Source organism: Rhodanobacter sp. UC4438_H5, from assembly GCF_052978405.1.
In genome coordinates, this window is record NZ_CM129672.1 from 2,187,781 (window position 1) to 2,245,451 (window position 57,671).

The following is a 57,671-nucleotide window of genomic DNA, read 5'->3' on the forward strand; positions in this document are numbered from 1 at the left end:
CCGAGGCAGTTTTCCGCGGTGGAGGTGACGCGTGGCCACAGCGGCGACTCCTCCGGCACCTCGGCCAGTTCCATGCGGTCGCCACGGCGGGTGCGCGCCGACCAGGCGCGGATCGCGGCCAGCTGCGCGGCCTGCGCCGGCGCCAGGCTGCCGCCATCGCGCACGGTCTGGTCGAGCCGGTACAGGCAGAGATAATTCGCGCGACCCTTCAGCAGCGCCGTCTTCAGGCGTGCGCCCAGCACCGAGCGCACCTTCGGCAGGTCACGGAAGTACAGCTGGTCCTGCAGCGACTTGGTGCCGGTGGAGATGATCACGCGCTCGCCCGACAGCAGTGCCGGCACCAGGTAGGCGTAGGTCTTGCCGGTGCCGGTGCCGGCCTCGGCAACCAGCGTGTCGCGCCCGGCGATGGCCTGCTGCACTGCCCGCGCCATCGCCTGCTGGGCCAGCCGCGGCGCGAAGTTCGGCAGCTCGCGGGCGAACGGGCCGTCGGCACCGAGCAAGGCGCCGACGTCGTCGTCGGACACGGTGTCGTCGGGAGCGATCATCCGCCGATTATGGCCGAGCGACCGCCGTCGACAAAGCGGCGCGGGAACCGCGACGGTGGCCGGCGCATCCACTGGCATGCCACCCGCCCGCCACTCCAAGGAGGCAGCCGTGAGACTGTTCGCACCCGAAACCGCACCCGTACTCGACCTGGTCGACATCCACGGCCAGGCCATCGCGACCAGCCAACCCGGTCGGCTTACCCTGCTCTCGTTTTTCCGTGATGCGGCCTGCCCGTTCTGCAATTTCCGCATCTACGAGCTGACCCAGCGGCACCAGGAATTGTCCGAGCGCGGGCTGGACGTGGTGGCGGTGTTCAGCGCCTCGCAAGCCGAGGTGCTGCGCTTCGCCGGCCACCGCCCGCGGCCGTTTCCGCTGGCGGCCGATCCCACCTCGCGTGCGCACGAGGTCTACGGCATCGAGCGTTCGCTGTGGCGCAAGTTCAAGGCGATCGTGACGCGGGTGCCGACCCTGATCCGCGGCCTGCGCCTGGTCGGTTTCGCCGGCCTCAACACCGGCAACCTGATGCCGGCGGATTTCCTGATCGACGGCCGCGGCCGCATCGTGGAGGCCTACTACGGCCGCGACGCCGGCGACCGGATTCCGCTGCAGCGGGTCGAAAGCCTGCTGCGGCAGGATCGCAGCCGCCGCGCGGCGTAGCCCGGGGCCACTGGCGAGAAGCCGCGGCTGGATTCACCATGCGCCCACCATCGCCGGAGGAGTGCGTCGTGACGACCGAACTTTGCATGCTGCTGTGGAGTGTGGTGCTGGGGCTGGTGCAGATCGCCCTGGCGGCGAGCTGTTCGATCGGCCAGCGCGGGCTCGGCTGGATCGCCAGCGCGCGCGACGAGGTGAAGCCGCCGCTGACCGGCGTCGGCGGACGACTCGATCGTGCCCGCGCGAACTTCCTGGAAACCTTTCCGCTGTTCGCCGCCGCGGTGCTGGCCGCGCAGGTGATGCAGCAGCACGACCCGCTCACCGTGCTCGGTGCGCAACTTTATTTCTGGGCACGCGTGCTCTACGTGCCGGTGTATGCCGCCGGCATTCCCTACCTGCGCACGCTGGTCTGGGCGGTGAGCCTCGCCGGCATCGTGTTGTTGCTGGTGGCGCTGCTCTGAGCGGCCGGGGCCCCGCCGCTCAATACCGGGGCACACCCGCCTTGCGGCACTGCTGCACCCACTTGCGCGCGGTCGACGCGCCGACCGTGTCGTTCGCCTGCAAGCGGGTCTCGACGATGGTCTGCCAGTTGCGCGCGCACAGCGGACCAAGGCGCGGGCCCAGCGTCCACGACTTGTGCGCCAGCTTTTCGGCGCGCACGAAATTCTTCAGCCGGATCGCGATCTCGGCGCGCTCCTGCAGCAGGTCGGGCGCATCGGGGCTGATCTGCAGCGCCTTGTCCAGCGTGGCGGCGGCGGCAGTGTAGTTGCCGCTGCGTTCGTCCTGTTCCGCCTGGACCATCAGCGCATCCACGGCCGGGTCGCGCAGCGGCTTCACGTCGATGACCGAATCGTCGTGCGCGCCGGCGGCACGGATCGCCGCCACCGCGTCATGCTCCGGCACGGCCGCCGGCGCTGGTGCCGGCGCGGAACGAAACAAGCTGCAGCCGGCCAGGGTGGCAAGCAGCGCCGACAGCAGCAGCGGCGCGAGGCGTCGGGAAGTCATGGGCATGGTCACGGCGTGGTGGTCGAGGGAGCGGGGGTGGCGGTGTCGCCGCCGAACAGGCTTTGCCAGAAGCAGCCCTCGGCATCGGCCGGCAGGCTGCCGGCGACCACCGGCACCTGCTGCGCGCCCTGGCATTGCGGCTCGGTGCGGCGGCCATCGGCGGGGTTGATCCAGGCCATTTCCAGGCCCGGTCCCGGCGCGGCGGACAATGGCGTGGTGGGCAGCTTGGCGAACAGGTCGCGCCAGGCGCGCAAGCCGCCGCTGGCGCCGAACAGCGTGGTCGGCTTGTTGTCGTCGCGGCCCATCCAGAACACCGCCAGGTGGTCGCCGGTGAAGCCGGCGAACCAGCTGTCGCGCATGTCGTTGCTGGTGCCGGTCTTGCCGGCGGCGTGCAGCGAGGCCAGCGCGGAGTTGCCGATCGCGCTGGCGGTGCCGTACTCGGCCACCTGCTGCATTGCCCAGGTGGTCAGCCGCACCGCCTCCTGGTATTCGCCGGGACCGGGCTGCACCTGGTAGCGCTTGATCGTGCGGCCGCTGCCGTCGAGCACGCCGCGCACCGCCAGCAGCGGCAAGGCGTGACCATCCGCCGCCAGATACTGATAGAGCTGCGCCACCTGCAGCGGAGACAGGTCCAGCGCGCCGATCAGCAGCGAGGGGCTGGGATTGACGTCGGTGAGCCCGAACGATTCGAGGAACGCACGGATACGCGGCAAGCCCACCGCCATGCCGAGATGGATCGTGGCGAGGTTCCACGAATGCGCCAGCGCATCGACCATGATCAGCGGGTCATGGCTGCGGTGGTCGTCGTTCTGCGGCGTCCACATGCTGCCGTTGGGCTGGCGCATGCTGATCGGGCTGTCGTCCATCATGCTGGCCAGGTTCCAGCGCTCGGGCTGGGTCAGCGCGACCAGGTAGACGAACGGCTTGATCGTGGAGCCGATCTGCCGGCGGATGTCCAGCGCGCGGTTGAAACCCGGCTCGCCCGGATTGCGGTTGCCGACCACGGCAAGCACGCTGCCGGTGTGCGCATCGGTCACCACCGCCGCCGCCTGCACGCCGTCGCCGCGCTTGCCCAGGCCCTTGAGCGAACTGGTGATCGCCTGCTCGGTGTACAGCTGCGCGGCCGGGTCCAGCGTGGTGAAGATCGACAGGTTGCCTTCGCGCAACGCCTTCTCGTCGAAGTCGGTGGTGATCTGCTTGCGCACCAGATCCATGAACGCGGGGAAGCGGTTGTGCGGCAGCTGGCCGTTCTTGATCACGTCCAGCGGCGCAGCCTGGCCCGCATTGAGCTGCGCGGCGCTGATCAGGCCGGTGTCGAAGAACTCCTGCAGCACCAGGTTGCGCCGCGCCAGGGCGCGCTTGGGTGCGCGGCGCGGGTCGTAGTAGCTCGGCCCCTTCACCAGGCCGACCAGCAAGGCGATCTCCTGCGGCCGCAGCTCCTGCAGCCGGCGCCCGAAATAGAACTCCGACGCGGCGCCGAAACCGTGCACCGCCTGCGCCCCCTGCTGGCCCAGGAACACGTCGTTGACGTAGGCCTCCAGGATGCGCCCCTTGCTGTAGTGCGCCTCCAGCAGCAGCGACATCAGCGCCTCGTTGATCTTGCGCGTCAAGGTCTGGTCGCGGCTCAGGAACAGGTTGCGCACCAGCTGCTGGGTCAGCGTGGAACCACCCTGCACGGTGTGGCCGGCACGCAGGTTGGCCAGCGCCGCGCGCGCGATCGCGCCGAAGTCGATGCCGATGTTGTTCTTGAAATTGCGGTCCTCGACCGACTGCAGGCCCTTGACCAGCAGCGGCGGCACGTCGCGCAACTGCACGAAGCGTCGCTCCTCCTGGCTGGCGCCGTACAGCGTGGCGATGCGCGCCGGGTCGAGATGGGTCTGCTTGATCGGCTGCTTGTCCGCCGCGGTGTGCACCGAGGCCACCTCGCCGCCGCCCAGGGTCACCACGATGCGCTTGGGCAACTCGCCGCCGTCGGGGCCGGCGTAGCCACGCGAGGAGATCGTGTAGCGGCTGCCCTGCTTCATCCAGCTGCCGGGCACCTGGCCCTTGCCGTCGTGGCTGTAGCCGGCGAAGGTCAGTTCCAGTTCCAGCGCGGCGCTGGTCATCGGCTCGCCGGCCTGCAGCGGCAGCGGCCGCGCATACACCCGCGTGGGCACCGCGAACACCAGGTCGTTGAAACGATCCTGCACGCGCTTGTTGAGCACCAGCACGTACGGCAACACGAAACCGACCAGCAGGCCCAGGCCGATCCAGCACGGAATGCGCAGCCACGGCCAGCTGCGGCGGGCGAGGGAACGGGTACGGTCGAGGAAGCTCAAGGGCGGCGGAATCCGGCGATCAGGTTTCCCGATGATAGGGCGTGCATCCCGGCGCGCCCATGAACGCCGCGGCGGTTTTGCGGGCAATTCCCGGGCATGTGGATGGTAGGGCGGGCACTGCCCGCCGGTTTTGGGCATGCCTTGGCGTTCCGGGCGGCGGGCCATGCCCGCCCTACGCCGGTGGCTGCCACGTCCCCGCATCCGGCCGAAACGGCCGCGGGTGAATGCCCAGCAAGCGCTGCAACTCGCCGTTGTCGGCGACCAGATCGCGGTCCAGCCGGCTCAGCGGGCCACGCAGCGGCGGGCACGTGCGAGCAAGCAGCCGCAACAACCAGGCTGGCAGCGGCACTGTCACGGTGGCGCGCGGCAGGCTGTCGCGCACGCGCGCGAACATCTGCGGATACGGCAGCCGTTCGCCGCCGCCGATCGGCACGATGCGTCCCGCCGAGGCGGGACAATCCAGCGCGGCCAGCACTGCCTGCGCGACGTCGTCGGCATGCACCGGCTGGCGCAGGCCACGCGCGGCCGGGATCGGAAACAACCGCGTGCGCAGCGCACGGCGCGCGATCGGGGTGAGGCTGCGATCGAGCCCGGCGCCATACACCAGGGTCGGCCGCAGCACGGTCCACGCGCAGCCGTGGCGGGCGCAGGCGGTGGCCAGCGCAGCCTCGCCCTCGCGCAGCTGGCGCGCGATCGCGCGCTCGGCCGGCACCACCGAATCCCGCTTGCTTTCGGCGCTCATCGAACTGGTGGCCACCACCCTCGGCGCGCCGACCAGGCTGGCACGGGCCAGCCATTCGGCCAACGCCAGCAAGGGACCGAAACTGATGATTGCCGACAGTTCGGGCAACGTCGGCATGTCGTGCGGCAGGTTACCGCGCAGCCACTGCACCCCGTCGCGCGCGGGCCGCGGATGCCGGCTCAGCGCCAGCACCGGCTCACCGGTGGCGCGCAGGTGCGGCAGGACGAAGTGGCCGATCTGGCTGCTGCCGCCGACGACCAGCACCGTCATGCCGGCCTCACGGATTGCCCTGCAGTCGCGCGGCGAGCTCGGTCACGCGCGGATGGTTGGGCGCGAGCTTACGCGCGCGCGCGAGCGACTGGCCGGCGCCGATGCGGTCGCCGCCATCGAGCTGCTGCTGGGCCCGATCGACCCAGGCGCTGGCCAGCTGGTTGCTCAGCCCCAGCTGTGCCGGATCGCCCGGCGCCAATTCGCCCAGGTTGGCCAGCATGTCGCCGGCCTGCTTCAGCTGGCCGGCCGCGAGGGCCTGCTTGAACAACTGTTCGACCCGGCCCGGCAAGGCCTGCAGGCCCTGCCGCGCAAGCACGTCGTTGCCGTCGATCGCCAGCGCGCTGCGGTACAGGTCGTACGCGCTGTCGCCGGGCGGCATCATGATGTTGCCGCTGGCGGTGGCCTGCTGCGCGCGCTGCACCAGTTGGGCCACGGCTGCGCTTTGCTGCGGCGACAACGCGGCGGCGACCACCGGGGCCTCGTCGGCCGCGTGCACCGTCTCGGCGGGTTCGTCCGCGGGTGGCTTGCTCGCCGGCGGCTTGCTCTGCAGCCGCGCGCGGGCGGCGGCCAGATCGGCCGACTTCGGCGCCAGCGCATTCGCCTGGCCGAGCAGTTTGGCCGCCTGCGCGCGATCGCCGTCATCCATCGCCGCATTCGCCTGCACGGTCAGCGCCTGCGCCACGTCGCCCAGCCCGGCCTTGGCCTCCTCGCTGTCCGGATCAAGCGCCAACGCAGCCCTGAAGTGCGCCAGCGCGGTGTCGTCGCCGGAGCCGGCGATGCGGCCGTCGCGCAAGGCCTCACGGCCCTGGGCAATGGCATCCTTTACCGCGCCATCCTGTTGCTGGCGCCGCTGCGCCTGCAGCGCGCGCAGCGCCGGCAGCGAGCCGTTGTTCGGCCGCAGCGCGGCGATCTGCAGCACCAGCGGATCGGCCTTGGCCAGGTCGCCCGCCTCCAGCGCGTCGTGTGCCTGCACCGCCAGCGCGTTGGCGACCTGGTCCAGCCCGTGCGCGGCCACTGCGTTGTCCGGGTCGGTGCGCAACACGCGCTGGTAGAGCGCGCCGGCGCCGTCGGCACCATCCAGCTTGCCCTGCGCCAATGCCTGCTTGGCCTGGTCGACCAGGTCGCCGGTGTGCATCTGGCCCGCCTGCGCCTGGCGGATGAGCATGTCGAGGCGATCCACGTCGCGCCCGCCACCGAGCAGTTCGCGGGCGACCGTGGCGCGCTGGGTGGCCTCATCCAGCCGGCCTGCCTGCAGCGCCGCATCGGCTTGCGACAACTCGGCCTGGCCAACCTGGCGCAGGCCGTCGCGGGCGCGATCGTTGTCCGGCTCGCTGGCCGCCACCTGCTGGAACAGTTCGCGCGCGCTGGTGCCGTCCTCGCCATCCAGGTGGCCCGCGTCCAGCGCCTGCTGCGCCTGCGCCAGCACGCTGTTGAGGTCGGTGCGCGGCAACATGCCGCGCAGCCGGTTCTGGCTGAACCAGAGCGCCGCGCCGAGCGCGACGACCAGCAGGATCAAGATCGGCAGCAGCCAGCCGCGACGCCCGCGCGATGCCGCGGTGCGAATCCCGCGGGCACGACGCCTTTCCACGGTGACCCGCGGCAGGCCATCGGCAGCGGACGCGCGCGGCTTGCCCTCCACCTGATCGAGGTCGCCCAGGGTGGGCTCGCTGCGGTTCGGTGGCCGGGCATCATGCGGGTTGCGGCGGCTGCTCATGATTCATGGCACTGGCGATAAGCGGTCGCAGCTTAACATCGCGCGACCGGACGGCCCGGCCTGCGCGATACCGGCGTTCAGCGTCCAGCGCTGCTGGCGAGGGCGGCTCGGCGCCCGGCGCCGCGCTAGGCGCTGATGCGGCGCACTTCGGTGACGTTGGGCAGCGCCAGCAGCTTGCCCAGCAGGGTGGACAGCTGTTCGAAATCGCGCACGCGCAGGGTGTAGCGCATCTCCACTTCGCCGGTCTGCGGACGCGAGCGGCTGGACGAGGCGATGATGTGGGTGCCGGCGTTGCTGATGAGGTTGGTGACGTCTTTCTGCAGCTCCTTGCGGTCGTAGCCGCGCAGTTCGATGTCCACCTCGTAAGCCTGGCTGGCGACGTGGCCCCAGCTCACCTCGATCACCCGGTCCGGGTCGCGCCGCGCGAGCCGCGCCAGGCTGCCGCAATCGGCACGATGCACCGAAACGCCGCGGCCCTTGGTGATGTAGCCGCGTACCGCGTCGCCCGGCAGCGGCTGGCAGCAGCGCGCCAGCGTGGTAAGCAGGTTGCCGACGCCTTCGATGCTCAGCGCGCCCTGGTCCAGCGTGGCCGGCCGCGCCGGCGGCGGTGCCGGCGCGGGCGGCGGCGGTTGCACGGACTCCTGCAGCACGCGGGCGATCTGGCCGGGCGTGACCTCACCCAGTGCCAGCGCGATCAGCAGCTCGTCCTGCGTCTGCAGGTGGAATTGGGCGGGCAGCTTGCCGATGTCGGCGGCGGGCAGCGCCAGGCGCTTCAGTTCGCGCTCGAGCATGGCGCGCCCGACGCCGAGGTTGGCGTCGTGCGCGATGCGGCGGAACCACGCGCGCACCTTGTCCTTCGCCCGCGCGGTGTTGAGGTAGCCATGGTGCGGCGAGAGCCAGTCGCGGCTGGGTTCGGCGACCTTGGTGGTGAGGATCTCCACGCGGTCGCCGCTCTGCGGCTGGAAGGTCAGCGGCACGATGCGGCCGTTGACCTTGGCGCCGCGGCAGCGGTGGCCGACCTCGGTGTGCACCAGGTAGGCGAAATCCAGCACGGTGGCGCCACGTGCCAGGTCGAACACCTCGCCCTTGGGGGTGAGCAGGTAGACGCGGTCTTCCAGCAGCTCGGTCTGCAGCTCGGCGGCGAGGTTGCTGTCGTCGCCGCTGCGCGGCTCCAGCAGCTTGCGCATCCAGGCGATCTTGGCCTCGAACTCGGCGTCGCTGCCGCCACCCTCCTTGTAGCGCCAGTGCGCGGCCACGCCCAGTTCGTTGGCGCGATGCATCTCGTGGGTGCGGATCTGCACCTCCAGCGTCTTGCCCTGCGGCCCGACCACCGCGGTGTGCAGCGACTGGTAACCGTTGGGCTTGGGCCGCGCGATGTAGTCGTCGAACTCGTTCGGCAGGTGCGGCCACAGCGCGTGCACCACGCCCAGCGCGGCGTAGCACTCGGTGACGCTGTCGACCAGCACGCGCACCGCGCGAATGTCGTAGAGGTCGGAAAAATCCAGCGACTTGCGCTGCATCTTTTTCCAGATCGAGTAGATGTGCTTGGGCCGCCCCGCCAGGTCGGCCTGCAGGCCGGCGGCGTCCAGCGCCTGTTTCAGCTCGTCCAGCGACTGGCGGATGAATGCCTCGCGATCGACGCGGCGCTCGTCGAGCAGCTGGGCGATGCGGCGATAGGTGTCCGGCTGCAGGTGGCGGAACGCCAGGTCCTCCAGCTCCCATTTCAGTTGCCAGATGCCGAGCCGGTTGGCCAGCGGGGCATGGATGTCGCGGCTCAACCGCGCCAGCGCGGCAGCCTGCTCCGGCGGCAGCGACGCCGCGGCGCGCATCCGCGCGAGCTGGCGCGCCAGCAGCACGAACACCACGCGCAGGTCGCGCACGATCGCCAGCAACAGCCGGCGCAGGCCTTCGGTCGCCCCGCCGGGTGCGCGCTGCGCGTGCAAGGTCCACACCTGTTCGGCCGCCTGCTGGCCGGCGACCAGGCGCTGCACGTCCGCCGGCAGGCCCGGGCCGCGCGCAGCCCACAACGCCGGATCGACGCGCGCCAGCTCGAACCACAACGCCGCCGCCTGGGTCGACGCGTCACAACCGAGCATGCCGAGCAGGTCGAGGGTGTCGCCGCACTCGGCCTGGTCGACCGGATGCTCGCCGCAGGCCTCCAGCGCATCGGCCAGATCGGGTGACAGCGTGTCGGCGCGCTTGCGCCATGCGGCGAGGCTGCCTGAATGAGTGCGCGGGGCCATGATGGCGGCCATTGTAGTGGCATGGTCGCGGCGGGCGGCCTGCGGCGCTTGGCCTCGGGCCGCTTGGCGGGCAGAATCGGGATTCGCCATTCCGGCTTCGAGGAAATCCCCATGTCCTTCCGCGCACGCTGTCTCCCGCTGTTGCTGGCCCTCCCGTGCTGCGCCGTGTACGCGCAGCAGACGTCCGGCGACCTGCAGCAACGCATGAGTCCTTCCGAGTTCAAGGCCGCTGGCCTGGACAAACTCTCGCCGCAGGAACTGCAGAATCTCGACGCCTGGCTGCGCACGCACGCCAAGACCACCACCAAGATGGTCAGTGCCAGCGGCAAGCCGGTGTTCTACGCGAGCGATGCCAAGCGCGAGAAGATCGAGACCCGCATCAAGGGCCACTTCGACGGCTGGAGCGGCAACAACGAGTACACCCTGGACAACGGACAGGTCTGGCGGCAGATCGGCTCGGACAATGTGTCGTGCATGACTGCCGACAATCCCTCGACCAAGGTCAAACCCTCGATGATGGGCAACTGGCTGATGTACGTGTCCGGCTGCAACGGCAGCGTGCACGTGGAACGCGTGCGCTGATCCGGCCGCTCACGCGAGCGCGGCCAGCGCCTTCGCCAGCCGCTTGGCCGACACCGGCTCGGCGGTCTTCAGCTCCTGCGCGAACAGCGACACGCGCCATTCCTCGATCAGCCAGCGCAACTCGGCCAGTTCGGCCGGGTCGCCGCCGGCGGCGCGGTGTTGCAGGTACGCGCGCCAGTACGGCAGCACCTGCAGCATGCGTTGCTGGTCCTTCGCCGGGTCCTGGCGCAAGCGTTCGCCACGCAGGCGCATCGCCTTGAGGTAGCGTGGATAATGCGCCAGCCGTGAAGGCGGCAGCTCGCGCAGGAAACCAGGCACGAGCAGCGCGTCGAATTGTTCGCGCAGGTCGTCGTAGCTGGCGCGGGCGAAGCCGAGCAGCGGCGGCTCGAGCCAGGGCTTTGCCTCGGCCTGCGCCTCGATGATCGGCTCGGCCAGCTTGAGCCGCTCGACGCCGGCACCGAACAGTTCGCGCGAACACTGCGTGCGCAGCGCCTCGAACGCGCCGGCGGTACGCACGTCCAGTGCGTGGCGTTCCAGCAGATCGGTGAAGCCGCCTTCGAGCAGGTCTTCGCGCAGGCCGTCGACGCCGCCGAGCGGCGCGTATTTCAACGCCAGCGCGTTGCCGATCGGCAATCTCCGGCGCGCCTGCTTCGCCTCGCTGGCCAGTGCGTTGCGCAGCAGCCGCACCACGCCGGCGGCATGCGCCGCGCGCGATTCGTCGCTGCGCTCGAATACGCGCAGCGCCACCGTCTCGCCCAGGTCGACCAGGGCCGGAAACGCGGTGAGGCCGGCGTCCGAACGCACCTGCGCAGGGATCGCCTCGAAATCCCAGCTGGCCACGTCTTCGCGAGTCAGCTCGATATCGGTCTTGCGCGAGAACGCCTCACGCGCCTGGCCTTCCCACTGCCCACGCAGCGCAGCCAGGTCGCGGCCACTGGCCAGCGTCTTGCCGCGCTCGTCATGCAGGCGGTAGCGCATCAGGAAATGCGGCGGCAATTCGATGCCGGCGAACTCGCCGGCGCCGATGTCGACGCCGGTAGCGCGTTTCAGGAAGGCGGCCAGCGCCTTGACCAGCGACTCGTCGCGGGGCGATTCCGCCTCGATGAAGGCGCGCGCGAAATCCGGCGCCGGCACGAAGTTGCGGCGCAACGCCCTGGGCAGGCCGCGGATCAGTTCGGCCACCTTGTCCGCCAGCAGGCCCGGCACCAGCCACTCGCAGCGCGCCGCGGGCAGCGCATTCAACATTGCCAGCGGCAGTTGCAGGGTCACGCCATCGGCCTCGTCACCCGGTACGAAGCGGTATTCCAGTTTGTATCTCTGCGGCACCTCGATGGCGGCGGGAAACGCCTTCGCATCCAGCGCGGCACCACCGCCCATCACGTCATCCAGCGACCAGCGCAGCGCGGCCTGTTCGGCGGGGCGGGCCTTGCGATACCACGCGTCGAGCGCACGCGAGCTGGCGATCTCTTCGGGCAGCTTGCCCTCGAAGAACGCGACCAGTTCGTCCTCGTGACGGATCAATCCTTCGCGGCGCTGCCTTGCCTCGATGCCCAGCGCCTCTTCCAGCACGCGCTGGTTCGCGCGCACGAAATCCGCGGCCGCTCCTGCGCGTCCTGCGCCCGCGGCACTTGCCCGTCCATGATCGGCGCCGTCGATGTCGCCGCGCACCAGCGCCTCGCGCAGGAAGATCGCGTGCGCCAGCGCCGGGTCCTGCTGCTGGAAGGTGACCGGCCGCTTCTCCACCAGCACCAGGCCGAACAGGCTGACCTGTTCGTACGCCACCACGCAGCCGCGCTTCTTCGACCAGTGCGCATCGCGGCAATGCATGCGCAACAGATGCGCCGCCTGCTGCTCGATCCACAACGGCTCCACCCGCGCATTCGCCATGCCCCACACGCGGCCGCCCACGTCGAGGATCTGCGCGGAGAAGATCCAGTTCGGGGGTGCCTTCGACAGGGCCGAGCCGGGAAACACCTGGAACTTGCGCTCGCGCGTGCTCTGGTAGATGCCCTTCTCGTCCTTGCGGCCGACCTGGGTGGGCAGGCCGGCCAACAGGCTGCGATGGACCGCTTCGAAGAGGCGATCCATCGCAGCTTGCTGATCAATAACTCGTTCTTCGCGTTCGCCTCCTCTCCCCTCCGGGGAGAGGATTGCGACCGCAGGAAGTCCCCTTTTCGGGAAGGTGAGGGGCGGGTGCTCGCGCGAAGCCTCCCTGCCTTTGCTTTTCTTTCCGAGCTTTGATGCACCAGCCTGTGAAGTCTTCCGCGACCCCGCTCCCTCACCCCAACCCTCTCCCCGCAGGGGAGAGGGAGCAAGGCGCCAGCCCAGCTCTTCAACGACCAGCAGCAACTGCCGATGCAGCTCGCGCCATTCGCGCATGCGCATGAAGCTGAGGAAGTGCCGCGAGCACCAGTCGCGCAGCTTCGACTGGGTCAGTTCCTCGTGGGCGTCGTGATAGGCCCGCCACAGGTTCAGCACGCCGATGAAGTCGGACTTCGGGTCGGCGAACACGGCGTGCGCGGCGTCGGCCTGCTGGCGTGCATCGCCGGGCCGCTCGCGCGGGTCCTGGATGCTGAGGAAGGCGACGATGACCAGCAGCTCGCGCAACGCATGCAGTTTCTCGCCTTCGACCAGCATGCGCGCCAGCTGCACGTCGATCGGCAGCCGCGCCAGCGTGCGGCCGATCGCGGTGAGCCTGCGCGCCTCGTCGATCGCGGAAATCTCGGTGAGCCGGCGGAAGCCGTCGGCGATCACGCGCGGGTCGGGCGCTTCCAGGAACGGGAACTCATCGACCTCGCCCAGCTTCAGCGCCAGCATGCGCAGGATCACGTTGGCCAGCGACGAGCGCAGCAGCTCCGGATCGGTGAACGCGGCGCGGCCGGCGAAATCGGCTTCGTCGTAGAGGCGATAGCAGACGCCAGGTCCGACGCGGCCGCAGCGGCCCTTGCGCTGGTCGGCGGCGGCCTGCGAGATCGGTTCGACATGCAGCCGCTCGAGCTGGCTGCGCTGGCTGTAGCGCTTGACCCGCGCGGTGCCGGTGTCGATCACGTAGCGGATGCGCGGCACCGTGAGCGAGGTCTCGGCGACGTTGGTGGCCAGCACCACGCGGCGCTTCACGCCGGGCTTGAACACGCGGTCCTGGTCGCCGGCGGAAAGCCGCGCGTACAGCGGCATGATCTCGGTCTCGCGGTATTGCCGGCGCGACAGCAGCTGGTGCGCGTCGCGGATCTCGCGCTCGCCGGGCAGGAACACCAGCACGTCGCCGCGCGGATCGTCGCGGGTGATTTCGTCGAGCACGGCGGCGATGTGTTCGGCGCTGCCCTGCTGCATGCCCTTGCCTGCGGCTTCCACCGGCCGCCAGCGCAACTCCACCGGGTACGCCCGTCCTTCCACCTCGACCACAGGCGCGCCGCCGAAGTGTTCGGCGAACCTTGCGGTGTCGATGGTCGCCGAGGTGACGATGATCTTCAGCTCCGGCCGCTTCAGCGCCAGACGCTTGAGGTAGCCGAGCAGGAAGTCGATGTTGAGGCTGCGCTCGTGCGCCTCGTCGATGATGATGGTGTCGTAGGCACTCAGCCACGGATCGCCCTGGGTCTCGGCGAGCAGGATGCCGTCGGTCATGAACTTGATCAGGCTGCGCTCGGACACCTGGTCGTTGAAGCGCACCTGGAAACCCACGACCTCGCCCAGCGGCGTGCCCAGCTCCTCCGCCACGCGGCGCGCCACCGAGCGCGCGGCCAGCCGACGCGGCTGGGTGCAGCCGATCATGCCCGCTTCGCCGCGGCCGGCGGCCAGGCACAGCTTCGGCAGCTGGGTGGTCTTGCCCGAACCGGTCTCGCCGGCGATCACCACCACCTGGTGTTCGCGGATCAGCTTGACGATGTCCTCGCCGCGCGCGCTGATCGGCAGCGACTCGTCCAGCCGGATTTCGGGCTTGGCCGCGGCACGGTCGCGGCGTTTGGCCGCGGAGCGCTCGATATCGGCGGCCAGCGCCCCCATCTTCTTTTCGTCGGGTCGGCGCGACAGCGTGCGCCAACGTCCCAGCAGGCGACCGAAGTCGCGACTGCACACCGCATCCAGCTGCCGGCGCAAGGTGCGCAAGCCTGGATCGGCAGCGGGATCGGATGCGGGCGCGCAGTGGTCGTTCATCGAACTGCGCATGATAGCCGGTGGCACGCCTCGACCCGATAGTCGGCGACTATCGCCAACATCCGAAGGATTCATTTCCCGCGCGAGCGCCGAGCCACTACTGTTGATTCATTGCATCCACCCCCAAAGGAGCACGCCATGGCCATTTCCATCGGTATCGCCAAGAAGGATCGCGAAGCGGTCGCCAAGCACCTGTCCAAGCTGCTCGCCGACACCTACTCGCTGTACCTGAAGACGCACAGCTTCCACTGGAACGTCACCGGCCCGCAGTTCAACAGCCTGCACCTGATGTTCGAGACCCAGTACAACGCGCTGTGGCTGGCCGCCGACGAGGTCGCCGAGCGCATCCGCACACTGGACGTGTTCGCGCCCGGTTCCTACAGCCAGTTCGCCAAGCTCAGCTCGATCAAGGACGAGCCCGGCGTGCCGGAGTGGCAGGAAATGGTCGGCCAGCTGGTCGAAGGCCACGAGATCGTCGCCGCCACCGCCCGCGACGCCCTCAAGGCCGCCAACGCCGCCGGCGACGACGGCACCGCCGACATGGTCACCGGCCGCCTCAAGGAACACGAGAAGACCGCCTGGATGCTGCGCTCGCTGCTGCGTTGATTTGCGCGTGGCATGAACGAAAGGGCCCGTCGACGACGGGCCTTTTGGTTGGTGAAGACTCCGCGATCTTCGTCCTTTCCGGTTGCTGCGGGACGACGCGCCAGCCTTGCGCTCAAACCGCCAGGAAGGGATGCGGTCGTGCCCGCATGCCCTGCCAACCACGCCGGCCAAGCCACCCCAGCGCACCTGCCGCAACGATCCAGGCGACGGCCAACGCCGCGAACACCGCATGCCCGGCGTGCCACGGATGATGCCCGAGCGTGGCGAACAGCGGGACGAAGGTGCTGGCGGACACCAGCACAGCCATGCCGGCCAGCACCAGCGCCATGCCCCAGCCCGGCAACGGGCAGCCACCGAAAACACCGAGTGACGTGGCCGCCACCGTGGCGACGCAACCGAGCTGGGACAGCACGACAAAGAGCAGCAGCGTGGCGTGGGCGTGGAGCAGCAACGCGGCGGTCAGCACCAGCGCGAGCAGCCCGGTTTGCAGCATGAGTGGCCGGCCCAGGGTGGCGCGCAACAGGGCATGCCGCGCCGCGACGGTGCCGCCCAACCCCGGCAGCAGGGCCAGCAGCGCCAGCTCGGGGCGGCGACGGCGCCAGCTCGCCCAAGGCAGCAGACTGCCCATCAGCATCAGCATCAGGCCGCCCATGATGCCCAGCCAGCCGATGACGTCGATCCCCACGCCAAACAAGACCTGGCGCAGCGGGTCGCCCGGCATGCACGATCGCCATCGCCGGGACATACAGCAGCAGCGGCAGGCCGAAGCGCGTGAAGCGACGCGCGTGACCGCGCAGGCCCTGCGGGGCGTAGCCCTCGCCCAGCGCCACGCGCAGGGCCAGCACGGGTTTGCCGGGACCGACGCCAGCCAGACGCAGTGGCGTTGGCGCCACGCTGGCGCGACGTGGCGCGCCGGCGTGCGGTGCGGCGCCCAGGCCACCCAACGCGCCGCGGCGACCATAGCGGACGATCTGCGCATCATCTTCACGAGTGTCATCGGCCCGCAACAGATGGCGCCAGCGCAACACGTCGACCGCGAGCAACACGATCAGGACGGCCGTTCCCCACACCAGGAAGCCGGGCTGCCCGGGAAACGGCAGCTGGATCACGGGCCGCAATCCGACCGCCAGCGCCGGCAGGAAGGCCAGCGCCATGACGTATCGCCGCCGCAACAGCACCGAAGCGACACCGGCCACCATCGCCAGCGCGGTGAACAAAGCCACCGTGGACGCCTCGCCACCCCGCGCAGCGAAGACGGCCGCAGGCAGTGCGATCGTCGCGGCTGCATACAACCCCAGGCAGGTCGCAGTGGACCGCCCGACGCCGGGGATGCGCAGGCGATGCGTGTCGATGCTGACCAGCAACAGGGCGGCCATCACCCATTGCCAGAAATAGGCCGCGCCAAAGCCGTAGACCACCATCCCGTACAGCCAGCCATGCCGACCCGGGATGAGTAGCGCACAGGCCAGTGCACCGATGCACAGCAGCAGGTAGACCACGCCGCCGATCCAGCGCAGCGAAGGATGCGTGGTGTGCCAGGGCATGGCGATGGCGGTGGTCGGCGTCACCTTGCGGGAGCGGGCGTTCCTCATGGTCATCGCTCACCCATGCGGCAGGAACGGATGCGGCTGGCGCCAGAACGCACGCCAGCCGCGACGGCCGATGGCCAGCAGGGTCGCCAGCAGCGCGATCCACAGCGCGAGGAAGATCGGCGAGAGGGCGAGCCGCTGCGCCAGCAGGTTGTCGCCGAACCGGAACAGCGCCGCGCCGGTGGTGGTCAACATCAGTACGATGGCGGCAATGATGAGTAGGCTTTGCCAGCCACGATGCCACGCCGTGCCACCCAACGCGGCCACGGACAGCGCAAAGGTGGCCAGCATGCCACCGCCCTGGGCGAGCAGCAGCAAGGCGGCATTGCCGCCGGGGAGATGCGCCCACAGCGCCACGCCCAGCATGCCCGCGAGCAGCGCCGCCTGCGCCAGCAGCGTTGGCAGCACGCTGGCCTTGAGCAGGGCGCGCTTGGCGTGCGCGGCACCGCCGACGCCCGGCAGCAGGGCCAGTACCGCCAACTCCGCATTGTCGCGGCTCCAGCGGGCGCGCAGCGCGTCGGCGCGCACCGGGCCCAACACGGCGCCGAACAAACCCAGGGCAAAGGCGATGACCGGTGCGCTAGCGAGCATGGAGAGCACGACGGTATACGCGATGGCGCGGGGCTGATCGTTCGACACGTGGCGCAGCGCAGCCAGCAGTGCGAAGGCGAACAACACGTTGAGCAACACCAGGCCAGCCTGACGCAGGCGACTAGCCACCGTCTGCGGCACGCCCCAACCTCCCAGCGCCACGCGCAGGCCACGCACCAGGTAGTCAGGCCCGACGCGGCGCAGATCGATTCCCGGCTGCATCCGGGAGCTGCGCCGGCGCAGCAGTTCGGCTTCCAGCCTTGCGCCATTGCGGCCCTGTGCGGACAGCGCGCGCCAGCGCAACGCCAATGGTTTGAGCCAGCGCGAAGCGTCGTCGTCGCAGCGCGCGGCCCGACGCCAGCACAGCGCAATCATGGCCCACAGCACTGCAGCCACCGGCGCGGCCCAGTGCAGAAAGCCCACCGGATCGCTGGCCGGCATGGGCAGCCATGCACCCAGGTGGTCGTCGAGCAGGGGCGCCAGGCAGGCCCAGATGCCGAGCCAGAGCGGCAAGGCGGCATAGCCCATGCCGATACCCGCACCCAGTGCAAGTTCGGCCAACGCCACCACGCCGCTGCCACCCAGCATGGCCACCACGACTGCTGGCAAGACGATGGTGAGCGCGGCATACAACACGGTGCTGATCGCCGCTGCGCGTTCCAGCACCGGCAGGCGCAGCCGGCGTGCCTCGTTCGCCAGCACCAGCGCGCGCGGCACCACGGCGGCCCAGAACAGGCAATCGATGACGGCCAGGCCATGCGCCAGACCGGGCCCGGCCCCGGCCGAGCGCCGAAGCAGGACGTAGCCGGCAATGGCCAGGCAGAGGATGACCAGCAAGGTCCTCGCGATGATGCGCCGCATGCGCTGCGACCATGCCATCCACGGCAGCATCAGCAATTGCAGGAACGACGTCACTCCGCGATCTCCACGAACAGATCCTCCAACCCCAGCGCATCGACGCGCGCGCCGGGCAGGTTCGCCGCTTCCGGCCAACGGTCCCGGGCATCGCGCGCCACCACCAGGCTGAAGCTGCCGTCGTCGTGGCGGCGCCGGCTGAGCGAGGGGATCGGTGCGGCGACGTTTGCCGCGGCCGGCAGCCACAGGCGGGCGTAGCGTTCCTTGGCCTCGTCCACGCCACAACGCAGCAGCAACCTGCCCTCGTGCAGGAACGCGATCTCGGAGGCCACGCGCTCCAGGTCGGACACGATGTGGGTGGAGAACAGCACCGTAGTGCCGTTCTCGCCGGCGCGCATCGCCACCTCGCGCAACAGTTCGCGGCGCGCGACGGGGTCGAGCGCGGCGGCGGGCTCGTCCAGCACCAGCAGTTCCGGCTGCGAGGCAAGCGCACGGATCAGGTCCACGCGCTGGCGTTCGCCAGGCGACAATTTGGCCAGCAGCTTGTTCGGCTGGATCTTCCAGCGCTCCAGCGTGTTGCGCGCAAAGCCGGCGTCCCAGCGCGGGTAGAAGCGCCCCACATAATCCAGCATCTGTTGCGCGGTGAGCCAAGCCAGCGCCTCCGGCTGCTGCGGCACATAGGCCAGGCGGGCCTTGACCGCATCGCTCAATTTCAGCGCCGGCTCGCCGAACACGAACGCCGCACCGGACAGCGGTTCGAGCAGGCCCAGCATGGCGCGGATCAGGGTCGACTTGCCCGCACCGTTACGCCCGATCAGGCCCAGCACCGAGCCCGGCTCCAGCGCCAGATCGACCCCGCACAGCACGTTGCTGCCCTCGTAGCAGTGGGTCAACCCGCGCGCCACTAGCGGCTCGACGTCCACGGCATTCGCTTCGTGAAGCATGGCATTCATCCTCGACTCCTCATCAAGCGGCCGAGCCGGTCCAGTACCGCCTCAGCCGGCAACTCCAGTTCTCCCGCATGCCGCGCCAGCGCCGCCAGCTGCGGTTCCAGCAGAGCCAGTCGCTGGCTTTCGGTCTGGCCCGAACGACGCGTTGCCGCCACCACCATGCCCTTGCCGCGCAGCCGTTCCAGCAAGCCCTCGCTCTCGGCCAGCCCGTAGGCCCGCGACACCGTCATCGGATTGATCGCATGAAAACCCGCCACCTCGCGCACCGACGGCAACAGTTCACCGGCCACCAACTGGCCACCGGCGATCAGGCGCCGCAACTGCTCCACGATCTGTCGATAGATCGGCTCGGAAGCGGAGGGTTGCACGGTAAGCAGCGATGCATCCATGTGTATCATTACACCAATACACATGAGTGGCCGTCAAGCATGACTTGCACAAGGGAACAGACAACGGCTTACCGCGTAGCCGGTGCGCCCCTCATGCTCTTCCTTTCTTGGAGATATCGGCCGGATACGTGCGATGTTGCCGCACAAGGCATGACCCAACGCCTCAAGACAAGAAAGCTAATCAGGCGCCACCTTTTACACTTTGCGCAATTCTGAATTTACTATTCTTGAATAGGCCAATATAAGCAGCCCAAGCCCTATAACCAAGGGAAATCCCGCGCTCAACGCCCCTTCTACCAGCATTAAATCTGCATTAACTGAATCTAGTGGCATACTAGATACACTCTCGATCATGTGGAATAATGCCGCCGCACCGTGGTAACACAGATAGAATCCGCCAAGAACAAGAAGGCAGACCTCTGCGTATAGATTTTTTTTGCTAGCTATCATGACTTGGTTACTCGTACAATGAGGTAATTTAGGCTTCTTGATATCGATCAAATTCTCGATACCTGATTAGTGTCAAACCCCGATTCGGAAATACCCTTTCATGCTAAACGTAGCTTGCATCAGCAAGCGAAGTCGAAATCCCGACGTCCGACATCCTTCGACTTCGGCGCTACGCACCTACACTCAGGGCGAACGGTGAAATGGCAACTGATGTTCGACACTAATCAGGTATCGAGATGGGCTCGCACGGTCATTTTGACAAACGGCAAAAGCCTTGTTCTGCCCGAACAGGGCGGAACAAGGCCCCCTTATCACAAGGCCAGCTTAGGACGCTTCACCGGTTGCAAATGCTGCAATAGCCAGTGCCGCCACTGCAGCAACTTCACCGACCGCCTTTATAGTCTCACCTATTGCGTGACCAACTTTATAAAGTGGATCTGATTTATCCACAACGTCGCCGCCGCAGACATTCACGATATCCGCCTGTGAAAGTTCCAACATTTCATATACTCCCGTCAAATTTGGACAGAGTTTTTGATAGAGTTACGCCTTCACTTAGTGAGACCATCCCACAATCCAACTGCAAAGTCGACCAGTCCGCTAACAAGCTCCGCTTGAGCTTTTTCTGCTGCTTCCGTTTGCTCTGCATCCAGCCCAGGCGGAGTCGTGTTGACGGGTGCGATCCCACCCACAACAAATTCGGTATTGATATTAGATAAACAGTACATCACATAGCTCCCTTTTTGAACCAAGAATACGATGCCGTCTTGGCCTCGGCTACTCCGCTACATCCACTCCATGCGGACGTAACGAAATATTTTGCACCGCGCCGTGTGCAACGGATAGCGCTCGCCGCGCACTAGCGGCCGTCTCCGGTCGATGCGCAATCACGATGCGCGTGATACACAGCCGCTGCACAGCGGCATTGATCTGGCGCTCACGCGCTACATCCAAATGACTGGTCGCCTCATCCAGCACCAGCAGCTTCGACCGCCGATACAGTGCCCTTGCCAGGATCACCCGCTGCTTCTGCCCACCCGACAGACTGGAACCCATATCCCCCACCAGGCTCTGATATCCCATCGGCATGGCTACGATGTCGTCGTGAATGGCCGCGAGCCGCGCGGCGGCCTCGATCCGCACGGGTGTGGCATCGGGGTCGAAGAAGCTGATGTTGTCGGCGATGGAGCCGGCGAACAGCTGGTCGTCCTGCATCACCGCGCCGATCCACTGGCGATAGGTGTCCAGGCCCAGCTTGCGGATGTCGATGCCGCCGAAGCGGACTTCGCCTTCGGTGGGTTGCAGCAGGCCCAGCACGATCTTGGCCAGGGTGCTCTTGCCGCAGCCGCTTGGGCCGACGATGGCGACGGACTCACCCGCTTCGATGCGCAGGTTGCAGTCCTTGAGAATCCACGGCTCGCCATCGGCGTAGCGGAAGCTCACGTTGCGCAGCTCGATGCTGGCCTCGGGGACTGGTCCGGTCCACCCGGCATCGGCGGCCTTCTCCGGTGCGGTGAGGGCGATATCCGCCACGCGTTCGGCATGCAGCTTGAGCATGCTGAAGTCCACCCACTTGTCGATCAGTCCGGCCGCGCGGCTGGTGAACTGGTCGGCGTAGGCGATGAAGGCGATCAGCATGCCGGCGGAGAACTTGCCATCCAGCGCCAGCACGGCGGCGATCCAGATCATTGCCACGCGGCCGATGCCGAACATCAGCTGGTTGCCGAGCGTGAAGGCGATGCCAAGGCGCTGGATGCCAATGCCGCGGTTGGCGGTTTCCACCGTGGCGTTGGCGTAGCGGCCCAGCCGCTCGTCCTGCTTGTTGGCCAGCTTGATCGGCATGGCGCCGCGGATGGATTCCAGAAGCTCGCTCTGCTGGCGGGCGCCGTAGACGATCTGCTCCTCGTTGGCCCGGCGCAGCGGGTTGAAGAAGGCCCAGCGCAGCAGGCCGTACGCGGCGAACAGGCCGACGACGAGCGCGGTGAGCCCGAGGCTGTAGAACGCCATCACCACCAGGGTCACCAGCGACATCACGCCGTCCAGCAGCGAGCCGATGAACTGCGTGGTGAGCGTGCGCTGGATCGTCTGGATCGAGCCGAAGCGCGACACCACGTCGCCCACGTGGCGCTTTTCGAACCAATCCAGCGGCAGGTGCATCAGGTGGTTGAACAGGTTGCTGGCCCACTGCACGTTGAGCGTGGCACCCAACCAGGTGACCGCCCACGAACGCGCCGCCGTGATGATCGCCGAGAAGATCGCCACGCCGATGAAGCCCAGGCCGAGCAGGGTCAGCAGGTCGCGATCGGCGGAGACCAGCACCTGGTCGAGCACCCATTGCATGTAGAACGGGCCGACCAGCGCGAACACCTCCAGCGCCAGCGCCAGCAGCAGGATCTGCCCCAGCGCGGGCAGCAGGCCGCGGACGGTGCCGGTCAACGCACGCAGGGACACCGCCTGGCGCTCGACGACCGGCGCAAAGTCGGCGGCCGGGCTCAGCTCCAACGCCACACCGGTGAAATGCGCAGACACCTCGCGCAGGCTCAGCTTGCGGATGCCACATGCCGGGTCGTGGATCACCACGCTGCGCTTGCCCACGCGCTTGAGCACCACGAAGTGATTGAGGTCCCAGTGCAGCACGCACGGGGTCTTGAGCTGCGCCAGCTCTTCCAGCTCCAGTTTCAGCGGGCGGCAGGTGAGGCCGAGCTGGCCAGCCATCGCCATCACCCGCGCCAGGGTGGCGCCCTTGAGCGAAGTGGAGAAGCGCCGGCGCAGGCCGACCAGGTCGACGTCGTGGCCGTGGAAGCGCGCGACCATCGCCAGGCAAGCCACGCCGCATTCGGCGGCTTCGGTCTGCAGCATCATCGGCAGCGCCCGGCGCCAGCCGAACTGCAAGGCGACACGATAGCCGCGCGAACGCTCCTTTGAGCGTGCCTGCTGGCCGCCATCAGCCATGCGCGGACCCTCCCGCCAGATGATGCGCCATGCCGTACAGCGGCTCGAACACCCACTCGATCAGGCGGCGACGATCGATCAGGATGTCGGCCTCCAGCGCCATGCCGGGCCTGACCGGTTCGGGCTTGCCGTAGGCCAGCACGTGCTGGCTGTCCAGCGCCACCTGCACGCGATACATCGGCTGCGCGGTCTGCGGCCGCTCGCCGATGAGTGTCGCCACGTCGGCGGGGCTCAGCGCGCTGCGCGAGATGTCGGTGACGTGGCCGTACTGCTGGCCGAACTTCTGGTAGGCGAACGCCTGATAGCGCATCACCACGCGGCTGCCCGGCTCGATGAAGCCGATGGCGCGGCTGGGCACCAGCAACTGTGCCTGCATCAGCGAACCGGCCGGCAGGATCGACAACAGCGGCTGGCCGGCACTGACCATCTGCCCGGGCTTCAGCAGCACGGTGGAGACCACGCCAGCGCGCGGCGCATGCAAGACGATCGCGCGCTGCTGCTCGTTCTGCGCTATGGACTGGGTGAGCGCAGCCAACTGGCGCTCGGTGTCGTTGCGTTTGGTCGCCTCATCCAGCGGCAGCTGCGCCAGTTGCTGGTCGGCGCTGTCCAGTTGCTGGCGCGCCTCGAGTTGCTGGCGTCGCAACTGCTTGTACTGCGCCTGCGCATTAAGCACAGCAGTGGTCTGCTGCTGGATCTGCACCGCCGAGACGTAGCCCTTGACGCCGAGTGGCTTGATCCGCGCCAGCAACTGCTGGTTGCTGCTGACCTGCTGTTGCTGCAGCGCCAATTGCCCATCGATCTGCTTGAGCTGCGCTTGCAGAAGCACGACCTTGGCGCGCAGGGCATCCGCCTGCTGCGTGGCGAGTTGATTCTGGTTGGCGAGGTCGCTGCGCAGACGCGCGCGCTGGATGTCGAGTTGTTGCGCCACCAGGGTGTGGGTATCGCCGAGTGCCGTGCTGTCCTGCTTGCTGGACAGCTCAAGTAGCGCGTCGCCGGCCTCAACGTGTTGGCCGCCGCGAACAAGCAGGCGCGTCACCGTGCCCACGCCGGGTGCTGCGACCGTGAGCACGCCACTGTTGGGCACCAGTTGGCCAGTGACGGTTTCGCGGCGGGTGTAATGACCGAGCAGGAGAAACAGCATGATCGCCGCGGCCAGGATCAGCGCCAGCGTGGTGAGCGCCCAACGAGACAGCGGCGTGGCGACGATGATCGAGCCCAGCCACTCACCGCGCTTCGCCTCGATGACTTCCTGTCGGAACAATCCCTGCGACAAACCCGATTCCCCGCTGGCTCGATGTGGCTCCCTGAAGCGTTCAGCGGGGCGCTTGTCGCACACCGCCTATTTCAGGATTCTCAGCTCGCCAGCAGGTGTCCATAGGAAATTTTCTCAGTCGCGACGCATCGCAAAATCGTGCGTGCGCAGGCAAAAAGTCGCCTCTACGCGCCATCCGTTGTGCCGACTGGAATGCGATGGATCGGCTGGGCGCCCAGGTGCAGCCGAACGCTCAGCGAATCAGCAGGAACTTTCGTTCAGCGTGCACGGGTTGCAAGGCGGATTTGCCAACATCGCCGCGGGGAATCTCCCTCGGCGAAGCCATTCCCGCGAGATGCTTTCAATCTGCGGATTGACGACAGGGGCATTTGCGGGACTGACGGCGAACCCTTTCCCGACAATCGTGTCAACGCATTCCGCCGCCCCGCCGGTCAATCGGTGAGCACATGGTCGCCCAGATCTCCTGCCGCGACCCGCCGCGGATCCGCCGCCACGGCCATCGGCCCTGACCTGGCGCTGACCGGCGCCGGGCGGTTCGATTGAGCCGGAGGCCCCGCATTGGTTAAGCTCCGCAGGCTCCACCGCCTGTTGCGCAGGCTCCGCCGGGGATTTTTTTGAGCGCCACCGCAGCCAACTCCAACAGCCGGTATCCGCTGTTCACCGCCATCGTGTTGGCCCTGCTGGCGGCGGCGCTGAACATCGCGCTGTGGTGGGGGGGCAACTACCCGCACGGGCCGGACGACTGGCACGGCAAGATCAGCGGCTTCGCGGTGTCGTTCTTCCAGCGCTACCAGAGCCCGTTCAAGCAGAGCTACCCGAGCGACGAGGAGCTCGGCGCCGACCTCAAGCTGCTGCACCGCTACACCGACCACATCCGCACCTACACCATGCAGCAGAACCCGCAGGTGTACCGGCTGGCACAGCAGCAGGGGTTGAAGGTGATGGCCGGCGCGGAGATCGACAAACGGCTGGAGAACAACGAACGCGAGATCGAGCTGCTGATCGCCAAGGCGCGCGCCTACCCGGACACGATCACCCGCGTGATCGTGGGCAACGAGGTGCTGTTCCGCAACGACCTCACGCCGGAACAGATGATGGCCTACCTCGACCGCGTGCGCGCGGCGGTGCGCCAGCCCGTGTCGATCGCCGAGCCGGACTACATCTGGCTGAAGTACCCCGAGCTGGCGCAGCACGTGGACTACATCACCATCCACCTGTTTCCGTTCTGGAACGGCGTGGTGCGCCACAACGCGGTGGACGCGGCCTATGGCGCGTACGAGTCGATCGTGCAGCGATTCCCCGGCAAGCCGGTGGTGGTGGGCGAGATCGGCTGGCCGTCGAACGGCGACCGCCACGAATACGCCGACCCGTCGACCTCCAACGAGGCGATCTTCGTCCGCGACTGGATGAACCGGGCCAAGGCCGCGCACATCGAGTACTACCTGCTCGAAGCGTTCGACCAGCCGTGGAAGGAGAACCTCGGCGAAGGCCGCACCGGCGCGTACTGGGGCATCTTCAACGCCGACCGCCAACTGAAGTTCCCATTGACCGGGCCGGTGGTGGAGGACACCGCCTGGCCGTGGAAGGCGCTGGCGGCGAGCCTGCTGGCATTGCTGCCGATGATCCTGTTTGCGCGCCGCTTCAGCCGCTTCAAGCTGGTCGGAAAGTTCTTCTTCTGCGCGCTGATCCAGCTCGCCTGCGGACTGATCGTGTGGGCGGCGACGCTGCCTTTCAATTTCTACCTGAGCTGGGTCGACTGGACCATGCTCACGCTGCTGTTCCCGGCGCAGATCGCGATCCTGGCGATCCTGCTGATCAACGGCTTCGAGTTCACCGAGGTGCTGTGGCGGCCGAAGTGGATGCGCCACGCCGGCATGCTGACGCCGGATCATCCGGACCAGCAGCCGTTCGTGTCGATCCACCTGGCCTGCTACAACGAGCCGCCGGAGATGGTGATCGTCACGCTCGATTCGCTGGCCGCGCTGGATTACCAGAACTACGAAGTGCTGGTGATCGACAACAACACCAAGGACCCGGCGGTGTGGCAGCCGGTGCAGGCGTACTGCGAAAAGCTCGGCAAGCGCTTCCGCTTCTTCCACCTGGCGCCGTGGCCAGGCTACAAGGCCGGCGCACTGAACTTCGGCCTGAAGGAAACCGCGCCCGAGGCCGACGTGGTGGCGGTGATCGACGCCGACTACGAGGTGCGCGCCGACTGGCTGTCCACGCTCACCGGCTACTTCCACGACCCCAAGGTCGCCGTGGTGCAGTGCCCGCAGGCGCACCGCGAGTTCGAGCAGAATACGTTCCGCCGCATGACCGCGTGGGAGTACGACGGCTTCTTCCGCATCGGCATGCACCACCGCAACGAGCGCAACGCGATCATCCAGCACGGCACCATGACGATGGTTCGGCGCAGCGCGCTGGAAGGCACCGGCGGCTGGTCGGAGTGGACCATCTGCGAGGATGCGGAATTGGGCCTGCGCCTGATGCATGCCGGTTACGACCTGGTCTACGTCGACGAACTGATGGGCAAGGGCCTGACCCCGGCCGACTTCAAGGCGTACAAGAGCCAGCGCTACCGCTGGGCCTTCGGCGCGATGCAGATCCTCAAGGGCCGCTGGCACTGGATGACGCAGAAGGGCCCGCTCTCGGCCGGCCAGCGCTTCCACTTCCTCACCGGCTGGTTCAGCTGGTTCGCCGACGCGCTGCATCTGATCTTCACCCTGATGGCGCTGTTCTGGACCGCCGGCATGGTCGCCTTTCCGCAGTACTTCAGCCTGCCGATGCAGCTGTTCCTGATCCCGGTGATCGGCTTCTTCTTCGCCAAGGCGATCTTCGGCATCGTGCTGTACCGCGCCCGCGTGCCCTGCAGCTGGCGCGACACGCTGATGGCCTCGCTGGCCAGCATGGGCCTCTCCCACGCGATCGCCCGCGGCATCCTGCACGGACTGACCCGCGAGAAGACCTCGTTCGTGGTCACCGCCAAGAGCCGCCGCCTGGGCGGCAGCAACTTCGCCGCGTTCGCGCCGGTGCGCGAGGAGTTGCTGATGGCGCTGGCGCTGATGCTGTGCATCGCCGGCATGGCCGAGGCGTTCGGCACGCGTTACATCGAGGGCACGTTGTGGATGATCATCCTCGCCGCGCAGTCGATCCCCTACGTGTCGGCGGTGACCGGTGCGTGGATCGCGCATCGATCGGGCGACAAGGCCGGTTGAAATCCAGCGTGGCCCGCAGGCCCGGGCACCGAAGCCACCTGCCGGCATTCATGCGAGCCCTACGCCCATTTGGGTAAGCTGCGGCGACCTGTCATCCCGTCCAAGGACGCCCTTCGCGCATGCGCCGATGCCGCCGACGCCTGAGCCTGCTGTTGTTGCCGTTGCTTGCGCTGGCTTCGCTGGCGCACGCGGGCGTCGCGCTGCACGTGGACGGCGTGGAAGATCCGCTGAAGGCGGCGGTGATCGACCGCCTGGAGCTGTCGCAGTACGCCAAACGCGAGGTCACCGCCGCGCAGGCCGCGCGCCTGTACCAGCGCGTGCCGGAGCAGGTGCGCGCGGCGCTGCAGCCCTACGGCTACTACGACGCCAGCGTCACCGGCGAGCTCAGGCAGGTCGGTGCGGACTGGCGGGTGGACGTGCATGTGACGCCCGGCGAGCCGGTCAAGGTGGCCAAGGTCGAACTGCAGCTCGATGATGCCGCGGGCAGGATCGCGCCGATCCGCCGCGCGCGCCGCGCGATCGAGCGGCTCGCCGGCAAGACGCTGAACCACGAAGCCTACGAGGAGGCGCGCGACGCCATGAGCGCGCAGCTGACCGCCAACGGCTACCTCGACGCCCGCCTGCTCACCCACCGGGTGGAGGTGAACCGCGGCGAGCGGCGCGCGGTGGTCAAGCTGGGGTGGGAAGTCGGCCCGCGCTATCGCTACGGCCAGGTGCACTTCGAGGGCTCGCAATTCAACGAGGGCTTCCTCGACCGCTACGTTCCGTTCCAGTCCGGCGACTATTTTTCACAGGACCAGTTGCTGACCCTGCAGCAGGCCTTGAACGGCGCGGACTATTTTGCCGTGGTCAACGTGCTGCCCGACGTCGACGAGGCGAAGCACGGCGTCGTCGACGTCACCGTGCAGTTGGCCCCGGCCAAGCGCACGATCTACACCGGCGGCCCGTTCATCGGCACCGATACCGGCTTCGGCGTGCGCGGCGGCATCGAGCGGCGCTGGGTCAACCGGCGCGGGCACAAGTGGAAGAACGAACTGGTGGTGGCGCAGCGGCTGAAAACGCTCTCGACCATGTACACCATCCCGCTGCCCGGCCCGGACCAGCGCAGCTACAACGTCGGCGCGAATTTCCGCGACGCCGACACCGACACCTCGCAATCGCGGACGCTGGAGCTGGTCGGCAACGAAACGCGCCAGTGGCACGGCTGGACGCGCACGCTGGGCGTGCATGCGCTGGCCGGCACCTTCACCGTGGGCAAGCGCGGGCGCGAACCGGACAACACGCCGGGCATCGAGCACGGCCGCAGCACCGAGGTGTTCGCCGAAGCCTCGCTGACCCGCAAGCAGGCCGACAACCCCGCCTTCGTGCACCGCGGCTGGTCGCTGACCCTGGCCGCGCGCAGCACCGCCGGCAGCCTGCTCTCCGACGCGAGCTTCAATCAGGTCAGCGCCGACGCCAAGTGGATCCGCGCGTTCGGAGCGAAACAGCGCAACCGGCTGATCCTGCGCGGCAGCGCCGGCATCACCCGCACCGACGACTTCGCCGCGCTGCCGCCGCAACTGCGTTTCTTCGCCGGCGGCGACCGCTCCGTGCGCGGCTACGGCTACCAGTCGATCGGCCCGCGCAACAGCTACGACCGCGTCATCGGCGGACGCAACCTGCTGGTGGCCGGTACCGAGGTGGAGCACTACTTCACCCGCAACTGGGGCATGGCCGCCTTCGTCGACGCCGGCAACGCCTACACCGGCACCGATTTCCGCCCGAAGATCGGCGCCGGCCTGGGCCTGCGCTGGCGCTCGCCGGTGGGCATGGTCCGGCTCGACCTCGGCACGCCGATCCACGATTCGGACCATCACGGCATCGAGTTGCACGTGGTGATCGGGCCGGATCTGTGAGCAGCCGGGATTCGGGAAAGGCTGAACTATTGACTATTGAACATGACGCTCACCACAAACACCTCACCCACCACCGCTCTCCCTGAGCGCAGGCCTGAAAGGCCGAAGTCGAAGGGCGCCCCGCGGAAGACTGCCCTTCGACTTCCTCGCTCCCCAAAGCAGCGGCCATCCATGGCCCCTCCCCGCGTGCGCTTCGCTACGCTCAGGGCGAACGGCAGTGGAAATTCCATCCGCGTAAACGGCAAGCGGAGCAGGCTGACGGCATGAAGTGGATCAAGCGCATTGCCGTCGCCGCTGTCGCGCTGCTGCTGGTGGCGACGCTGGCGTCGTGGTGGCTGCTCGGCACCGCTCCGGGCCTGCGGTTCGCCCTGGCGCGTGCGCAATCCTTGAGTGGCGGCACGTTGCAGGTGCAGCAGGCGCAGGGGCGGCTGGCCGGGCCGCTGCAACTTTCCGGCGTGCGCTACGACGACGGCCACGGCACCGTGGTGGATCTGGCCACGGTGCGGCTGGACTTGCGCTTCTGGTCGCTGCTGGGCAAGCGCGTGCACCTGACCGCGCTCGACGTGGAGCGCGTCACGGTGGCGTTGCCCGCCGCCAGCACCGATGAAAGCGCAAGCTCCGGCAGCCTGTCGCTGCATCTGCCGGTGGAGCTGATCCTGGATCGCGTGCACGTCGGCCCGATCAAGGTGACGCAGGCGGGCAAGGACGTGTTTGCCGCCGATCGGCTCGACCTGGCCGGGCGCTGGACCGACCGCGGCATCGCGCTGCGCCAGCTCGCGCTGCGCGCACCGGACGGCCATGCCGATCTCGCCGGCGAGCTGGTCTTCGGCAAGAGTTATCAAGGCAACGGCACGCTGGGCTTTGCGTGGAAAGCCGGCGACACCGATGTCGCCGGCACGCTCTCGATCCACAGCGACGGCAGGCGGGCCACGCTGGATGGCGCGCTCACCGCACCGGCGCCGATGAAGCTGCACGCCGAACTCGCCCAGGCTGGCGAATTCGGCTGGAGCGGCACGCTCGAGGCGCCGCGTTTCGACCCCGCGCCGCTGCTCGGCGAAGGCTCGCTGCAATCGCTGGCGTTCTCGCTCGCGGGGCACGGCAACCGCCACGGCGGCACGCTCGAAGGCCAGCTCGACCTGAACCAGTACCGCGTGCTGCTGCAACCGCTGCGCGCGCGGTTCGACCCCGACTACCACACGCTCACGCTCGAACGACTCCGGCTCGGCTCGCCGCGCTTCAAGGGCAACGTGGAAGCGAGCGGCACCGTGCAGCTGGACGCCAAGCCACTCGCCGCCAACCTGCAGATCGGCTGGACCGACCTGCAACTGCCGGCCGAGCTGGCTGGTCGGGAGTTGGCCAGCCACGGCCAGCTCAAGGCCACGGGCAGCGTCGACGCGTACCGCGTGCAAGGCAATCTCGCGCTGGGTCCGCCCGGCAAGCTGGCGCAGCTGGCGTTGGAACTGGACGGCACGCCGCAGCGCTTGCAGGTGCGCACGCTCGACCTGAAACAAGCCAAGGGCCGGCTCCAGGCGCACGCCGAGCTGACCTTGCAACCGGGGCTGGCGTGGCAGGCCGAGGTCCGCGCCGAGGCCTTCGACCCTGGCCAGTTGCTGGCGCACTGGGACGGCGCGCTCGATGCCGACATCGCCAGCCAGGGCCGGCGCACGGCCGACGGACTCGACGCCACGCTGGACATCCGCAAGCTCGCCGGCAACCTGCGCAAGCGCGCGGTCAGCGGCCACGGCAAGCTGCACCTGTCGCCGCAGCGGGTGCTGGACGGTCGGCTGGAACTGGCCTCCGGTCCCAGCTCGCTGCAACTGACCGCGCGGCCCGGCGCCAGCAACGACGCCGAACTGCAACTGGCGATCGCCTCGCTCGGCGACTGGCTGCCCGATGCCAGCGGCCGTCTGGACGGCCATTTGCGAATCCAGGGCAAGCTGCCGAAGCTCGGCATCAACGGCCAGCTGCACGGAGAGGCGTTGGCCTGGCAGCAGCAGCGCGCACGGCGCCTGCGCCTGATCGTGGGGCTGCCGGACATCAGCCGCGTGGCCGGCAAGCTGGACCTGCAACTGGATGACACTACCGTGCAGGGGCTGACATTCCAGGATATCCACGCGCTGGCCGAAGGCAGCGATTCCAACCATCGGCTCGAAGTGCAGGCGCGCGGCAGCCAGCTGTCCGGCACGCTCGACCTGCACGGCGCGCTCGCCGGTTCGCGCTGGAGCGGCACGCTGTCGACGCTGAATCTGGAACCCCAGGGCCTGCCGCCGTGGCGTCTGCAGCATGCCACCCAGCTCGGCTACGACGATGGCGCGATGCAGCTTGCCGACCTGTGCCTCACCGCGGGCGACCCACTGCTGTGCGCCAGCGCGCGCCGCGACAAGGCCGGCAACCTCGACGCCAGCTATCGGCTGCAGGCCCTGCCGCTGGCGCTGCTGTTGAACGCCACCGGCGAAGCCGACCTGCCGCTGCGCGCCGACGGCGACATCGAGGGCAGCGGCAAGATCCACCGCAGCGCAGCCGGCGCGCTGAGCGGCCGGGCGTCGATCGGCTCGGCGCACGGCGCGATCAGCTACACCGACGACACGCGCGCGCCGCTGCTGCGCTACGACCGCCTGCAGCTCGACGCCGACCTCACGCCGCAGCGCCAGCAGATCGACCTGCATGCCGCGCTGAACGATGGCGGCCGCATCGACGGTCAGCTCGGCATCGCCGGCGCGCAACAGGCGCTGAGCGGCCAGCTGGAATTGCACCTGGGCAACCTCGCCTTCGTCGAGTTGCTCAGCCACGAACTGGCCAACGTGAAGGGCCGCGCCGACGGCCGCTTCCAGTTCGCCGGCAGCCTGGCGCAACCGCTGTTGACGGGCCAGGCCGAGCTGGGCGATTTCACCGCGGAGATTCCCGCCGCCGGGCTGACCCTCGCGCAGGGACAACTCCACGTGACCACGTTCGACGGACAGCAGTTGCAGATCCGCGGCAGCGTGCAGTCGGGCAAGGGCAGTGTCGCGGTGGACGGCAGCGCCAGCCTCGACGGCGCCCAGCCCACGCGACTCACCATCAAGGGCAGCCAGTTCACCGCGGTGGACATCCCTGCGGCCAGCGTGGTGCTCTCGCCCAACCTGCTCGTGCAGCAAGGCGCCAACGGCATCGACATCACCGGCGCGGTGAGCCTCGACCGTGCACGGGTGAACGTGGACAAGCTGCCCGGCGCCGGCGCCAGCGTCGCCTCGCCCGACGTGGTGGTGGTGGACGCCCGGCAGGCGCAGGGCGCCGCCAGCGGCACGCCGTTGAACGCGATGGTCAAGGTCAACCTGGGCGAGCAGACCCACGTCACCGGCATGGGCCTGGACGGCCGCCTCAGCGGCGTGCTGACGGTGATCGAAAAGCCTGGCCGCGCCACCATCGGCCAGGGCCAGATCGCGGTGAACGGCACCTACCGCGCGTACGGACAGGACCTGCAGATCCAGCGCGGCCAGCTGCTGTTCGCCAGCACGCCGATCGACAACCCCGGCCTGAACATCCGTGCGGTGCGCAAGCTCAACCCCAACGCCACCATCGACGAGGGCCAGGAAGTGGGCCTGTACGTCTCCGGCACCGCGCAGCGGCCGATCCTCACCGTGTTCTCCAACCCGGTGATGGAGCAGTCCGACGCGCTGTCGTACCTGATCACCGGCAAGCCGCTGTCCGAGGTCAAGGGTGGCGAAGGCAGCATGGTCAGCGCCGCGGCGCAGGCGCTGGGTTCGGCCGCGGGCGACCTGCTCGCCAAGCGGATCGGCTCGCAGCTGGGGCTGGACGACATCGGCGTGTCCAGCAACGAGGCGCTCGGCGGCAGTTCGGCGTTCACCGTCGGCAAGTATCTTTCGCCGCGGCTTTATCTCAGCTACGGCGTGGGCCTGTTCGAGCCGGGCGAGGTGATCACCCTGCGCTATCGGCTGAGCAAGCGCTGGAACCTGGAGGCGCAGCAGGCCACCGAGTTCAGCCGCGCCAGCCTCAACTACCGGCTCGAAAGATAGGGCCGCCGCGGCCGCCGACGGATTGCTGCGGCGGCAGACGGCCCTGGCCCGGCCCGCTAGAATGGCGGGTGCTGCGGCAATCACGTCCGCACCGTTTCGGAAAACCATGCGCCTCTACCTGCAATCCGTGCCCGGCAGTACCGACACGCCGCGCTATGTCCAGATCACGCTGGAGCAGGATCTGCTCGGCGGCTGGACGCTGTACCGCGAGTCGGGCACCCAGGGCGGGCGCGCCACCATGAAGCGCGAGCAGTTCCTGGAACGCGACGCGGCCATTGCCGCGTTCGAGAAGACCCGCGACGCGCAGCTCAAGCGCGGCTTCCGCCTGATGTTCGCCCAGGGCCAGGAAGGCCCGTACGGGCGCTGAAATCCCTCACCGTTGATTGCCATGCCCGATGCCCTGAACAACGACCGCTTCCTGCGCGCGCTGCGCCGCGAGCCCACCGACACCACGCCGATCTGGGTGATGCGCCAGGCGGGCCGCTACCTGCCCGAGTACCGCGCCACCCGCGAGCGCGCCGGCAGCTTCATGGGCCTGGCGCAGAACCCGGAATACGCCTGCGAAGTGACCCTGCAACCGCTGCGGCGTTTCGACCTCGACGCGGCGATCCTGTTTTCCGACATCCTCACCATTCCCGACGCGATGGGCCTCGGCCTCTCGTTTGCGCACGGCGAAGGCCCGCAGTTCGCGCGCCCCGTCCGCACCGCGGCGGACATCACCCGGCTCGCCGTGCCGGACATGGATGGCGAACTGCGCTATGTGATGGACGCGGTGCGGCTGATCCGCCGCGAACTGCACGGCCGCGTGCCGTTGATCGGTTTTTCCGGCAGCCCGTGGACGCTGGCCTGCTACATGGTCGAGGGCCACGGCTCGCGCGATTTCGCCACGCTCAAGACGCTGTGCTGGAACGAGCCGAAACTCGCCCACCAGCTGCTCGACACGCTGGCCCAGGCGGTGACCGCCTACCTGCTCGCCCAGGCCACGGCCGGCGCGCAGGCGCTGATGATCTTCGACACCTGGGGCGGCCTGCTCGGCCCGGCGCCGTTCCGCGAGTTCTCGCTGCGCTACATGACGCGGATCGTGGCCGCGCTGAAAGAGCACGCCGCTTCGCGCGAACTGCCGGTGATCCTGTTCTCCAAGGGCGCCCATGGCCAGTTGGCGGCGCTGGCCGACAGCGGCTGCGCGGCGCTTGGCGTGGACTGGACGGTCGACCTGGCCGACGCGCGTGCCGCCGTGGCGGGCCGCGCGGCGCTGCAAGGCAACCTCGATCCGGCGATCCTGCGCGCCAGCCCGGCGGTGATCCGCCGCGAGGCCCGCGCGGTGATGGACAGCTACGGCAACCACCCCGGCCACGTGTTCAACCTCGGCCACGGCATCACCCCGGAGGTCGATCCCGAGCACGTCAAGGTGCTGGTGGACGAGGTGCACGCCTACGGGCGCACGCTGCGCGCCTGATCGAGGACCGGCGCGCGCGCGGCACTCAAGATCGGCGACGCGACGCCGATACCCCAGTGGCATGGACCCCGGTGCGAGCAGCCAGGCCGCGGCCTGCGGCAGGCCGAATGCCTCGCGGCCCGGCATGAGATGCGCGGCAGTCGCACATCCGCCCGCATCCCGCGTACCGTGTGCGTCATCGACCCAACGAGCAGCTGCATGAAGGCCATCGAACAACTGCGAATCAACGGCGGCCTGCCCAGCCCGAAGGGTGTGGCGCTGGCGATCATGCAGATCAGTCGCCGCGACGACGCGACGCTGGAGGAAATCAGCCGCCTGGTGCAGAGCGACCCGGTCACCAGCGGGCGCCTGCTGCACATGGCCAACGCCGCCAGCATCGGCGGCCGCCCGCTGGCCAGCATCCCCGAGGCGATCATTCGCCTCGGCCTGGCCGCCGTGCGCCAGCTGGCGATGGGTTTCTCGCTGGTCGACCAGTACCGCAGCGGCGCCTGCAAGAGCTTCGACTACCCGCGCTTCTGGTCGCACTCGCTGCTGATGGCGGTGGCCATGCAGGAGCTCGGCAAGCGGGTGCGGCTCGCGTCGCCGGATGAGCTGTTCGCCTGTGGCCTGCTCGCCCGCATCGGGCAGCTGGCGCTGGCCACGCTGTACCCCGAGGAATACGCGCAGCTGCTGCAACGCGGCGGCGAGACCACGGTGGAGGCCGAGCGGCAACTGCTGCACGTCGACCACAACGAACTCACCGCGGTGATCCTCGAAGACTGCGGCATCCCGCGGGCACTGGCCGAGCCGGTGTTCTTCCACGAAAACGTCGAGTCGGCCAGCTTCGCCGAGGGCTCGCGTCCGTACCAGCTCACCCGGCTGTTCCACCTGGCCAGGCGGCTGGCCGACCTGAGCCTGGCGCCGGACGAGCAGCGTACCCAGCACATCGGCGAGCTGATGCTGCTGGGCGGCAAGATCGGCCTGGACGCCGGCGAACTCGGCATCCTGCTCGACCAGGTGCATGCGCAATGGCACGACTGGAGCGCGGTGCTGCAAGTTCCCGACGACAACGTGTCGGCCTTCACCGACCTCGTCGCCACCCCGGCCGCCGCCGCTGACAACGCGCCCGCCGTGGAGGTCTCGCGCGTGCTGTGGGTGGCCAGCGCGGCGCCGGTGCGCGCGATGCTGGCGGAGATCCTCGGCGGCATGCCCGATCAGGTGGTGCACTCGGCCGGAAGCGGCGAGGAAGGCCTCGCGCTGGCCGTGCAGCTGATGCCGCAGGTGGTGATCGCCGACTCGCGCATGCCCGGGCTGGACGGCTGGGCGCTGTGCCGCGCGCTGCGCGCCACGCCGTGGGGCCAGTCGATCTACCTGATCGTGCTGGCCAGCGTGACGTCCGAAACCGAAATCCGCCTGGCCACCGAGGCGCAGATCAACGATTGCGTGAGCCCGGCCCAGGCCGCCCGCATGTTGCCGTTGCGGATGGGCGCGGCGCGCCAGTACGTGAAGCTGCTCAACCAGTGGGAGCACGACCGCGCGCAGCTCAAGCGGTTCTCCGCCGAACTGGCGATGAGCAACCGCAAGCTGCAGCACTACGCCCTGATCGACCAGCTCACCGGCCTGCAGAACCGGCGCGCGGGGATGGAGTCGCTGGCCCAGGCGTGGAGCATGGCCGAACGCTCCGGCGATCCGGTGACGATGATGATGATCGACATCGACCGCTTCAAGGAGGTCAACGACACCCACGGCCACGCGGTAGGCGACCAGGTGCTGCTCGAAGTGGCCCGCACCATCCGCCGCTCCGCGCGCAAGGAGGACGCCGTGTGCCGCATGGGCGGCGAGGAGTTCCTGGTGATCTGCCGCAATGCCGACTTGTCCTCCTCATTGCACGCGGCCGAGCGCCTGCGCAAGGCGGTGGCCGGCCTGCGGGTGGCCGTCGAGGACCAGCAACTGGGCGTGACGATCAGTATCGGCCTGGCCGCGCGCGAGGACGGCATGGCCGACCCCGGCGCCCTGGTCAACGCCGCCGACAAGGCGCTTTACGCGGCCAAGAAGAAGGGTCGCAACCGCACCTGCCGCTACGAGGACGGCAAGCTTTACCTGGAAGGCTGAGCGCGACGCCTCAGGGCGTGCCGGCGAACGCGTGATCCAGCCAGTCGTGCATCAGCCGGTAGCTGCGCGCCGCGGCCGCGGCGTCGTAGCGGCAGCCGGGCGAGTTCTCGCCGACCTCGGTGAAGCAGTGCACCGCGTGGCCGAGCACCACGAACTGCCAATCGGCGGGGCTCATGCGCATCTCGTCCATGAACTTGCCTGCGTCCGGCATGGTGCCCTTGTCGTCGGCGCCGTTCATCGCCAGCACGCGCGCCTTGATGTGTTTGGCCAGCATCGGATCGTCGGTGGCCAGCCCGCCGTGGAACGACACCACCGCCGCCACGTCAGCGCCGCTGCGCGCCAGGTCGAGCACCGCCGAGCCGCCGAAACAGAAACCGATCGCCGCCAGCTTCGCGGGATCGAGCGGCGCGCCGGCGACCTGTGCCTTCAATTGCTCCAGCGCCACGCCGATCCGCTTGCGCATCAGCGCGCGATCGCCATACAGCGGCTTCACCGCGGCCTGCGCCTGCGCATTCGTGGTCGGGCGCACGTCCGCACCGTACATGTCGGTGAGCAGGATCACGTAATCCTTGCCGGCGATCATCTCGGCCTTCTTCACGGCCGCGTCGTTCACGCCGTACCAGTTCGGCACCATCACCAGGCCGGGGCGTTTGACCAGCGTGGCGTCGTCGTAGACCAGCACGCTGTGGAAACGGGTGCCGTCCTGCGTCCATTCGACCGGGCGATGCACCATCTTCGCCTGGACGGCGAGGCTTGATCCGGCAAGCAACAGCAGACAGCAGAGTCGGGCGATGCGCATGGTCGATCCTCCGGTGGCGTTACGCTGCCCTCCCCTGCGCGTTCCCGAGGAACCTCCTTCGGTCGCAGGCGAGGGCAAAGATCTAAAGTCCTGCGGCGTGATCCGACAGGCGCCGCTTCAACGGCGCCAGCCGATCGAGCAAGCGCACGCCGACGGCGCGCGCGGCGACCAGCGGCGGCGACTGCCAGGCGTAGATGCGCGCGAGCGCGTCGAAGCCGAGCGCATCCAGCGTGTCGGCGCTGCGCCGGCGCCGCGCATAGCGACGCAGCACGTGTTCAGCGCCGATGTCGCGGCCTGCCGCACGCGCCTGGACCAGGGTGTCGCGCAGCTCGGCCACGTCGCGCAGGCCCAGGTTGACGCCCTGCCCGGCCAGCGGATGCACCGCATGCGCGGCGTCGCCCAGCAGCACGAAGCGCTCGGCCTGGTAACGCTCGGCCAGTTGCAGCTTCAACGGAAACGCGGCGCGCGCCGTGCTGCCGGTAATCCGGCCCAGGCGGAAATCGCTGGCGGCGCCGAGCTCGTCGCAGAAGCGCCGGTCGTCCAGCGCCAGCACGCGCTGCGCCTCGGCCTCGGGCAGCGACCACACGATCGAGCTGCGCCCGTCGGCCAGCGGCAACAGGGCGAGCGGGCCGCCCGGCAGGAAGCGCTGCCACGCCGTATCTTCATGCGCGCGCTCGGTGTCTACATGCGCCACCACCGCACGCTGCGCGTAATCGCGCCCGCGCGTGCCGATGCCGGCCAGCTGGCGCAGCGGCGAGCCGGCGCCGTCGGCGGCCACCAGCACGGCAGCAGGCAGCGTCGCGCCATCGGCCAGTTGCAACTGGATGCGATCGTCGCGCGCCTCGAAAGCCGTCACTTCGGCCGGACACAGCCGGCGGACACCAGCTGTTTCCAGCGCCTGCCACAGCGTCCATTGCACGAGGCTGTTCTCGACGATGCAGCCGAGCAGGTCGCGACCTTCCGCAGCGGCATCGAAGTCGATCGACGCGCCGCTGGCGTCGTCCCACACATGCATGCGCCGGTAGGCCGAGGCACGCGCCTGGCGGATGGACGTCCAGACGTCCATGTCATCCAGCAGCGCGATCGACGAGGGCGCCAGCCCGACCACGCGCAGGTCCACCTCGGCATCTGCGCACCACGGCCGCGGCGCCCGTGCTTCCAGCAGGGCGACGCTGAAACCCGCGCGGGCCAGCGCGAGTGCAGCCGCCGCGCCGACCATGCCGCCGCCGACCACGGCCACGTCGAGTGCCGCGGCGCGGCGGCGCGGGGCGACCTCGCCGATGGCGGCGTTCATGGCACCCGCTCCAGCACGGCGCGCGGCGGCGTACCGCGAAAGCCCATGCCGCGCCGCGCCAGCGCCCGCTGCAGCGGCGGCAACCGGTCGCAGGCCAGCAAGGCCAGCGAGCGCAGCGGTGCCAGCAACGGTTGCCGCAGGCAGGCCAGTTGCACGAGGCCGTGGCTCATCGCCATGGTGCCTTCGCGATCCGGCGCGCGGCGTGCTGCATAGCGGGCGAGCATGTCCGCGTCGCCGGGATCGGCCTGCGCGGCCACCAGCTCGGCCAGGGTCAGCGCATCGCGCAAGCCCAGGTTGAAGCCTTGCGCGCCGATCGGATGCACGGTTTGCGCGGCATTGCCGATCAGCACCGCGCGCGATGCGATCAATTGCGCCGCCGCGACGCGGTGGATCGCGTAGGGATGGCGCCTGCCCGGTCGGCTCAGTCGCCCCAGGCGCCAGCCGAAGCGTTGCTGCGCCAGCTCGATGAAGGCGGCGTCATCCAGTGCGGCCACCGCAGCCGCTTCGTCCGCGGCCACCGTCAACACCAGCCCGCAGCGGCGTTCGGCCAGCGGCAGCAAGGCGATCGGACCGGCATCGGAAAAACGCTCGAAGGCGCGGCTGGCGTGATCGCGCTCGGGGGTGACGGTGCAGACGAACAGGGTCTGCCGATAATCGTGGTGCTCGGCGTCGATGCCCAGTTGCGTGCGCACGAACGAGCCGGTGCCGTCGGCGCCGACCAGCAGCGGCGTGTCGATGTGGCGTGTGCCGTCGGCGGTGTTGACCTGCGCGCGCCAACCGCCAGCCAGCGGTTCGAGCGCGGACAGCGTGGCGGGGGCGAGCCGGGTCAGCCGGGTACAGGCGTCGAGCCGGCGCAGCAGGGCCGCGCCGAGTTCGCGCGCCGGCAGGGTCCAGCCCAGCGCGTCGACGCCTTGCTTGTCTGCGTCGATGCGCGCGCTGCCGAATTCACCGGCACGGCTGACCCGGATGTGCCGGATCGGCGTGGCGCGGGCGGCAGCGTGCTGCCATACGCCGATCGCGTCGAGCCCGTTGACGGTGGCCCTGGCCAGCGCGAGGTTGCGCTCGTCGTAGCTGGGCTGCGCATCGGCGCGCGGCGCGGCGGTCTCGACCAGGGTGGCGGCGACACCGGCCGCGTCCAGTGCGATCGCCAGGCTGGCACCGACCAGGCCGCCACCGACGATCAATACGCTGCCGCAAACAGGGGAGCCGGAGGGATTCATGCCACGGATGATACGCGTCGACGCCGCACCGACGCATCGGGCCGGCCGCATTGGGCTAAACTTGCACGCCTGTATCCCGCAGCGCCGCACGGAGTTCCCATGGCAACCTCAACGACCCGACGCCTGGTCATCTTCCTGGGCCTGGCCCTGGTGATGGGCGTCACCCGCTTCCACCCCTCGCTGCTGCATCATGCGTTGTGGGACGCTTCGTGGGGCGTGTTTTTCCTCGCCGGCTTCTGGTTGCGCGGCCAGGGCCGCTGGGCCTTCCCGCTGCTGATGGCGGAAGCCGTGCTGGTGGATTACCTCGTGATCAGCGGCCAGGGCATCGACTTCTGGAGCCATTACTGCGTGTCCCCGGCCTACTGGTTCCTGCTGCCGTCCTACGGTGCGCTGTGGCTGGGTGGCAGCTGGCTGGCGAAACACCAGCAGGGCCTGAACCTGCGTACGCTGGGCCTCGCGGCCGGCACGCTGCTGGTGGCCGAGGGCGTCTGCTACCTGATCTCCAACGGCAGCTTCTACTGGCTCAGCGCCAGCGTTCCCGCGCCGCGCAGCCTCGGTGCGTGGTTCGGCAACCTTGGCGACTGGTACCTGCCGTTCCTCACCGGCACCGCCGTCTACGTGGGGCTGGGTGCGCTGCTGCATGCGCTGGCAACCCAGCTGACGCACGCCGCGCCGCGCAGCAACCACGCCAGGCACTGACGTGGGCAACCGCCTCTCGCGGATCTACACGCGCACCGGCGACGATGGGTCGACTGGCCTCGGCGACGGCTCGCGCGTCGGCAAGGATTCGCCGCGGGTCAACGCCTACGGCACGGTCGACGAGCTCAACAGCACGATCGGCATGCTGCTGGCCGCCGATGGCGTCACCGACGAGGTGCGCGAGGTACTGACCCAGGTGCAGCATGACCTGTTCGACCTCGGCGGCGAGCTGTGCATCCCCGGTATGGCGATGGTCAACGACAGCGACATCGAACGGCTCGAGCACATCCTCGACCGGCTCAACGAGCCGCTGCCGCCGCTGAAGGAGTTCATCCTGCCCGGTGGCGGCATGGCCGCGGCCTGCGGCCACCTGGCGCGCACCGTGTGCCGCCGCGCCGAGCGCGAGGTGATCGCGCTGGCGCGGGTGGAGGATATCCGCACCCAGCCGCAGCGCTACCTCAACCGGCTGTCGGACCTGTTGTTCGTGATCTCGCGGGTGCTGGCGCGCGCCAGCGGCCATGGCGAAGTGCTGTGGCAGCACGAGCGCCGCCCCAAGCCCAAACCCTCCGCCTGAGCTGCCGCATGCTGCGGCTGTACACCCATTCCGCCTGCCTGCGGCACGATCCGGGGCCGGGCCACGTGGAACGGCCGGCGCGACTGCATGCGGTATTGCAGGCGCTGGATCACGACCGCTACGCCGCGCTCGACCGTGTCGAGGCACCGCCGGCCACCCGCGAACAGCTGCTGCGCGTGCACGACGCGGGACACATCGGCGAAGTCCTGCTCGGCGCGCCGGCGGGCGAAATGCTGGCGCTGGACCAGGACACCGTGATGGGCCCCGGCTCGACCGAGGCGGCCCTGCACGCCGCGGGCGCCGTGGTGGCGGCGGTCGATGCGGTGCTCGGCGGCAGCGCGCAACGCGCTTTCTGCGCGGTGCGCCCGCCCGGCCACCACGCCACGCGCGAGCGGGCGATGGGCTTCTGCCTGTTCGACAACGTCGCGGTGGGCGCCGCCCACGCGCTGGCCGCGCACGGGCTCAAGCGGGTCGCCATCGCCGATTTCGACGTGCACCACGGCAACGGCACGCAGGACATCTTCGAACGCGAGCCGCGCGTGCTGTTCGCCTCCAGCCACCAGTCGCCGCTGTACCCGGACAGCGGCCACGAGGACGAGCGCGGCTGCGGCAACATCGTCAACGGCGTGTTGTCGCCCGGCGCCGGCTCGCATGAATTCCGCGAACTGTGGGATGCCGTGCTGCTGCCGCGCCTGCACGCGTTCCGGCCGCAATTGCTGCTGATCTCGGCCGGCTTCGACGCCCACGCCAACGACCCCCTGGCCGACATCCGGCTGAGCGAGGAAGACTACGCCTGGCTCACCGAGCGGCTGGTCGCGCTGGCCCGCCGCCATGCCGAGGGGCGCATCGTCTCCACCCTCGAAGGCGGCTACGACCTCGCCGCCCTGGCCGCCAGCGCCGCCGCCCACGTGCAGGCCCTGATGGAGTGAATCGGCGCCCGCAGCCAAGCCCGCGCTGAACGCGCGGACGCATCGGAGGGGGCGTTTCTGCTAACTTGACCAGCCTTCGAGGTCGGCAGGTTCCATCGTGACATCAACGTTTCCTCCACGTCGCCTGCTGGCAGTCGCCGCCGCGCTGGCGCTCTTCGGCGGCCAGCTTCCCGCCGCCTCCGCCGCCCCGGCGGCACGCAAGGCGCCGGACCCGGCCGACCAGAGTTGCCCGCTGGGTTCGTTCCACTGCGCACCGCGCCCGCTCAACTACGCGATGTGCCGGCCCAACGCGCTGCTGGAGTTCTACGATCCGACGCTGAGCCGGGACAGCAGCCAGCGCGCGACCGCACCGGCGCACGTCACCGCGCAGCACGTGGACAGCTCCGACCAGTCGGTCTACCACCTCTCCGGCGACGTGCTGCTGCAGCGCGCCGACCAGCAGCTGCAGGCCGATACGCTCGACTACAACGACTCGACCACCGACTACGATGCGCGCGGCAACGTGCGTTACCAGGAGGCCGGGCAACTGCTCGCCGCCTCGCACCTGCGCGGCAACACCAATGCCAGCCGCGGTGTGGCCGACGACGTGCGCTACCAGATGCTGGAATCGCGCGGCAATGGCGTGGCGCGCCAGGGACACATGCTGGATGCCGAGCGCACCCGCTATTCCATGGCCACGTATTCCACCTGCGATGTCGGCCACCACGTGTGGGAGTTCCGCGCCAAGTCGATCAGCATCGACAAGGCCAGCGGCGTGGGCGTGGCGCGCGATGCCACCATGCGCATCGGCAAGGTGCCGTTCCTGTACCTGCCGTACTTCACTTTCCCCACCGACGACCGGCGCAAGAGCGGCTTCCTCTACCCCACGCTGGGCAACACCAGCCGCGCGGGTTTCCAGCTCAGCACGCCCTACTACTTCAACCTGGCGCCGAACTACGACGCCACGCTGGACCCGCGCTACTACAGCCGCCGCGGCCCGCTGCTGGCGGGCGAGTTCCGCTACCTGGTGCCCGGCAGCAGCGGGCAGCTCAACGTGGAGTACGTGCCCGAGGACCGCGGCAAGAGCGACGGCCTGGCCGACACCACCGGCAAGTCGCGCCACCTGGTGTCCTTCTCCGACCGCACCGCCCTGTGGGACGGCTGGCGCTTCACCGGGACGTACAACCACGTATCCGACGCCAGCTACCTGTACGACTACGGCAATGCGATGTCGCACAGCCCGGTGTACAGCCTGCGCTCCGGTGCGGCGATCAGCGGCGGCGGCAAGTGGTGGGACGCCTCCTTCGGCGCCACCACCTACCAGAACACCAACCCGTTCGCGACCGACTCCGCGCTGCCTTACCGGCAGCTGCCGTATGCACTGTTCAGCGCGGAAGTGCCGCTGTCGCGCTGGCTGCAGGCCGGCGTGGACACCAGCGCGGTGATGTTCCGCAAGCCCGGCTACGTCGAGGGACAGCGCGAGGACCTTTACCCCTACCTCGCGGCCGATTTCGGCAGTGCCGCGTGGTTCGTGCGGCCGCGCCTGGCCTGGCGCTACACCGCCTACCAGCTCAGCGACGGCTACCAGGACTACGGGCGATTCGGGCGGCTCAGCGGCACGGCAGTGTCGCCATTCACCGAGCAGTCGCCGACCCGCTCGCTGCCGATCGTCAGCCTCGACTCGGGATTGATGTTCGACCGCAGCACCTCGCTGTTCGGCACGCACTACACGCAGACGCTGGAACCGCGCCTGTACTACCTCTACGTGCCGTACCGCGACCAGGACAACCTGCCGCTGTTCGACACCAACCTGATGTCGTTCGACTACTGGCAACTGTTCTCGACCAACCAGTTCTCCGGCGCCGACCGCCAGATGGACGCGAACAACGTCACCGCGGCGCTGACCACGCGCCTGCTGGACGACGATGGCGTCGAGCGGCTGTCGGCCAGCATCGGCCAGATCCGCTACCTCAGCCGGCAACGCGTGCTGGGCACCGACTGGACCGGCTCGGCCTACGTGGCCCAGCTCGACCTGCAATTGAACGACCGCTGGCGGGTGAACAGTTCCTGGCAGTGGAGCCCGAACAGCCGCGCCGTGGAGGCGGCCACGTTCGGTCTGCAGCGCCGCCTCGGCGATGCGGGCATCGTCAACCTCGCCTACCACTATCGGCGCGGCCGGCTGGAACAATACAGCGCCTCGGCGGTCTATCCGCTGTCGGACAGGTGGCGGTTGTTCGGCGCCTGGGCGTTTGCCCCGGCGATCGACACCACCTACAAGCTCCCCAGCGGCACCGTCGACGCGATGCTTGGCGTGGAGTACGACAGCTGTTGCGTCACCCTGCGGCTGGTCGACCGCAATTACGTCAACCAGTCCTACTACGGCACCACGTCGCCACCTTCCGGAAGCAACCTCAATCGGCGCGACAACGCGATCATGTTCGAAATCGTATTCAAGGGGCTGGGCTCGACCGGCGGCCAGATCGAACCGCTGCTGCGCCGTGATATTCTCGGCTATCAATAATCCATCGCCTCGGCGATCCAGGCTTTTTTCTCGATGAAGCAATTCCTTGCATCCCTCCTGCTCGCCTTGGCGATCGCCGTGCCTGCCCATGCGCAGTTGCTGCAGTCGGCCGCACCGGCGAACCAGTCGCTCGATCGCATCGTCGCGGTGGTCAACGACGACGTCATCCTGCAGAGCGAGCTGGACGACGCGGTGCGCACGATCCAGCAGCAGTACGCCGGCCGCGGGCAACTGCCGCCGATGGACGTGGTGACGCGGCAGGTGCTGAACCGGCTGATCCTGATGCGCCTGCAGGTGCAGCGCGCGCATGAACAAGGCATCTCGGTGTCCAGCGCCGACGTCGACCGCGCGGTCCAGGGGGTGGCGCAGCAGAACCGGCTCACCCCCGAGCAGTTGCGCGCGGCGGTCGAGCAGCAGGGCGGCAGCTTCGCCGCATTCCGCAAGGAACTGAGCGACCAGATCACCGTGCAGCGGCTGCACCAGAACGTGGTGCAAAGCTCGGTCTCGGTGACCGACAGCGAGATCGACAACCTGCTCGACAGCCCCACCTACAAGGCCGGCGAAGTGCACCTGGCGCACATCCAGGTGAGCATCCCCGGTGGCGCGGACGCCGCGGCGATCCAGGCCAGCCAGGCCAAGGCCGAGCAGGCCGCCGCCGCCGTCCAGGGCGGCATGGATTTCGGCGCCGCCGCGATCCGCTACTCCGACGCTTCCGATGCACTGGAAGGCGGCGACCTCGGCTGGCGGCGCATGGACGAGATTCCACCGGCGTTCGCCGACACGGTCGTCACGATGAAGCCGGGCCAGGTCAGCCAGATCCTGCGCGGCCCGACCGGCTTCCACATCCTCAAGCTCGTCGACCAGCGCAAGGGCGACCGCAAGATCGTCACCGAGTACCACGCGCGGCAGATCCTGATCAAGCCGAGCGAGCTGCTGAGCTCCGCCCAGGCACAGCAGAAGGCGCAGGACCTGTACCACCGCATCGTCGACAAGCACGAGGACTTCGCCGCGCTGGCGAAGGAGTTCTCCAAGGACGACACCACCGCCAACATCGGCGGCGACATGGGCTGGTTCCAGCCCTCGGCGTGGGGCGCGACGATCGCCGCCAAGCTGGCCTCGCTGAAGGACGGCCAGGTATCCGAGCCGTTCCAGAGTGAAGCCGGCTGGCATCTGCTGCAGCGCCTGGGTACGCGCCAGAGCGACCAGACCGTGGAGATCGAGCGCAACCAGGCGCGCCAGGCCATCGGCAACCGCAAGGCCGAGCAGGTCTACGACGACTACCTGCGCGACCTGCGTTCCAACGCCTACATCGAAATCCTCGTGCCGTCCCTGCGCGAGCCCGAGCAGGCGCCCGCCGACGGCGCCGCACCCCAGGCCAGCTGAGCGCGATGGCGCTCACCCGGCTGGCCGTCACCGCGGGCGAGCCGGCCGGCGTCGGTGCGGAGCTGCTGGTGCGGCTGGCCGGCACGTCGCTGGCGGCAAGCCTCGTCGCGATCACCGACCGCCACCTGCTCGAGCGCGCGGCGACACGCTGCGGCATGCACCTCGAATTGATCGACGACGACGGCGCACCGGCAGACTCCCGCGCCGCCGGCGCGCTGCGCGTGCGTCACGTGCCGCTGGCGACGAGGGAAGTGCCCGGCCACCCCGACCCGCGCAACGCGAGCCACGTGCTGGCCACCCTGGCCGAGGCCGCCGACGGCTGCATGGCCGGCCGTTATGCCGCGGTGGTCACCGCGCCACTGCAGAAGTCCTCGATCAACGATGCCGGCGTCGCCTTCCGCGGACACACCGAATTCTTCGCCGAACGCGCGGGCGCCGAGGTGGTGATGATGCTGGCCAGCCCGCAGCTGCGCGTGGCGCTGGCCACCACCCACCTGCCGCTGTCGGCCGTACCGGCGGCGATCACGCCCGCATTGCTGACCCGCGTGCTGCGCATCGTGGACGCCGAACTGCGCGGCAAGTTCGGCATCGACCAGCCACGCATCGCCGTGCTCGGACTCAATCCGCATGCCGGCGAGGGCGGCCACCTGGGCCGGGAAGAAATCGATACGCTGATCCCCGTGCTGGACGTCTTGCGCGGCGAGGGCATGCAGCTGCTCGGCCCGCTGCCCGCCGACACCGCCTTCGTGCCGGCGCAACGCACGCATTACGACGCGGTGCTGGCGATGTACCACGACCAGGCCTTGCCGGTGCTGAAGAGCGAAGCGTTCGATCGCACCGTGAACGTCACCCTGGGCCTGCCCTTCATCCGCACCTCGGTGGACCACGGCACCGCGCTGGATCTGGCCGGCACCGGCCGCGCCGATCCGTCCAGCCTGATCGCCGCAGCCAACCTCGCCATGACGCTGGTGGCGCGAAGGCGAGGAGTGAGTGGAGAGGAGTGAGGAGCGAGAGAGCCGCTCGCGCACTCATCTCCCCGACCTTCCACACACTCACTCCTCACTCCTCATTTCTCACTGCTCGCTCTGCCCCATGACCGCACGCCCCAAGAAAAGCTTCGGCCAGCACTTCCTGCACGACCGCCAATGCATCGAGCGCATCGTCGCGGCGATCGCACCGCGCGACGACGATTTCCTGGTCGAGATCGGCCCGGGCGAAGGCGCCCTGACGCTGCCCCTGCTGGGCGCGGCAGGCAAGCTCACGGCGATCGAGCTGGACACGGACCTGATCCCCGCCCTGCGTGCGCGCGCCGCCACGGTCGGTGCGCTGCACGTCCTGCACGCCGACGTGCTGAAGGTCGACTTCACCGCGATGGCGCACAGTCACGGCGTGCCGCGGTTGCGGCTGGCCGGCAACCTGCCCTACTACATCTCCAGCCCGATCCTGTTCCACTGCGTCGAGCACGCGGCGGCGATCGAGGACATGCACTTCATGCTGCAGAAGGAAGTCGTCGACAGGATGGCTGCCGCACCGGGCAGCAAAGTGTACGGCCGGTTGTCGGTCATGCTGCAGCTGGCGTGCCGGGTGGAACCGCTGTTCGACGTGCCGCCGGAGTCGTTCCGGCCGCCGCCGAAGGTCGACTCCGCCGTAGTGCGACTGCAGCCGCTGTCGCCGGAACAACGGCACGACGCCGACCCGCCGCAACTCTATGCCGTGGTGAAGGCGGCGTTCGCGCAACGGCGCAAGACGCTGTCCAACGCACTCAAGCAGGTGATGGACAGCGACGCGATCCGGCGCGCCGACGTGGACCCGCGCGCACGCGCCGAGACGCTGTCGCCGGCGGATTTCGTGCGCCTGGCCAAGGTCGTTCCGCCGGCGCAGTGAAGCCGTCGCGCACGCGCCGCCCCATTGGCGAGCGCAGGCCTTACAATCCGGGCATGACCGAACAATCCCCCTACACGATCGACGTGCAGGTGCAAACCCGCTTCGTTCCCGACCAGTCCAGGCCCGGGGACAACCGTTACGTTTTCGCCTACACCATCACCTTGCGCAACGCCGGCCAGCTGCCGGCGCGCCTGCTCGCGCGGCGCTGGCAGATCACCGACGCGAACGGCAAGGTCGAGGAAGTGAGCGGCGACGGCGTGGTCGGCGAACAGCCGTGGATGCGCCCCGGCGAGGATTTCGAATACACCTCCGGCGCGGTGCTGGAGACGCCGGTGGGCATCATGGGCGGCAGCTACCAGATGCTCGCCGACGACGGCACCGAGTTCGAGGCGCCGATCCCGACCTTCACCCTGTCCATCCCGCGTACGCTGCACTGATGGCCCGGGACTGACATGGCTACGTACGCCATCGGCGACGTGCAGGGCTGCTATCCCGAATTGCAACGCCTGCTGGAGAAACTGCGCTTCGACCCCGCGCGTGACCAGCTGTGGTTCTGCGGCGACCTGGTCAACCGCGGCGGGCAGTCGCTGGAAACACTGCGACTGATCCACGACCTGCGCGACTCGTGCGTTGTCACGCTGGGCAACCACGACCTCAGCCTGCTGGCGATCGCGCAGCGCAAGCCGGAGGCGCAGGCGCGGGTGAACCCCGAACTGCGCGAGGTGCTGTTTGCCGACGATGCACCGGTGCTGTTCGAATGGCTGCGCTCGCAGAAGCTGATGCACCACGACGAACAGCTCGACTGGGCGATGGTGCATGCCGGCCTCGCACCGGTGTGGACGCTGCGCCAGGCATTGCGTGCCGCCCAGGAGGTCGAGCGCGAGCTGTCCAGTCCGCGCCACCCGCGCCTGCTGCGCAACCTGTTCGGCAATCGTCCCGCGCAGTGGTCGAGCCGGCTGCAGGGCCAGGACCGTTACCGCGCCACCATCAACACCATGACGCGCATGCGCTACTGCGACGTCAACGGGCGCATCGACTTCGACGCCAAGGGCATCCCCGGCACGCAGAAGCCCGGCCTGTACCCGTGGTTTGCCGTGCCCGGCATGCGTCGACGCGACGTGCGTATCGTCTGCGGCCACTGGTCGGCGCTGGGCCGATTCGACGGACTGGGCGTGCACGCGATCGACACCGGCTGCGTCTGGGGCGGCAAGCTCACCGCACTGCAACTGGACGGCGAGGGGACGCACTACATCACCGTCAACGCCGAGCCGCATCGCAAGCGGCCGCCAGGCGGCGAGGACTGAAAGGCGAGGAGTGAGTGGAGAGGAGTGAGGAGTGAGAGCGGGCCGGACAGCTTTCTCTCACTCCTCACTCCTCTCCACTCACTCCTGCTTTCTGTCTCAGCTCAGCTGTCCGTGACAATGCTTGTACTTCTTGCCGGAGCCGCAGGGGCATGGCTCGTTGCGGCCGACCTTGGGGCCGGCATGCTGCACCGGTTGTGCGGCCAGGTGGGCACCGTCTTCCGGGGCCGCGCCGGCACTGCCGAACGCATCGGGCGGCGCGCCGCCGCCGGTGGCGAGCATCTGCTTCTGCAGGCGCTCGGCCATGCGCTGCTGCTCGGCCTCCATCGCGGCGACTTCCTCCTCGCTGCGGATGCGGATGCGCGCAAGCATCTGCACCACCTCGGACTTGATCCGCGCCAGCATGTCGGAGAACAGCTTGAACGCCTCGCGCTTGAACGCCTGCTTCGGGTCCTGCTGCGCGTAGCCCACCAGCGAGATGCCCTGGCGCAGGTAATCCATGCTGGAAAGATGGTCCTTCCAGGCGTTGTCGACCACGGTCAGCATCACGTGCTTTTCGAGCTGGCGCATGGTCTCGGCCCCGATCTGCGCCTCCTTGCCGTGGAACAGCTCGGCGACCGCCTCGTCCACGTGCTTGCGGATCATCTCGGCGTCGATCTCGCTCTGCTGCTCGACCCAGTGCTTGAGGTCGAGCGACAGGTTGAACTGGCTCTCCAGCTCGCGATCCAGGCCGGCGATATCCCACTGCTCGTCGATGGTCTGCGGCGGCACGTAGGTCTGAACCAGGGTCTGCACCACATCCTCGCGGATGTCGGCGACGGTGGCCGCGACCTCCTCGCCCTCCAGCAATTCGTCACGCTGGGTGTAGATCACCTTGCGCTGGTCGTTGGCGACGTCGTCGAACTCCAGCAGGTGCTTGCGGATGTCGAAGTTGTGCTGCTCGACCTTGCGCTGGGCCTTCTCGATCTGCCGGCTGATCATGCGATCTTCCAGCGCGTCGTCGTCCTTCATGCCGAAGCGCTTCATCCAGCGCACCAGGCCTTCGCCGCCGAAGATGCGCAGCAGGTTGTCCTCCAGCGACAGGTAGAAGCGCGAGGAGCCCGGGTCGCCCTGGCGGCCGGAGCGGCCGCGCAGCTGGTTGTCGATGCGCCGCGATTCGTGCCGCTCGGTGCCGATGATGTGCAGGCCGCCGGCGGCCAGCACCTGCTCGTGCCGCTTCTTCCACTCGGCCTTGACGCGCGCGCGGTCCACCTCGCTGGCGCCTTCGGGCAGTTCGGCCAGCGCGGCCTCGAGACTGCCGCCGAGCACGATGTCGGTACCGCGGCCGGCCATGTTGGTGGCGATGGTGACCTGGCCGGGCGCGCCGGCCTGCGCCACGATGTGCGCCTCGCGCTCGTGATGCTTGGCGTTGAGCACCTCGTGCGCCACGCCCGCCTTCTTCAGCAACCCGGACAGCAGCTCGGACACCTCGATCGAGGTGGTGCCGACCAGCACCGGCTGGCCGCGCTTGTGGCAGTCCTTGATGTCCTCGATCACCGAGTTGTACTTCGGTGTCTGCGACAGGAAGATCATGTCCGGGTTGTCCTTGCGGATCATCGGCTTGTGGGTGGGGATCACCACCACCTCCAGGCCGTAGATGCTCTGGAACTCGAACGCCTCGGTATCGGCCGTGCCGGTCATGCCGGCCAGCTTCTTGTACATGCGGAACAGGTTCTGGAACGTCACCGTGGCCAGCGTCTGGTTCTCGCGCTGGATCGGCACGCCCTCCTTCGCCTCGACCGCCTGGTGCAGGCCGTCGGACCAGCGTCGGCCGGCCAGGGTACGGCCAGTGAACTCGTCGACGATGATCACTTCGCCATCGCGCACGATGTAGTCGACGTCGCGCTGATAGATGCCGTTGGCGCGCAGGGCGGCGTTGAGATGATGAACCACCGCGAGATTCTTGGAGTCGTACAGGCCGCTGTCCTGGTCGATCACGCCGGCCTCGCGCAGCAGCTCGTCCGCGTGCTGCATGCCGGCCTCGGACAGATGCACCTGCTTCTGCTTCTCGTCGACCCAGTAGTCGCCCTCGCTGTCTTCCTCGGCCTGGCGGATCATCCGCGGCACGATCTTGTTGACGGCGATGTACAACTGCGGGGAATCCTCCGCCGGGCCGGAGATGATCAGGGGCGTGCGCGCCTCGTCGATCAGGATCGAGTCGACCTCGTCAACGATGGCGTAATGCAGGCCGCGCTGGTAGCGCTGCTCCTTGCTGAGCGCCATGTTGTCGCGCAGGTAGTCGAAGCCGAACTCGTTGTTGGTGCCGTAAGTGATGTCGGCCGCATACGCCGCGTGCTTGTCGGCGTGGTCCATGCCCGGGTACACCACGTCGACGGTCAGGTCGAGGAAGTTGTACAGCTTGCTCATCTGCGCCGAGTCGCGCCGCGCCAGGTAGTCGTTGACGGTGACCACGTGCACGCCTTTGCCCGCGATCGCGTTGAGGTATACCGGCAGCGTCGCCACCAGGGTCTTGCCTTCGCCAGTGCGCATCTCGGCGATCTTGCCCTGGTGCAGCACCATGCCACCGATCAACTGCACGTCGTACGGACGCATGCCCAGGGTGCGGCGCGAGGCCTCGCGGGCCACCGCGAAGGCTTCCGGCAGCAGCTTGTCCAGTGATTCGCCGGCGGCGTAACGCTGCTTGAACTCGGCAGTCTTGCCGCGCAACGCGGCATCGTCCAGTTTCTCCATCTCCGGTTCCAGCGCATTGATGCGATGGACCGTACGTGAAAGCTGACGCAGCACACGCTCGTTGCGGCTGCCAAACAGACTCGTCAGGGCACGATTGAACATCGATTTTCCGGTTGGGGGAACAAGACGCCCGCTGCACGCGCGAGCCAATCGGGCATGTTACTACATGCCCGGTACGGCTCACCCGCTCTGGCGGGATGGAGGTGCCCGCGCCGCGCGGGAACGCCGGCGAACCGTCAGGAACTGGCGGCTGCCGGGACCGGATTCAAGGGATCAGGGCATCCCTAGCGGTGGCTGCGCACGAACGCCAGCGGGTTGACCACGCGATCGTGGTACCAGACCTCGAAATGCACGTGCGAGCCGGTGGAGCGGCCGGTGGAGCCGGCCTGCGCGATCACGTCGCCGACCTGCACATGCTGGCCGGGATGCACGTCCAGCTTGCTGTTGTGGGCGTAGCGGGTCATGTAGCCGTTGCCGTGGTCGATCTCGACCACGTTGCCGTAGCCGCGACGCACGCCGGCGAAGGTCACCATGCCTTCGGCCACGGCATGCACCGGCGTGCCGAACGGCGTGGCGATGTCGATGCCGGTGTGCCGCGCCGACTGGCCGTCGAACGGGTCGGGACGCACGCCGAAATAGGATGAGATGTAGCCATGCACGGGCATGCCGGTGGGCTTCAGGTTCGACTCGATGCGGGCATCGAGCAACAGGCTCTGCAGCGCCGACAACTGCGCCTGCTGGACGTTGAACTGGCCGGTGAGGCGGTCGATGCCGACCTCCAGCGAGGGCGGCATGGCGTAACCGGTGCTGCTGGTGTCCTCGACACCACCGACGGCGGGCGGCTGGTCGAAGTTGAACTCGCCGCTGTCGAGCTTGCCCACCTGCACCAGGCGCTCACCGAGCGCGTTCAGGCGGGTCGACTGCGCCTGCAGCTGGCCCAGCTTGAGCGCCAGGGCGTCCAGGCTGCGCTGCGCATCCGCGCGCACGCCGCCGAGTTCGGCGTTCTGCCGGCGGATCTGCTGCTGCAGGTCGTGGATCTGGCTCAGCGCGCGGTCGCGCGGGCTGGCGATGGCGAGGGTCAGCGCGCCGCCCAGGGCCAGGCAGCCCAACACGCCCAGCGACAACATCGAGAACAGCTTCCAGCGCACCCGCCGGCTGGCCAGATCCAGGGTTTTAGGCAGCTTGCGGGCACGTGAGACGAGTATGATCTGCATGTCTTTCCAAAATCGAATGTCGGCACCATGCACCGCGCGGAACCCGCCACTTCCCGTCGCCGCGACAACGGACCGAAATCCCTTGCCGATTGCGGCTCCTTCGCGTCGCTGGCCCGAAAGGCCGACGCGCTGGAAGCGCTGGACCGCGCACTGCGCCAGACGTTGCCATCGCCGCTGCGCGAACAGGTCAGATTCGCCAATCTGCGCAACAACCGCCTCGTCTTCCTGGCGTCTTCACCGGCCTGGGCGTCACGCCTGCGCTTGATGCAGGCACAGATCCTTGCCTCCGCAAGCGCCGTCGGCGCCTGCGCCAGTTCAGTCACCGTGAAAGTGGCTCCCCAACCACCGGCCGTTACCGTGCCGGAGCAGTCAAAACCGCTTTCGCCAGCCGCGGCCGCCCACCTCAGGGCTGCCGCTGCCTCGTCCACAGACCCCGAATGGCGGGATCTGTTCCTTCAGCTGGCGTCCTTCGCCGAAACCGCTGATTCCCCCGAGAAACCCTCGTACTGAAGGGCGTTCCTGCGAGACGCGCCGCGTCTTGCCGCCGCGGCCGAACCCGCGAGAGCTGCGTTTATACCACGTGAAGAGTTAATGAAAAGTCCAGCCCTCGCCGGGCTGTGACCCAACCCGCGCGGCGAGTGTGTCGCGGTCAACAAAAATGGCCGGATCTTGCGATCCGGCCATTCGGGTGGGCAGTGCCGGAACAGGCCGGCGTGGTTTCGGGTGTCAGATCGCCTGGGCCGGGTGGGCGTAGGAGATCGGCGACACCGCCGGATCCTCGTGGTAGCTGACCTCTTCCCACGCCGAGGCATCGGCGATCAGGGCGCGCAGCAGCTTGTTGTTCAACTCGTGGCCCGACTTGTGCGCGTGATAGGCGCCGATCAGGCTGTGGCCGAGCAGGTACAGGTCGCCGATGGCGTCCAGGATCTTGTGCTTGACGAACTCGTCCTCGTAACGCAGGCCGTCCTCGTTGAGCACGCGGTAGTCGTCGAGCACCACGGCGTTGTCCATCGAGCCGCCCAGCGCCAGGTTGTGCTCGCGCAGCATCTCGATGTCACGCATGAAACCGAAGGTGCGCGCGCGGCTGACTTCCTTGACGAAAGAGGTGGTGGAGAAGTCGATCTCGGCGCGCGAGGTGCGCTTGGAGATGATCGGGTGGTTGAAGTCGATCGAGAAGCCCACCTTGAAGCCTTCGAACGGCTCGAAGCTGGCCCACTTGTCGCCTTCCTGCACCTTGATCGGCTTCTTGATGCGGATGAAGCGCTTGGCCACCGGCTGCTCCTCGATGCCGGCGGACTGCAGCAGGAACACGAACGGTCCCGCACTGCCATCCATGATCGGCACTTCCGGCGCCGACAGGTCGACGTAGGCGTTGTCGATGCCGAGCCCGGCCATCGCCGACAACAGGTGTTCGACGGTGGCCACGCGCACTTCACCATTCATGAGCGTGGTGGACAGGCGTGTGTCGCCGACGTTGTCCTGGCGTGCGCGGATGTCCACCGGCGGATCGAGATCCGTCCGACGGAAAACGATGCCCGTGTTCGGCGCGGCGGGACGCAAGGTCATGTAGACCTTGTCGCCCGTGTGCAAGCCGACACCGGTCGCCCGGATGATGTTTTTAAGCGTACGCTGCTTGATCATTATTGTTGGGACCCGTGGAGGCAGCAGCCAATCAGGAGCGGATGCTAACACAGTTTTAACCTGGGATAAAAGCAAACCGCACCGTACAGTCTGGTTAAGCCTTCATCTTTCTTTCATCCTTGGGAACTGGCGCACATTTGGCGCCCGCCAGCGCCGAAAGATAAGGAGCGAAGCCCGGGCCTGGGACGGGAATCCGGCCCGGGACATCGCTTCGGCACCGCGGCGACAAATCCGCGGCCCTGCCCCGCGCGCCCATCCCGGCGCACGGCATCGGGTGCCAACCAACCGCCGTCGCCGCAGCCATCGTCGCGCCATCGCGGACCTTGCAAACGGCCTGCCGCAAGGCAGCCATTCGTGAGGCAATGGAGTGACTGACCGACCCGGCGGGCGATCGTTCAACGCATCGACATGCTCCGCAATGCTCCTCAATCAGCCTGCCGGCGCAGGAATGCCGGGATGTCCAGGTAATCGAGGCCGGCATCGCCATGCTTGGCCGCTGCGCTGGACTCGGTCCGAGCCTGCACCTCCGGCTGGGCATAGTCCACCACCTCGTTGCCGGTGCCGGTGCGCAGCACCACCGGGCGCGGACGCATCTGCATCTGCTGGGTTTCGACCATGCGGATCGGCGGCTGGCTGCGCGAGGCATTGGCGCGGTTGAGGCCGGTGGCCACCACGGTCACGCGCACGTCGTCCTTCATGTCCGGGTCCAGCGAGGTGCCGATCACCACGGTGGCGTCTTCGCTGGCGAAGTCGTGGATGATGCGGCCGATCTCGTCGAACTCGCGCATGGTGAGGTTCGGACCGGCGGTGACGTTGACCAGGATGCCGCAGGCGCCGTTCAGGTTGACGTCCTCCAGCAGCGGGTTCTTGATCGCCGCCTCGGCCGCCGCCTGGGCGCGATCGTCACCGCGGGCGGTGCCCGAGCCCATCATGGCCAGGCCCATCTCCGACATCACGGTGCGCACGTCGGCGAAGTCGACGTTGATCAGGCCAGGGGCGGTGATCAGGTCGGCGATGCCCTGCACGGCGCCCTGCAGCACGTCGTTGGCGGCCTTGAACGCGTTGAGCAGGGTGACCTCGCGGCCGAGCACGCTGAGCAGCTTCTCGTTCGGCACGGTGATCAGCGAGTCGACGTGCTGCGACAGGTCCTCGATGCCCTTCAGGGCGACCTGCATGCGCCGGCGGCCCTCGAACGGGAACGGCTTGGTGACGACCGCGACCGTCAGGATGCCCTTCTCCTTGGCCAGCTGCGCCACCACCGGCGCCGCGCCGGTGCCGGTGCCGCCGCCCATGCCGGCGGTGATGAACACCATGTCGGCGCCTTCGAGCATCGCCTCGATCCGTTCGCGGTCCTCCAGCGCGGCCTGCCGGCCGACCTCGGGATTCGCGCCGGCGCCGAGACCCTTGGTCACGTTGCCGCCGAGTTGCAGGTGGGTGCGCGAGCCGCAGTTGGTCATCGCCTGGGCATCGGTATTGGCGACGACGAACTCGACGCCTTCGATGTTGGCGTTGAGCATGTGCGCCACGGCGTTGCCACCGCCGCCGCCCACGCCGATCACCTTGATGACTGCATTGGGTGCAAGTTTATCGATCAGTTCAAACATTTCCCGTCCTCCGTAGAGTTGTTGTCGTTTTAACCGCGGGGAGCGACTCCTGTCGGCCCGTGGTGGTGGGTGGATTTCCTTCCACCCGGGGCGGCAGCTCCTGCGCCGCCCGAAACCGCATTGCTAGAAATTCCGCGTGAGCCAGCCGCGCAGCTTGTCGACCATCCCGCCCATGCTGCTGCCCACCGGTCCGCCGACCCGCGCGCCGCCGGCGCGCGCGCCATGCAGCAGCAGACCTACGCCAGTGGCATGCAACGGACTGGAAACCACCTCGCCGAGACCCTCGACTTGCTGCGGCAGGCCGATGCGCACCATCTTGTGGAAGATCTCCTCGGCCAGCTCCAGCGCGCCTTCCATCTTCGAGGCGCCGCCGGTAAGCACCACGCCGGCGGCGACCAGGCTCTCGTAGCCGGAGCGGCGCAACTGGTCCTGCACCATCTCGAAGATTTCCTCGTAGCGCGCCTGCACGCTCTGCGCCAGCGACTGCCGCGCCAGCCGGCGCGGTGGACGATCGCCGACGCTGGGCACCTGGATGGTTTCCTCCGCATGCGCCAGCCCGGTCAGCGCGCAGGCGTACTTGATCTTGATCTCCTCCGCGTGCGCGGTAGGCGTGTGCACGCCGTAGGCGATGTCGCTGGTGACCTGGTCGCCGCCGACCGGCAGCGACGCGGTGTGGCGAATCGAACCCTGGGTGTAGATCGCAATGTCGGTGGTGCCCGCGCCGATGTCGACCAGGCACACGCCGAGCTCGCGCTCGTCGTCGGTCAGCACCGCCTTGGCGCTGGCCAGCGCGGAAGGAACCAGCTCATCGACGGTGAGTCCGCAGCGCTGGATGCACTTGGAGATGTTCTGCACCGCGGCGGCAGCGCCGGTGACCAGGTGCACGTTGGCCTCCAGTCGCACGCCGCTCATGCCGACCGGGCGGCGGATGCCGTCCTGGCCGTCGATGCGGTATTCCTGCGACTCCTTGTAGAGCACCTTGCGATCGGCCGGGATCGCCACCGCGCTGGCGGCCTCTAGCACCTGTTCCAGGTCGGCGGCGGTGACCTCGCGCTCGCGGATCGCCGCGTTGCCGTGCGAGTTGCGCGTTTCCAGGTGGCTGCCGGAGATCGAGGCGTAGACCGATCGGATGTCGCAACCGGCCATCAGCTCGGCCTCCTCCACCGCGCGCTGGATCGAGTGCACGGTCGATTCGATGTCGACCACCGAGCCACGCTTCATGCCGCGCGAGACGTGGGTGCCGATGCCGATCACGGTGATCGGCTCGCCCGGTTCGTACTCGCCGACGATCGCCACCACCTTGGAGGTGCCGATGTCCAGGCCGACGACCAGCTGCTTTTCATTGCGCGTT

43 protein-coding genes (2 of these 43 only partly in view) are annotated in these 57,671 nt (G+C 68.5%); 21 read left to right on the top strand and 22 right to left on the bottom strand.

The annotated features are described in order from the left end of the window. A protein-coding gene (locus tag ACVCL9_RS10400; protein WP_447098185.1) for an ATP-dependent DNA helicase crosses the window boundary here: on the bottom strand, positions 1-545 show its start. The gene continues 1,396 nt to the left of window position 1, outside the view; 545 of the gene's 1,941 nt are visible here — the first part of the coding sequence; its start codon is at positions 543-545; the stop codon falls past the left edge of the window. A gap of 109 nt (positions 546-654) precedes the next feature. Here ACVCL9_RS10400 and ACVCL9_RS10405 point away from each other — a divergent pair, with 109 nt between their 5' ends. Together ACVCL9_RS10405 and ACVCL9_RS10410 are read left to right on the top strand one after the other, a co-directional pair. After that, positions 655-1,203, top strand: a complete 549-nt coding sequence (locus tag ACVCL9_RS10405) for a redoxin domain-containing protein (protein WP_395120063.1) — start codon at positions 655-657, stop codon at positions 1,201-1,203. A 68-nt stretch (positions 1,204-1,271) separates the two neighbouring features. Continuing rightward, positions 1,272-1,661, top strand: coding sequence for an MAPEG family protein (locus ACVCL9_RS10410; RefSeq protein WP_395120064.1), 390 nt, complete (start codon positions 1,272-1,274; stop codon positions 1,659-1,661). Between the two features lie 19 nt (positions 1,662-1,680). On the opposite strand, the gene ACVCL9_RS10415 is transcribed toward ACVCL9_RS10410, so the two are convergent. From ACVCL9_RS10415 to ACVCL9_RS10435, 5 genes are all read right to left on the bottom strand, one after another. After that, positions 1,681-2,211, bottom strand: a complete 531-nt coding sequence (locus ACVCL9_RS10415) for a tetratricopeptide repeat protein (RefSeq protein WP_447098184.1) — start codon at positions 2,209-2,211, stop codon at positions 1,681-1,683. Positions 2,212-2,213: 2 nt separating this feature from the next. Then, the gene (mrcB, locus tag ACVCL9_RS10420) at positions 2,214-4,523 is read right to left on the bottom strand and encodes a penicillin-binding protein 1B (RefSeq protein ID WP_447098183.1); all 2,310 of its coding nucleotides are present in this window, start codon (positions 4,521-4,523) and stop codon (positions 2,214-2,216) included. A gap of 172 nt (positions 4,524-4,695) precedes the next feature. After that, positions 4,696-5,535, bottom strand: coding sequence for an SDR family oxidoreductase (locus ACVCL9_RS10425; RefSeq protein WP_447098182.1), 840 nt, complete (start codon positions 5,533-5,535; stop codon positions 4,696-4,698). 7 nt (positions 5,536-5,542) lie between these two features. Further along, on the bottom strand, positions 5,543-7,249 hold the full coding sequence (locus ACVCL9_RS10430; protein WP_447098181.1) for a hypothetical protein: 1,707 nt from the start codon (positions 7,247-7,249) through the stop codon (positions 5,543-5,545). A 125-nt stretch (positions 7,250-7,374) separates the two neighbouring features. Continuing rightward, positions 7,375-9,492 (bottom strand): RelA/SpoT family protein, encoded by a 2,118-nt coding sequence (locus ACVCL9_RS10435; RefSeq protein WP_447098180.1) that lies wholly within the window; start codon positions 9,490-9,492, stop codon positions 7,375-7,377. Between the two features lie 111 nt (positions 9,493-9,603). Here ACVCL9_RS10435 and ACVCL9_RS10440 point away from each other — a divergent pair, with 111 nt between their 5' ends. Next, positions 9,604-10,074, top strand: a complete 471-nt coding sequence (locus ACVCL9_RS10440; RefSeq protein WP_395120070.1) for a hypothetical protein — start codon at positions 9,604-9,606, stop codon at positions 10,072-10,074. Between the two features lie 9 nt (positions 10,075-10,083). Here ACVCL9_RS10440 and hrpA read toward each other — a convergent pair whose 3' ends face one another. Next, entirely contained in the window at positions 10,084-14,223 is a 4,140-nt protein-coding gene (gene hrpA, locus ACVCL9_RS10445) for an ATP-dependent RNA helicase HrpA (RefSeq protein WP_447099528.1), read from the bottom strand. Positions 14,224-14,361: 138 nt separating this feature from the next. Here hrpA and ACVCL9_RS10450 point away from each other — a divergent pair, with 138 nt between their 5' ends. Beyond that, positions 14,362-14,829 carry a Dps family protein gene (locus tag ACVCL9_RS10450; protein ID WP_447098179.1) on the top strand — a complete coding sequence of 156 codons (468 nt, stop codon included), beginning with the start codon at positions 14,362-14,364 and terminating at the stop codon, positions 14,827-14,829. A 112-nt stretch (positions 14,830-14,941) separates the two neighbouring features. Here the strand turns inward: ACVCL9_RS10450 and ACVCL9_RS10455 are convergent, their stop codons facing one another. Continuing rightward, positions 14,942-15,550 carry a hypothetical protein gene (locus ACVCL9_RS10455; RefSeq protein ID WP_447098178.1) on the bottom strand — a complete coding sequence of 203 codons (609 nt, stop codon included), beginning with the start codon at positions 15,548-15,550 and terminating at the stop codon, positions 14,942-14,944. Here ACVCL9_RS10455 and ACVCL9_RS10460 point away from each other — a divergent pair. Continuing rightward, positions 15,549-16,286 (top strand): hypothetical protein, encoded by a 738-nt coding sequence (locus ACVCL9_RS10460; protein WP_447098177.1) that lies wholly within the window; start codon positions 15,549-15,551, stop codon positions 16,284-16,286. The two genes, ACVCL9_RS10455 and ACVCL9_RS10460, sit on opposite strands and share 2 nt — an antisense overlap. A 144-nt stretch (positions 16,287-16,430) precedes the next feature. Here the strand turns inward: ACVCL9_RS10460 and ACVCL9_RS10465 are convergent, their stop codons facing one another. The 6 genes from ACVCL9_RS10465 to ACVCL9_RS10490 all read right to left on the bottom strand — a co-directional run bounded on the left by ACVCL9_RS10465 (position 16,431) and on the right by ACVCL9_RS10490 (position 23,878). Further along, positions 16,431-17,924: a hypothetical protein gene (locus ACVCL9_RS10465; RefSeq protein ID WP_447098176.1), complete on the bottom strand. Its 1,494-nt coding sequence runs from the start codon at positions 17,922-17,924 to the stop codon at positions 16,431-16,433. After that, positions 17,921-18,817, bottom strand: a complete 897-nt coding sequence (locus ACVCL9_RS10470) for an ABC transporter ATP-binding protein (protein WP_447098175.1) — start codon at positions 18,815-18,817, stop codon at positions 17,921-17,923. Before ACVCL9_RS10470 ends, ACVCL9_RS10465 begins: the two co-directional genes overlap by 4 nt. Beyond that, a complete protein-coding gene (locus ACVCL9_RS10475) occupies positions 18,814-19,203 on the bottom strand; it encodes a GntR family transcriptional regulator (protein WP_447098174.1) in 390 nt (129 codons plus the stop codon). Before ACVCL9_RS10475 ends, ACVCL9_RS10470 begins: the two co-directional genes overlap by 4 nt. Before the next feature lie 774 nt (positions 19,204-19,977). Continuing rightward, positions 19,978-20,154, bottom strand: a complete 177-nt coding sequence (locus ACVCL9_RS10480) for a hypothetical protein (RefSeq protein WP_447098173.1) — start codon at positions 20,152-20,154, stop codon at positions 19,978-19,980. Positions 20,155-20,430: 276 nt separating this feature from the next. Next, positions 20,431-22,605 carry a peptidase domain-containing ABC transporter gene (locus ACVCL9_RS10485; RefSeq protein WP_447098172.1) on the bottom strand — a complete coding sequence of 725 codons (2,175 nt, stop codon included), beginning with the start codon at positions 22,603-22,605 and terminating at the stop codon, positions 20,431-20,433. After that, on the bottom strand, positions 22,598-23,878 hold the full coding sequence (locus ACVCL9_RS10490) for an HlyD family secretion protein (protein ID WP_447098171.1): 1,281 nt from the start codon (positions 23,876-23,878) through the stop codon (positions 22,598-22,600). The genes ACVCL9_RS10485 and ACVCL9_RS10490 overlap by 8 nt, the downstream gene beginning before the upstream one ends. 614 nt (positions 23,879-24,492) lie before the next feature. On the opposite strand from ACVCL9_RS10490, the gene ACVCL9_RS10495 reads away from it, so the two are divergent. From ACVCL9_RS10495 to ACVCL9_RS10520, 6 genes are all read left to right on the top strand, one after another. Next, positions 24,493-27,093 (top strand): glycosyltransferase family 2 protein, encoded by a 2,601-nt coding sequence (locus ACVCL9_RS10495; protein ID WP_447098170.1) that lies wholly within the window; start codon positions 24,493-24,495, stop codon positions 27,091-27,093. A gap of 119 nt (positions 27,094-27,212) precedes the next feature. Beyond that, positions 27,213-28,988 carry an autotransporter assembly complex protein TamA gene (locus ACVCL9_RS10500; RefSeq protein WP_447098169.1) on the top strand — a complete coding sequence of 592 codons (1,776 nt, stop codon included), beginning with the start codon at positions 27,213-27,215 and terminating at the stop codon, positions 28,986-28,988. A 263-nt stretch (positions 28,989-29,251) separates the two neighbouring features. After that, positions 29,252-33,001: a translocation/assembly module TamB domain-containing protein gene (locus ACVCL9_RS10505; protein ID WP_447098168.1), complete on the top strand. Its 3,750-nt coding sequence runs from the start codon at positions 29,252-29,254 to the stop codon at positions 32,999-33,001. A 106-nt stretch (positions 33,002-33,107) separates the two neighbouring features. Next, positions 33,108-33,368 carry a WGR domain-containing protein gene (locus ACVCL9_RS10510; protein ID WP_395120076.1) on the top strand — a complete coding sequence of 87 codons (261 nt, stop codon included), beginning with the start codon at positions 33,108-33,110 and terminating at the stop codon, positions 33,366-33,368. 21 nt (positions 33,369-33,389) lie between these two features. After that, complete coding sequence (hemE, locus tag ACVCL9_RS10515) at positions 33,390-34,457, top strand: uroporphyrinogen decarboxylase (protein ID WP_447098167.1); 1,068 nt, start codon at positions 33,390-33,392, stop codon at positions 34,455-34,457. A 198-nt stretch (positions 34,458-34,655) separates the two neighbouring features. Next, positions 34,656-36,548, top strand: a complete 1,893-nt coding sequence (locus ACVCL9_RS10520) for a GGDEF domain-containing response regulator (RefSeq protein WP_395120078.1) — start codon at positions 34,656-34,658, stop codon at positions 36,546-36,548. 10 nt (positions 36,549-36,558) lie between these two features. On the opposite strand, the gene ACVCL9_RS10525 is transcribed toward ACVCL9_RS10520, so the two are convergent. From ACVCL9_RS10525 to ubiH, 3 genes are all read right to left on the bottom strand, one after another. Further along, complete coding sequence (locus tag ACVCL9_RS10525) at positions 36,559-37,347, bottom strand: dienelactone hydrolase family protein (protein ID WP_395120079.1); 789 nt, start codon at positions 37,345-37,347, stop codon at positions 36,559-36,561. Between the two features lie 82 nt (positions 37,348-37,429). After that, positions 37,430-38,641 (bottom strand): UbiH/UbiF/VisC/COQ6 family ubiquinone biosynthesis hydroxylase, encoded by a 1,212-nt coding sequence (locus tag ACVCL9_RS10530; protein WP_447098166.1) that lies wholly within the window; start codon positions 38,639-38,641, stop codon positions 37,430-37,432. Further along, positions 38,638-39,861, bottom strand: a complete 1,224-nt coding sequence (ubiH, locus tag ACVCL9_RS10535) for a 2-octaprenyl-6-methoxyphenyl hydroxylase (protein WP_447098165.1) — start codon at positions 39,859-39,861, stop codon at positions 38,638-38,640. Before ubiH ends, ACVCL9_RS10530 begins: the two co-directional genes overlap by 4 nt. A gap of 99 nt (positions 39,862-39,960) precedes the next feature. Between ubiH and ACVCL9_RS10540 the strand changes: the two genes are divergently transcribed. The 9 genes from ACVCL9_RS10540 to ACVCL9_RS10580 all read left to right on the top strand — a co-directional run bounded on the left by ACVCL9_RS10540 (position 39,961) and on the right by ACVCL9_RS10580 (position 49,134). After that, a complete protein-coding gene (locus ACVCL9_RS10540) occupies positions 39,961-40,560 on the top strand; it encodes a hypothetical protein (protein ID WP_395120082.1) in 600 nt (199 codons plus the stop codon). 1 nt (position 40,561) lies between these two features. Next, positions 40,562-41,134, top strand: coding sequence for a cob(I)yrinic acid a,c-diamide adenosyltransferase (locus ACVCL9_RS10545; protein ID WP_395120083.1), 573 nt, complete (start codon positions 40,562-40,564; stop codon positions 41,132-41,134). 8 nt (positions 41,135-41,142) lie between these two features. Then, the gene (locus ACVCL9_RS10550) at positions 41,143-42,063 is read left to right on the top strand and encodes a histone deacetylase family protein (protein ID WP_395120084.1); all 921 of its coding nucleotides are present in this window, start codon (positions 41,143-41,145) and stop codon (positions 42,061-42,063) included. Between the two features lie 97 nt (positions 42,064-42,160). Continuing rightward, positions 42,161-44,563: an LPS-assembly protein LptD gene (locus ACVCL9_RS10555; RefSeq protein ID WP_447098164.1), complete on the top strand. Its 2,403-nt coding sequence runs from the start codon at positions 42,161-42,163 to the stop codon at positions 44,561-44,563. Between the two features lie 33 nt (positions 44,564-44,596). Beyond that, positions 44,597-45,946: a peptidylprolyl isomerase gene (locus tag ACVCL9_RS10560; RefSeq protein ID WP_447098163.1), complete on the top strand. Its 1,350-nt coding sequence runs from the start codon at positions 44,597-44,599 to the stop codon at positions 45,944-45,946. Between the two features lie 5 nt (positions 45,947-45,951). Then, on the top strand, positions 45,952-46,950 hold the full coding sequence (gene pdxA / locus ACVCL9_RS10565; protein ID WP_447098162.1) for a 4-hydroxythreonine-4-phosphate dehydrogenase PdxA: 999 nt from the start codon (positions 45,952-45,954) through the stop codon (positions 46,948-46,950). A gap of 88 nt (positions 46,951-47,038) precedes the next feature. Continuing rightward, on the top strand, positions 47,039-47,830 hold the full coding sequence (rsmA, locus tag ACVCL9_RS10570; RefSeq protein ID WP_447098161.1) for a 16S rRNA (adenine(1518)-N(6)/adenine(1519)-N(6))-dimethyltransferase RsmA: 792 nt from the start codon (positions 47,039-47,041) through the stop codon (positions 47,828-47,830). Positions 47,831-47,883: 53 nt separating this feature from the next. Further along, complete coding sequence (gene apaG, locus ACVCL9_RS10575; protein ID WP_395120089.1) at positions 47,884-48,267, top strand: Co2+/Mg2+ efflux protein ApaG; 384 nt, start codon at positions 47,884-47,886, stop codon at positions 48,265-48,267. Between the two features lie 15 nt (positions 48,268-48,282). Next, entirely contained in the window at positions 48,283-49,134 is an 852-nt protein-coding gene (locus ACVCL9_RS10580; protein ID WP_447098160.1) for a symmetrical bis(5'-nucleosyl)-tetraphosphatase, read from the top strand. Positions 49,135-49,230: 96 nt separating this feature from the next. Here ACVCL9_RS10580 and secA read toward each other — a convergent pair whose 3' ends face one another. Together secA and ACVCL9_RS10590 are read right to left on the bottom strand one after the other, a co-directional pair. Continuing rightward, positions 49,231-51,963, bottom strand: a complete 2,733-nt coding sequence (gene secA / locus ACVCL9_RS10585) for a preprotein translocase subunit SecA (RefSeq protein ID WP_447098159.1) — start codon at positions 51,961-51,963, stop codon at positions 49,231-49,233. A 182-nt stretch (positions 51,964-52,145) separates the two neighbouring features. Continuing rightward, positions 52,146-53,075: a peptidoglycan DD-metalloendopeptidase family protein gene (locus tag ACVCL9_RS10590; RefSeq protein WP_447098158.1), complete on the bottom strand. Its 930-nt coding sequence runs from the start codon at positions 53,073-53,075 to the stop codon at positions 52,146-52,148. Between the two features lie 27 nt (positions 53,076-53,102). On the opposite strand from ACVCL9_RS10590, the gene ACVCL9_RS10595 reads away from it, so the two are divergent. Then, on the top strand, positions 53,103-53,585 hold the full coding sequence (locus tag ACVCL9_RS10595; protein WP_447098157.1) for a DciA family protein: 483 nt from the start codon (positions 53,103-53,105) through the stop codon (positions 53,583-53,585). A 216-nt stretch (positions 53,586-53,801) separates the two neighbouring features. Here the strand turns inward: ACVCL9_RS10595 and lpxC are convergent, their stop codons facing one another. The 3 genes from lpxC to ftsA all read right to left on the bottom strand — a co-directional run. After that, entirely contained in the window at positions 53,802-54,716 is a 915-nt protein-coding gene (gene lpxC / locus ACVCL9_RS10600; protein ID WP_395120094.1) for a UDP-3-O-acyl-N-acetylglucosamine deacetylase, read from the bottom strand. A 425-nt stretch (positions 54,717-55,141) separates the two neighbouring features. Next, positions 55,142-56,320 (bottom strand): cell division protein FtsZ, encoded by a 1,179-nt coding sequence (gene ftsZ, locus ACVCL9_RS10605; protein WP_447098156.1) that lies wholly within the window; start codon positions 56,318-56,320, stop codon positions 55,142-55,144. 123 nt (positions 56,321-56,443) lie between these two features. Further along, on the bottom strand, positions 56,444-57,671 hold the 3' portion of the coding sequence (gene ftsA, locus ACVCL9_RS10610) for a cell division protein FtsA (RefSeq protein WP_447098155.1). It continues 5 nt past the right edge of the window; the window shows 1,228 of its 1,233 coding nt (coding positions 6-1,233); the start codon falls outside the window, past its right edge; its stop codon occupies positions 56,444-56,446.

Bases quoted from the DNA above. Each gene is read 5' to 3' on its own strand.
- ACVCL9_RS10415 (WP_447098184.1), bottom strand. From the start codon at position 2,211: ATGCCCATGACTTCCCGACGCCTCGCGCCGCTGCTGCTGTCGGCGCTG.
- ACVCL9_RS10425 (WP_447098182.1), bottom strand. From the start codon at position 5,535: ATGACGGTGCTGGTCGTCGGCGGCAGCAGCCAGATCGGCCACTTCGTC.
- ACVCL9_RS10430 (WP_447098181.1), bottom strand. From the start codon at position 7,249: ATGAGCAGCCGCCGCAACCCGCATGATGCCCGGCCACCGAACCGCAGC.
- ACVCL9_RS10435 (WP_447098180.1), bottom strand. From the start codon at position 9,492: ATGGCCCCGCGCACTCATTCAGGCAGCCTCGCCGCATGGCGCAAGCGC.
- ACVCL9_RS10440 (WP_395120070.1), top strand. From the start codon at position 9,604: ATGTCCTTCCGCGCACGCTGTCTCCCGCTGTTGCTGGCCCTCCCGTGC.
- hrpA (WP_447099528.1), bottom strand. From the start codon at position 14,223: ATGAACGACCACTGCGCGCCCGCATCCGATCCCGCTGCCGATCCAGGC.
- ACVCL9_RS10450 (WP_447098179.1), top strand. From the start codon at position 14,362: ATGGCCATTTCCATCGGTATCGCCAAGAAGGATCGCGAAGCGGTCGCC.
- ACVCL9_RS10460 (WP_447098177.1), top strand. From the start codon at position 15,549: ATGCACGATCGCCATCGCCGGGACATACAGCAGCAGCGGCAGGCCGAA.
- ACVCL9_RS10455 (WP_447098178.1), bottom strand. From the start codon at position 15,550: ATGCCGGGCGACCCGCTGCGCCAGGTCTTGTTTGGCGTGGGGATCGAC.
- ACVCL9_RS10470 (WP_447098175.1), bottom strand. From the start codon at position 18,817: ATGAATGCCATGCTTCACGAAGCGAATGCCGTGGACGTCGAGCCGCTA.
- ACVCL9_RS10475 (WP_447098174.1), bottom strand. From the start codon at position 19,203: ATGGATGCATCGCTGCTTACCGTGCAACCCTCCGCTTCCGAGCCGATC.
- ACVCL9_RS10480 (WP_447098173.1), bottom strand. From the start codon at position 20,154: ATGTTGGAACTTTCACAGGCGGATATCGTGAATGTCTGCGGCGGCGAC.
- ACVCL9_RS10485 (WP_447098172.1), bottom strand. From the start codon at position 22,605: ATGGCTGATGGCGGCCAGCAGGCACGCTCAAAGGAGCGTTCGCGCGGC.
- ACVCL9_RS10500 (WP_447098169.1), top strand. From the start codon at position 27,213: ATGCGCCGATGCCGCCGACGCCTGAGCCTGCTGTTGTTGCCGTTGCTT.
- ACVCL9_RS10505 (WP_447098168.1), top strand. From the start codon at position 29,252: ATGAAGTGGATCAAGCGCATTGCCGTCGCCGCTGTCGCGCTGCTGCTG.
- ACVCL9_RS10510 (WP_395120076.1), top strand. From the start codon at position 33,108: ATGCGCCTCTACCTGCAATCCGTGCCCGGCAGTACCGACACGCCGCGC.
- hemE (WP_447098167.1), top strand. From the start codon at position 33,390: ATGCCCGATGCCCTGAACAACGACCGCTTCCTGCGCGCGCTGCGCCGC.
- ACVCL9_RS10520 (WP_395120078.1), top strand. From the start codon at position 34,656: ATGAAGGCCATCGAACAACTGCGAATCAACGGCGGCCTGCCCAGCCCG.
- ACVCL9_RS10525 (WP_395120079.1), bottom strand. From the start codon at position 37,347: ATGCGCATCGCCCGACTCTGCTGTCTGCTGTTGCTTGCCGGATCAAGC.
- ACVCL9_RS10530 (WP_447098166.1), bottom strand. From the start codon at position 38,641: ATGAACGCCGCCATCGGCGAGGTCGCCCCGCGCCGCCGCGCCGCGGCA.
- ubiH (WP_447098165.1), bottom strand. From the start codon at position 39,861: ATGAATCCCTCCGGCTCCCCTGTTTGCGGCAGCGTATTGATCGTCGGT.
- ACVCL9_RS10540 (WP_395120082.1), top strand. From the start codon at position 39,961: ATGGCAACCTCAACGACCCGACGCCTGGTCATCTTCCTGGGCCTGGCC.
- ACVCL9_RS10550 (WP_395120084.1), top strand. From the start codon at position 41,143: ATGCTGCGGCTGTACACCCATTCCGCCTGCCTGCGGCACGATCCGGGG.
- ACVCL9_RS10560 (WP_447098163.1), top strand. From the start codon at position 44,597: ATGAAGCAATTCCTTGCATCCCTCCTGCTCGCCTTGGCGATCGCCGTG.
- pdxA (WP_447098162.1), top strand. From the start codon at position 45,952: ATGGCGCTCACCCGGCTGGCCGTCACCGCGGGCGAGCCGGCCGGCGTC.
- rsmA (WP_447098161.1), top strand. From the start codon at position 47,039: ATGACCGCACGCCCCAAGAAAAGCTTCGGCCAGCACTTCCTGCACGAC.
- apaG (WP_395120089.1), top strand. From the start codon at position 47,884: ATGACCGAACAATCCCCCTACACGATCGACGTGCAGGTGCAAACCCGC.
- ACVCL9_RS10580 (WP_447098160.1), top strand. From the start codon at position 48,283: ATGGCTACGTACGCCATCGGCGACGTGCAGGGCTGCTATCCCGAATTG.
- secA (WP_447098159.1), bottom strand. From the start codon at position 51,963: ATGTTCAATCGTGCCCTGACGAGTCTGTTTGGCAGCCGCAACGAGCGT.
- ACVCL9_RS10590 (WP_447098158.1), bottom strand. From the start codon at position 53,075: ATGCAGATCATACTCGTCTCACGTGCCCGCAAGCTGCCTAAAACCCTG.
- ACVCL9_RS10595 (WP_447098157.1), top strand. From the start codon at position 53,103: ATGCACCGCGCGGAACCCGCCACTTCCCGTCGCCGCGACAACGGACCG.
- lpxC (WP_395120094.1), bottom strand. From the start codon at position 54,716: ATGATCAAGCAGCGTACGCTTAAAAACATCATCCGGGCGACCGGTGTC.
- ftsZ (WP_447098156.1), bottom strand. From the start codon at position 56,320: ATGTTTGAACTGATCGATAAACTTGCACCCAATGCAGTCATCAAGGTG.